Origin of the sequence: Flagellimonas pelagia, assembly GCF_003584135.1 — a bacterium.
Lineage (GTDB): Bacteria > Bacteroidota > Bacteroidia > Flavobacteriales > Flavobacteriaceae > Flagellimonas > Flagellimonas pelagia.
Map to the genome: position 1 here is coordinate 171,844 of NZ_QXFI01000013.1, position 57,671 is coordinate 229,514.

Below are 57,671 nucleotides of genomic sequence, written 5' to 3' on the forward strand. Positions count from 1 at the left end.
AATGAGGTTGCCATATGGAACATCCATGTTGATGCAAATTCCGAATACATCTTGCCAAAGGCCGGTTCAAAAATCAATCGAGTCCTATATTTTTATGAGGGTGATACCATCCAAATAGAGGGACAAAACATAAATTCAAAATTTGGAATTGCCTTAGATCCTTTGCAGGATGTGCATGTTACCATTGGAGCAGAAAATGCACATTTCATTTTATTGCAAGGCAAACCCATCAATGAACCGGTTGCCAAATATGGTCCGTTTGTGATGAATACCGAGGAAGAAATCCAACAAGCCATGGAAGAATACCGCCTTACCCAATTTGGGGGATGGCCTTGGCCCTATCCTGACCATGTACACGATAAGGAGAAAGGACGGTTTGCTCTGTATCCTGATGGCACTTTAGTAGAAAAATAATTTAATATGGAGAAGATACTCTTCGTTCTGCTCATTTTCTTAGCAGGCCTGATCCCTAGCAACGCACAGGTGGAAGAAAAGGCCATTGCCTTAGAAACAGCTACAGGAAATATACAAGGAACCTTACTCCTTCCCCTAACTCCGGAAAACCCTCCCGTAGTGCTGATCATTTCTGGCTCGGGGCCTACCGATAGGGATGGTAACAATCCTATCATGAAAAATAATTCTCTAAAAATGTTGGCGGAAGGTTTGGCCGAATATGGTATTGCTTCCCTCCGATATGATAAAAGAGGCATCGGTGAAAGCAAGGATGCCGGTCCTACAGAAAGTCAATTGCGCTTCGAGAATTATGTGAATGATGCCAAAGCTTGGATTCAACTTCTATCACAAGAGACCCGATTCTCAAAGATAGTCGTGTTGGGACATAGTGAAGGATCTTTGATTGGTATGCTTGCATCCCAAAATACAGCAGTGGCCCAATATATTTCAGTGGCCGGGATTGCCGATCCTGCAGCCAAAGCCCTAAAAGAACAACTCAAGGCACAACCAGCATTTGTGACCGAACTGTCCAACCCCATACTAGATCAATTGGAAAGAGGTCAGCAGGTAGATTCTGTGCCTCCCTTCTTATTTTCCCTTTTCCGTCCGAGTGTACAACCCTATATGATCTCATGGTTCAAATACGACCCAAAACAAGAGATGGCCAAATTGGACATTCCTATTTTGGTTATTCAGGGGACCACAGACATTCAAGTGGATACTTCCAATGCCCAAGCACTTGCAGATGCTAATCCCAAAACCCAATTGCAACTCATTGAAGGCATGAACCATATCCTAAAGCTTGCCCCGTTGGACCGGACCGCGAACATTTCTACATATTCCTTGCCTGATCTTCCCTTAATCGTGGGGCTTGTGGATCGTATTGCCCAATTTATGAATTAGTTAAAAAGGACTCCCTTACTTAATTTTTCCAAAAATAATTGCGTAGTCAAATAACTACATATATATTTGTAGCCATATAGCTTCATAATTTAAATACCTTCATGATGAAATTGAGACGCGATCCCTTCCAAGCCATAGCCGACCCAACCCGTAGGGCCATATTGGTTTTGCTAGCCTCACAGACCATGACCGCAGGTGCCATTGCCGCCAATTTTGATGTGGCTCGGCCTACCGTTTCCAAACACCTTCAAATTCTGGGTGAATGCGATCTAGTGGCATCCACACAGCAAGGTCGTGAGATGATCTATGAACTTAAGGTCGATAAAATGAAAGAAATTGATCTTTGGCTGGAACAGTTCAAGAAAATCTGGGAAGATCGCTTCGATAATCTCGATGCCTACTTGGCAAAACTTCAAAACGAAAACAAAAATGGAAAAAACAGAAAGTAGATCGCTAAGCATCTCTCGAACCTTGCAGGCACCCATTGAACTGGTCTGGGAAGTCTGGACCACTCCAGAGCATATTGCCCAATGGTGGGGACCAAATGGCTTTACCAACACCATTCAAAAAATGGATGTACAGGAAGGAGGCGAATGGAAACTCACCATGCACGGACCCGATGGGACCAACTACCCCAACCGTAGTATTTATAAAGAGATCATCCCTTTCAAAAAAATTGTCTTTGAACATTTTAACCCTCATTTTATTACCACGGTCCATTTTGAAGCTGTAGGGCAGACTACTGTCATGAATTGGTCCGCTTTGTTCGATAGCGAGGAAATATTGCAGACCATAATCAAAGCACACAAAGCTGACAAGGGCATGCGTGAGAATGTAGAAAAACTTGAAAGTTATCTGTCAAACTTAAAAATAGCCCGATAAAAACCAATCTCTTATTTGATTTTTCCGTGGATTTGCAAAAATGGAGGCATGCCATTCTAGACAATATTACTAGATACACGGAATCCAACTAGTTACACCCGAACAATTTGGGCCCCAATGGCCCTCAAGCGTTCGTCGATGTTTTCGTACCCACGATCGATCTGTTCAATATTATGGATGGTTGACGTACCTTTTGCCGAAAGTGCTGCTATCAGCAAGGAAACCCCGGCCCTAATATCCGGAGACACCATGGTTGTGGCCTTTAAGGTCGATTTGAAATCATGCCCGATCACGGTAGCTCGGTGCGGGTCACAAAGGATGATCTTGGCTCCCATGTCGATTAATTTGTCCACAAAGAACAAACGGCTTTCGAACATTTTCTGGTGAATGAGCACTTCTCCTCTAGCCTGAGTAGCCACCACTAAGATGATGCTCAATAAATCTGGTGTCAACCCTGGCCAAGGTGCATCGGCAATGGTCAAAATAGATCCGTCAATGAAATTCTGGATCTGATAACCCTTCTCATGCTTGGGAATGAAGATGTCGTCATCCTTTCTTTCAATGGTAATCCCCAACTTTCGGAATACTGTGGGAATCTGTCCCAAATCGTTCCAACTTACATTTTTGATGGTAAGTTCGCTCCGGGTCATGGCTGCCAGTCCTATCCAGGATCCAATCTCGATCATATCGGGCAGCATGGTATGTTCGGTGCCTCCCAATTTTTGCACACCTTCAATGGTCAATAAGTTGGAACCAATACCTGTAATCTTTGCCCCCATACGGTTCAGCATCTTGCACAACTGTTGCAAATAGGGTTCACAAGCGGCATTGTAAATTGTGGTGGTACCTTCGGCAAGCACGGCGGCCATCACAATATTGGCAGTTCCGGTCACGGAGGCTTCGTCCAAAAGCATGTAGGTGCCTTTCAACTTTTCGGCCTCCACGCCATAAAAATGCTCCTCTTTGTTGTATCTGAATTTGGCCCCCAGCTTTATAAAACCTTCAAAATGGGTATCCAAACGCCTTCTTCCAATTTTATCACCTCCGGGTTTGGGAATGTATCCTTTTCCAAATCTTGCCAAAAGTGGCCCTACCAACATAATGGATCCCCGCAAGGCCCTTCCATCTTCCTTGAATTGGGAAGACTGTAAATAATCCAGGTTCACGTCATCTGCTATGAAGGTATAGGAGCCCCTGCCCTTCTTTTGGATCTTTACGCCCAAATCTTCAAGCAGTGCGATCAGTTTGTTGACGTCGACAATATCGGGTATGTTGTTGATGGTAATTTTTTCCCCGGAAAGCAATACGGCGCAAAGAATCTGAAGTGCTTCGTTCTTTGCTCCTTGGGGGGTTATCTCACCATGCAACTGGTGACCACCCTCTATTCGAAATGTACCCATGTATTCCTTTAGCGTTTAATATCTTTTCTTGCGGTTTCTCTGGCTACCTTTTTTGTTGGTTCCGTTTCTGTTGGATTTGGCCTGTCTGTTTTTCAGGAACTGGTTGCTTTCGGTCAAGTTTTCGCCATCCCTTGCCAAATCAATCTCGCCGTTGCTCAGTTCTTTCAAATGCTCGAATATGGCCTTATCTTCAACTGTATCCTTGTTCCACGTCAAATAGCATTTTTTCATGTGGTTGGCAATGGCGTATTCCAAGCCGGAACGCATATCCCCTTTTTCCCACTTTACCGCAACATCTATCATACGTTTGATGTTGTTCCCGTAAAAACGATATTTTGGGTGGTTTTGCGGATATTTCAATGGCTCAGGACGTTGTTGCAATATCTCTTTGGAGGTTATAGGGAACGGGGAATCCACATCCAATTTAAAATCGGACATAATGAACAACTGGTCCCATAGTTTATGTTGAAAATCGGGCACATCTCGCAAGTGGGGCTGAAGATTGCCCATTACGCTAATAATGGCCTTAGCTTCCTTGTTACGTTCCTCGCGATCGGCAATGGATACCGCATGATCTACCATTTTTTGAAAATGACGACCATATTCCGGGATAAAAAGCTTCGGACGCTCTGTATTGTATTCTAGGTTTTCTACTGTATTCAATTTAAAACGTTTAAGAGAATTAGTTTTGGGAAGTGTATATCCAATAACGTTCGCAAAATAATAAAATTATGGCAAAGTCTGCCGTCTACAAGGAAATTACACCTTCCACAATGGCCACCTCCTTGTACTTCAAGATCACCTCGTCCGGGTCTTTCAGGTTCACGGTTATGGATAGGCTGGTATACGTTCCTTTCTTGGATTTTTTGGATTCGATGACCGCCCCAGTATTATCAAAAATGTCATGGATCTGTGCAATGCGTTCTTCATCGGTAGGAACGATAAATTTATACAGGTAATCGGAAGGCCAAGTAGTATTCTCCAAAAGTTGCTCCCTCAGTCTTTCGTAAAATTCATCCGTGCTATCCTTCTCCATGCCCATATTTTTTACAAATATAGGGTTTAACCGACAATTTTTTTTCCTTGGGGCTATTTCATTACTTTGTACCGTTAAAATAAAACGTTTGGGCAAGAACAAGGTTGTGATCACCGGAGCTCCGGGAACGGGTAAGACTTCTATCGTGAACGGGTTGGAGAGCAAGGGATTCCATTGCTTCCATGAAATCATACGCGATATGACCTCCAAGGCCAAGCAAGAGGGCAATGACGGTGTTTTTGTGAGCAACCCCTTGGTTTTTGTGGAAGATGCCTACCAGTTCAACATTGACCTGCTCCAAGGCCGGACAGCCCATTACAAGCAATCGCTCAAAACCGATGAGCCCATCAGCTTTTTTGACAGAGGTATTCCCGATGTACTTGCATATATGGATTTCTTCGGACAGGCCTATGATGAGGAATTTATGGCCTACTGCGAGATCCATCGCTACGATTCGGTTTTCATAGTCCCGCCTTGGCAGGAAATCTATATTTCGGACAATGAAAGATTGGAAACCTTCGAAGAAGCAGAAAAAATACATCTGGCCTTAATGGCCACCTATACCCAATTTGGCTATAACCCCATTGAAGTGCCAAAAGATGAAGTCCACAAGCGGATTGATTTTATTTTGGAAACACTTAATACCATTTAGTGCAAAAGGATATAAAAGGCATTTTACAGGAATACTGGGGACACCACAATTTCAGAGGCTCCCAGCAGACCATTATTGATACCGTTCTTTCGGGCCGGGACGTTTTGGCATTGATGCCCACCGGTGGTGGGAAATCCATTTGCTATCAGGTGCCAGCCCTGGCAAAAGAAGGGCTCTGTATTGTGGTATCACCTTTGGTGGCATTGATTCAAGACCAAGTAGCACAATTGAAGAAAAAGGGAATCAAGGCCATTGCGCTGACCGGGGGGATTCCTTTTGATGAACTCAACAATCTTTTGGACAATTGCCTGTACGGCAACTATAAATTTCTATACCTGTCTCCCGAACGACTGCAGCAAAGCTTGGTTCAGGAACGCATACAGGAAATGGATGTGAACCTGATCGCTATAGATGAGGCACATTGTATCTCCCAATGGGGCAACGATTTTAGACCGGCCTATTTAGGCTGTTCCATTCTGAGGGAATTATTGCCGAACATTCCCATGATCGCCCTTACAGCAACGGCAACTCCGAGGGTTGTGGAAGACATTCTTGAGAACTTGAAATTGGAAAACGCTCAAATCTTCAAGGATTCCTTTACACGTTCCAATCTTATATTTAAGGTAAAGCGCACAGAGGACAAGATTTTTCAGCTTAAAAAATATGTGGGCAAGATTTCTGGGAGTACCATTGTCTATGTCCGCTCCCGAAAAATGTCCGTTTCACTTTCCAAGTTTTTAAATGAAAACGGATTTTCCTCCACGTATTTTCATGGGGGCATGAACAAATCCGAGAAGGAAGAAAAACTCAACCTTTGGTTGAACGATGAAATTCGGGTCATTGTGGCTACCAATGCCTTTGGCATGGGGGTAGATAAACCCGATGTTCGTTTAGTAATCCATTATCAGATTCCCGATAGTTTGGAAAGTTATTATCAAGAGGCCGGAAGGGCTGGAAGGGACGGTCAACCTTCCACAGCCATGGTGCTGACATCCTTGGAAGACAAGCAACGTGCGGAACAGCAATTCCTTTCCTCTTTGCCCGATGTGGCCTTCGTGAAAAAAATCTATTCCAAACTGAACAATTTTTTCCAGATTTCGTACGGGGAATGGGTAGAGGAGCCCCTCTCCTTCAAGTTCAATGAATTTTGCAAGCGATACGAACTGGAACCGAATTTGGCTTTTAATGCCCTGCGTACCTTGGACCAGAACTCGGTGTTGACCATCACAGAAAATTTCAAGGAAAAGAACACCCTCAAATTCGTGGCCTCCAAAGCAGGCATTTTTGAGTATTTGGACCGAAACCGCACTACCGCCCCGATCATACAGACCATTCTACGCACCTATGGTGGAATCACCGAATACGATACCAAAATAGACCTTCATCTACTATCCAAAAAGACAGGGAAAAGCGAAAATAAACTCAAAAAAATATTACTTCAACTTTTGGAAGATGGTATTGTGGAATACCAAAACAGCACCAGTGATCTGGAAATCACTTTTTTGGTTCCCAGGGAAGACGACCATACCATTAACCCTTTTGCAAAAAAAATCAAGGACTTCAACAGTATCAAGCAGAGCAATATGGCAGCTATGTTGGGCTATATTGACAACACCAAAATATGCAGGAGTATTTATCTGTTGCATTATTTTGGCGAAAAATCAGCTGAAAAATGTGGTACATGCGATATTTGCACCAAGAATTCCAAAAAGGCCTCCCATCTTAATTTGGGAGAAAAAATCTTGGAACTCCTGACCCTTGCCCCGCACACCTCCAGACAACTGGAAAAGGCCACGGGTGCTGATGAAAAAGAACTTTTAAAAATACTGCAGGGATTACTTGAAGATGAAGTAATCGCTATAAATTCCAGAAATGAGTATAGTAGAGAATAGCCCACTTCGTATCGTATTTATGGGAACTCCCGACTTTGCCGTTGGAAGTCTGAAACATATTTTAGAAGCTGGCCTGGACGTGGTCGGTGTAATCACCGCTCCTGACCGCCCTGCCGGTAGGGGTCGAAAAGTTCAGGAATCCGCCGTAAAGCAATTTGCCGTGGAACATCACCTGAAAGTTTTACAACCCACCAATCTTAAGGATGAAGGTTTTTTGGAGGAACTAAAAGGTCTGGAAGCCAATCTACAGGTGGTAGTCGCCTTTAGGATGTTGCCCAAAGAGGTTTGGCAAATGCCCGAATATGGCACTTTTAACCTTCATGCCTCCCTCCTTCCCCAATATCGTGGGGCGGCCCCCATCAATTGGGCCATCATCAATGGAGAGACTGAAACTGGGGTCACTACCTTTTTTATAGATGAAAAAATAGATACTGGAAACATCATCCTTCAGCAAAAAGAAAAAATCATGCTAGAGGACAATGTTGGAGACCTACATGATAGGTTGATGGAAACGGGTGCCAAACTCGTGGTGGAAACCTGTAAACTTATCGGGCAGGGTTCCGTGGAGCTCAAGGCCCAACAAGAAAGTGCGGATCTAAAACCGGCACCCAAAATACATAAGGAAACCTGCGAGATCGACTGGAACCATTCTATGAAGGCCATTTACGACCATATTCGTGGCCTCAGTCCCTACCCTGGTGCATGGACTACCTTAGTCCAAGGGGGTAAAGAGGAACAAATCAAAATATTTGCCACCCAAATGGAGAGCGGGAACCATAACTATAACGTTGGAACACTGGTGGTGGACAAAAAATCTATCAAGGTAGCCGTGAAAAATGGGTTCATTCTACTCATGGAACTACAACTTCCAGGTAAACGGAGAATGAAAGTGAACGAAGTTTTGAACGGGTTGAAGCTTGAAGAAGGGGCCTATCTTCGCTAATCCCTTGCTATGAGAGGGCTGGCAAAAAGTTGTCATTTTTTTCCGACTTTATCAACAAACGTTTGAAGTTATCAACAAAAAACCCGATTTCCCTAGGTTTTACTTGCGTTACTGGCAAATCCGTATAAATTTGTTCAGCATTAAAATTATTTTAACAACAATTAATTTAATTCCATTATGAACAAAACAGAATTAATCGATGCTATGGCAGCTGATGCTGGCATCACTAAGGCAGCAGCTAAAAAAGCATTGGAATCTTTCTTGGGAAATGTAGAGGGATCACTTAAAAAAGGAAACAGGGTTTCCTTGGTAGGTTTTGGTTCTTGGTCAGTTTCCAAAAGAAGTGCCAGAGAAGGTAGAAACCCTCAGACTGGTAAGACCATCAAGATTGCTGCCAAGAACGTTGTAAAGTTCAAAGCAGGTGCTGAATTGAGCGGTGCAGTAAACTAATCAATTATTTTTAGAATATATGAAAGCACTTCCTCGGGAGTGCTTTTTTCATTTAATAGGGTTTTGGTTTTTTGGAAATATTGTATATTATGATAAATTTAAAAACAAGAATCCTATGAAAATGGTGAGCCATCAACCAGAAAAGGGGAAATTGCTTGTTGCGGAACCTTCGCTTACCGGGGATGTATCCTTCAATAGGTCTGTGGTTCTACTGGCAGAACACAACCATGAAGGGTCCGTGGGGTTCATCCTGAACAAACCGCTGGATTATACCATTTGTGATCTTGTTACCGAAATCAAAATCCCTTTTCAGGTCTTCAACGGAGGGCCTGTGGAGCAGGACAACCTCTATTTCATCCACAAAGTACCCCATCTTATTGAAAACAGTGTTGAAATATCCGATGGTATTTTCTGGGGAGGCGATTTTGAAAAAACTGTTGAGCTCATCAACAATGAGGTCATTACCGAACAGGATATTAGATTCTTCTTGGGATATTCGGGTTGGGGCTCACAACAACTGGATCAAGAACTCTCTTCCAAATCCTGGGTGGTGGTACAGAACGAATACGAAAGCGGAATTCTTGAAAAATCTTCCATTGCCTTCTGGAAAGAAAAAATGGTAGAACTCGGAGGCGACTATCTTTTGTGGTCCAATGCTCCTGAAAATCCCTCTCTCAACTAGTTTGGGCCAATCTGGCCTTTGCGTTCAGTTTTCCCACTAGACCTTTGGCCACTGAACTTCCAAATTCCTTTTTTCTGTATTTGCTGATAGGTTGTATGCCTTGGATGCTGTTGGTGATGAACATCTCATCCGCTTTTTGGAGTTCGAATGGTGAGATGGATTCTTCCAACAATTCCCATTCTTCACTGGAGGATATGATTTCCATAAGTTTTTTTCGAATGATTCCATCCAAACAACCATCTGACAAAGGCGGGGTTTTGATCTGATTTCCCTTGACCACAAAAAGATTACCGTTGATGGCCTCCACTACCTGCTTGTCCGTATTCACCAACAGACAATTGGCATAACCGTTTTCTTTGGAGAATACACTGGCAACCACATGCAATACCCTGTTACTGGTCTTCAGATTGGACAACATATCCTTGTTCACGTAAAAATCCTTGAAGAGTTCTACTTCGTAAGGGCTATCATCCATAAGATAAAAGGGAGACTCCAGGGTAGAAGTTTCAATCACATAGGAAACATCGTTGGTGGCAGGGGTATACAATCCTCCATCTTTTCGGAAAACGGTCAATCTTACCCTAGTGGCTCCCGTATCCTCGTCATTGGCAGAAATGGTCCTTTTGATTTCCTCCTCCAAGAACTCCAACGTAAACTCCATGGGGATTTCCATCCTAAGTATACGCATGGAGGCCATCAAGCGAAAGTAATGGTCTTCCCAAAAAAAGAGGGCTCCATTCACACAGCGAAGGGTTTCAAAAAGGGCATCACCATATTTTAGACCCCTATTGTCCGCTGTCAAAATCTCCTTTTCCTGGGGAAAAAGTGTACCGTTGAAATTAATCATAAAAAAATCCCGATTTTATCGGGACCAAATATACGGCATCCTTTACAATCGTTCTATCTAGAGCCCAATACCTGTTTGAGGTCGGAAACTTGGTTTTCCCAAAGCATTTTAGCCTCATCTACCTCGTCATCCTCCGCAAAATCCGTGATGAACAAAGAAACATCTTTGGTGATTTCATCCACAATAATGCGCATTTCGAAAAAAGAACCGTCTTCATTTTCGGTCCAGGCAAACTTTACGAACTCTTCACTCTTGCGTTTGAGCATTTTAGCCTTCTCCTCCGAACCGTTCCAAATAAAAGTGAAGGTTTCACCGCGTGAATTCACATTATCGGCGTACCATTCTGAAAGTCCTGAAGGGGTGGAAATATATTGGTAAAGTAACTGAGGCGAAGCGTGTATCACGAACTCCATTTCAAATTTAACCTTATCATTCATTATAGCATTCAATTTATCCTTTTCAACATTTGATATAGTTTGGGAAGATAAAAAAATAAATGTCAAATAATAAATTAATCCCGAATTTTGATTCAGCAAAAATTAAACTATATATTTGCACCCGCTTAACAAAACCATGGCGAGGTAGCTCAGCTGGTTAGAGCGTCGGATTCATAACCCGGAGGCCGGGGGTTCAAGTCCCCCTCTCGCTACAAATCAAAAAGTCATTTAACTGAAAATCAGTTAAATGACTTTTTTCATTCCTGAAACTTTAACAAACACAGAATTATCTTCAACTTTTCTGGTAAAAGTATTTTGGAAAATGACGCCATAAAAAGTACCTAAACCTTCAGAAAAAATATTCTTGGGCTGTTCCAATAGATACATAAACCTACTACAAAAAAGGTAATCGGGGCTGGATAGGTAGATATAAATACTCATGAACCGAGATACAAAGTATTAACCAAGGCAATTATGAATTGCCACTCTGCTTTAACTTAATCACAAGTTCCCGCAACTCTCCCAAATTTACGGGCTTGATCAAGTAATCCGAAATCTCTGAAATGGCTTCCGCTCTTTTAATGTCTTCTGGATCTATAGATGAAGATACCATGTACACCGTTATTTTTTTTCCTAACCTGGGCTTTAGCTGAACAAAATGTTCCATGAACTGAAAACCGTCCATAATAGGCATATTAATGTCCAAAAAAATAATATCAGGAAGGCTTTTGGTGTCTATAAGGTTGGCGGTCATAAAGTTCATTGCTTCCTCTCCATCATTAAAAAACAGCAATTCCTTTTCCATTTCCAAGGATTGCAAATCCTTTCGCATCGCGTATTGATAGATGCTATCATCATCCACTATGCAAATAACCATTACTTCGGACATTTTATTTTTTTTAAAAGGTTATAATAAAAGTTGTTCCCACATTCACTTCACTTTCCACGGTTATCTTTCCTCCCAAGGTCTCAATTTGGGTTCTGGTCATGAACAAACCAACCCCTTTGGAATCAGGATGGCGGTGAAATACCTTATTGAGACCGAATATTTTGCGGCCGTGTTGTTTAAGGTCGATTCCCAATCCATTATCTGAAAAAACAAGCTGCTTTCGGCCTCTCTTTTCATAGGATTTAATATGAAGTTCAAGTTTTCGGTCGGGACTTTTATACTTTAAAGCGTTGGATATCATGTTGGTGAAAATACTTTCCAAATAGATTTTACTAAATCGGATGGAAGGCAATCCACTAAAATCCACTGTGATCTTGGCTTCCTCATTTTCTATCCATTGCTCAAATGATGGCAAAACATTTTGATAAACTGTGTTAAATTTTATCTGTTCCAATTTTTGTCCATGATCTGACTGCACCTTCAAAGAATCAGTAAGTGCATCCATGGTGGCACTGAGCCTATTGGTAGATTGCGTTACTTTTTCGATCAGGATTCCCTTTTCAGTTTCGTCTTCTGTTCTACCATATAGGTGCATCAACATTTTTATATTTCCAACTGGAGCTCGAAAGTTATGGGAAGCGATTTGGGCAAAATCCGAAAGTCTTCGATTGTTCTCCAATAATAATCTATTGTCCTTTTCCAGTTTTTTAAACAATGGTGTCAATATGAACAAAAACTCACTGATCAATATAACCAATGCTAAAAAGGCCAGCCAAAATGTTACGCTTTCGGTACGTTTCACTTTTTTTTCCGATAATCGCTGGTATTCCTTAACAATCTGCTCCATTCCATTAAGGAATAATGCCTCGGAATGATTCACCATTTGTAGCAACGTTTTCCTACTCTCCTCATTTGTATCAATGGCTAAAGCATTGGTAGCATTGACCACTTCCATAAGATGGGTATCTACATCGTTAAAGAGGGAATCCAGTTTTTGGTGATTGTCTGAAAATTCAGCTGTTGAGCCCATTAAATTCAAATGGGATTGTTTCCATTGATCCATTAAATCTTTAACGTTCTCCTTTTCTAATTCATAAGAAGGTCCATTCTTTTGCAAAGAATTCATATACAAAGCTTTGGCTATTCTTTGACTTAACATTCTCTGTCTTCCTGCCAAGTTTATGGTCCTGGCATCTGCCTCCTGTGTTTTCAAGTAAAAACGGGTTATAAAAAAATTCGAGGCCACCATAGTTACCACGGTAAGCAACAATAACCAATATGCGTATTTCTTATAGTTGGGTTTAGCTGTCATATCTGTTAAAGGAAATATACGTCAATTCTTGCAAGTTTGTGTAGGCAATTCCACATTTTTATGACCATGAAGAATTATGGTGGCTTAATTTATTATTTCATTATAAGTAAACGGATGGATGAAGGAAACTTTTAGATAAATTGATAGTTACCGTTCTTAACAGAAAAAAGCATTAAATGTACCGACATTTTTTATGCACCATAGTCCTACCAACAGGTTTTACCCCTAAATTTAGGGTACCATGAAAAATACCATTTCTGAACGCGTAGCGGATTTTCTAAAAAACTACCCTCCTTTCAATGCATTGGATTCCAAACAGTTGGAACAGCTTTCCCTTCAGGTGACCATTATCCATAAGGAAAGTAACAGTGTGGTCTTTACTGAAAAGGAAGAGCCCCATGCCTATTTCTATGTGGTGAACAAAGGCGCCATTGCACTTACCAAAAAGGATTCAAGCCAAATTCTGGACATTTGTGATGAAGGGGATGTTTTTGGGCTGCGCCCCCTACTGGCCCAGGAAAGCTATAAATTGGAAGCCAAGGCCTATGAAGAAACCATTCTTTATGCGGTGCCTATCAAGGATTTTAAACCCTTGGCCTTGGAGAACAAGAGGGTCGGGAATTTTTTGATCGAAAGCTTTGCTTCCAATACCCGAAACCCCTATTCCATAAAACACCGGGGCAAGCTTTATGGGGTCACTGCCAATACTAACGATAACAATCCTAGTACTAAAATATTGGACCTTCAACCGGTTCGGTATTCCACCGATTTGGTTACCTGTACCGCAGGGACCAAAATCAAGACCGTGGCCACCACCATGGCCAAGCATAACGTGAGCAGCATTTTGGTAATGAATGGTGATTTGCCTTTGGGTATCATTACGGATAAAGACCTTAGACAAAAAGTGGCTACGGGCCTTTTTCCGATTACCGGAAGTGCCAAATCCATCATGTCGTCTCCCGTCATCACCTATCCAAAAGAGTTGACCGTAGCCCAGGCACAAATGGCCATGATGAAAAGTAACATCAGCCATTTGGTCCTTACTGAGGATGGTACCACAGATGCCAAAGCCGTTGGCATCCTCTCCAAACACGATGTGATGTTGGCCTTGGGCAACAACCCGGCCGTATTGCTTCGCGCCATCAAAAGAGCTACGGACTCCAAAAGGCTGCGCAGTATCAGGCATGGCATCATGACATTGTTACAAGGGTATTTGGAACAGAATATCCCTATCGGCCTGGTGTCCAAAATCATTTCCGAACTCAATGATGCCTCTACCAAGCGCATAATTGAAATCACTTTGGATTCCATGGAAAAAAAGCCTCCTGTGGATTTTACCTGGCTTACCATGGGAAGTCAAGGTCGAGGAGAACAACTGTTAAACACCGATCAGGACAATGCCATTCTTTTTGAGGATGTCCCAGAAGAAAATCTAGAGGAGACACGAGCTTATTTTTTACAATTGGGCTCTCAAATTTCCAAGGAGTTGAATACCGTTGGTTTTGAGTACTGCCCTGCGGAGATGATGGCTTCCAACCCTTCGTGGTGCCATAGTCTCAGTGAGTGGAAACATGTTACCTCACATTGGATCAACAATCCCGGCCCGGAGGAAATTCTGCTTTCTTCTATCTTTTTTGACTATAATGTGACCTACGGCAGCAAAGCCTTGGCCGATGAACTGTCCCATAGCATTTTTGACCATGCCAACCACTATCCACAATTTTTGACGCACTTGGCCAGTGGTGCCATGCAAAACCCATCACCATCAGGGTTCTTTAGGGATTTTTTGGTAGAACAGGATGGGGAGCACAAGGATTTTTTCGACCTAAAACTTCGCGCCTTGATGCCTATTATTGATGCAGCTAGGGTACTTATCCTCTCCCACTCCATTAAATCCATCAACAATACAGCGGAGCGATACGAGAAATTGGCCGAGTTGGAACCCAACAACCGTGAACTCTTTTTGGCGTGTTCGTATGCTAGTAAAGCCTTGTTGAAATTTAGGACCCGCCAAGGGCTGTTGCACAACGATTCGGGCAGGTTCATAGCCTTGGACCAATTGAACAAGGAAGAAAAAATAAAACTGAAGCGGACCTTCAAAACCATTAAGGAAATCCAATCCCTTATTGAAGTTCGGTTCCAAGTTAAAAACCTATTGCGCTGATGTGGTTTTTCTCCAAAAAGAAACAACTGGAATTCCCTGATTTTTGGTGGGCCTACGAGGAGCACTTCAAACATCCGTTGCCAGAGCTGATCAAGGACAATACCTTCATCGTATTGGATACTGAAACCACTGGTTTTAATTTGACCAAGGATCGAATGCTCTGCATTGGGGCCCTTAAATTGAAAGACAATAATATAGTGGTAAAGGATAGTTTTGAGGTATACATTGAACAGGAACACTATGATGTAGGAAGTGCAGAAATACATGGAATCCTTAAAAAAAGTAAGCGTAATAGAACTTCGGAGCTAGAAGCTTTGAAACAATTTTTGGTCTATATTGAAAACCATGTATTGGTGGGGCACCATGTGATGTTCGATGTAAACATGATCAATGCCGCTTTAAAAAGGAACGGGCTACCTAAGTTGAAAAATGAAAACTTGGACACGGAATCCTTATATAAACGCACACTTTTGATATCCACTGTTGTCCAAAAAAAGGACCGGTATACTTTGGATGATCTAGCCAAAAAATTCAGTATTTCTAGAAAGGATCGGCATACAGCTCTAGGTGATGCATTCATCACCGCCATAGCTTTTCTAAGAACCATTGAAAAATTGAAATCCAAAAAATTAAAGGACCTCATTCGAAAACAAGGCCCTTTACGATTTGGTCTATAAAATTGGATTTATAGACTTTCCTTCATGATCTGTTCCACCACTTCTGGATTCAGTAATGTGGAAGTATCCCCTAAATTGCTTGTGTCCTTGGAAGCTATTTTTCTTAAGATACGACGCATGATTTTACCACTGCGTGTCTTGGGCAATCCGGGAACAAACTGAATTTTATCCAGTTTCGCTATAGGACCTATGTGTTCCGTGATCAACTGATTGATCTCTTTGGCCAAGTTTTCCCTATTACGGTATTCTCCGGTTTCCTTCAAAATGATATAGCCATACAGTGCATTCCCTTTGATGTCATGTGGGAACCCAACAATGGCCGATTCCGCAACGGCTGGGTGTTCGTTGATGGCATCCTCTATAGGCGCCGTTCCAAGATTGTGTCCGGAAACAATGATCACGTCATCCACCCTACCTGTGATTCGGTAATAGCCCACTTCGTCCCTCAAGGCACCATCACCAGTGAAATATTTTCCTTCAAAAGCTGAAAAATAGGTATCCTTGTAGCGCTCGTGATTGCCCCAAATGGTTCGGGCAATGGAAGGCCATGGAAATTTGATACACAATCTTCCATCCACTTGGTTGCCTTTGATCTCTTTTCCGTTTTCGTCCATCAACGCTGGCTGGATACCCGGCATGGGCAAGGTAGCATAAGTGGGCTTGGTCGGTGTGGAATATGGTATAGGTGAAATCAAGATACCCCCGGTTTCCGTTTGCCACCATGTATCCACAATCGGACATTTTTTATCTCCAACATGGTCGTTGTACCAGTGCCATGCCTCTTCGTTAATGGGTTCCCCAACAGTACCCAATACCTTTAAACTGGAGAGGTCATATTTGGTCACAAAATCCAAATTTTCCTTGGCCAAGGCCCTGATGGCCGTTGGGGCCGTATAGAATTGGGTCACCTTATGTTTTTGGACCACTTCCCAGAACCTTCCAAAATCCGGATAGGAGGGCACTCCTTCGAACATCACCGTGGTGGCTCCATTTGCCAATGGTCCATACACGATGTAGGAATGTCCAGTAATCCAACCGATATCGGCGGTACACCAATAGATGTCTTCTTCCTTATACTGGAACACATTCTTAAACGTATAGGCGGTGTACACCATATAGCCGCCAGTGGTATGTACCATCCCTTTGGGGCGACCCGTTGATCCTGAAGTATACAAAATGAACAAAGGATCTTCTGAATCCATAATTTCAGGGGAGCAATCGGCATAAGCCTTATCCAAAAGGGGTTGAACCCATTGATCGCGACCCTCTTTCATGTTGATCTCGCTACCCGTGCGTTTTGTCACCAGCACCGATTTTACTTCGGGACATTGTTCCAAAGCATCATCCACAATTCCTTTTAAATCGATAGTCTTGCTGCCCCTGTATGATCCATCGGAAGTCAATACCATTTTTGCACCACAGTCGTTGATCCTCGTAGCCAAGGCCGTGGACGAAAATCCAGCAAAAACGACGGAGTGTACGGCACCAATACGCGCACAGGCCAATACCGCAATGGCCAAATCCGGAATCATGGGCAAATAGATGACAACCCTGTCCCCTTTCTCCACACCTTGGTCCTTCAACACATTGGCATACCGACAGACCCTTTCATGCAACTGAAGATAGGTGATATGCTCGGCCGGTTCGTTGGGGTCGTTGGGCTCAAAAAGAATGGCGGTCTTATCTCCCCGAATGCTCAAATGCCTATCAATACAGTTTTCGGTGATGTTCAGTTTTGCCCCATCGAACCATTTGATCTCTGGTTTGCTAAAATCCCATTCCAATACTGAATTCCATTTCTTTCTCCAGAGAAAATGTTCTTCCGCAACCTCTTCCCAAAAACCTTCTGGATTTCTGACCGATTTACGGTACACCTGAAAATATTCCTCCAAGTGCTTGATATGATAATTACTCATCTAATGATATGTTTAGTTAATATTAGTTTCGTTATAAATTTGTTGATGGGGGGTTATGTTATGTGATCATTTCCTCCACATCACTGATGATTTTTTTTATGGAAAAAGGCTTGGTCATGTACCCATCCGCACCCATTTTCAATCCTTTTTCAATGTCCTTTTCCTTGCTTTTTGCGGAGAGAAACACCACTTTGGTCTGTCCTAAATTTTCGCTTTCTCGAATTCTCTTCAAGGTTTCATAACCATCCATCTGAGGCATCATGATGTCCAAAAGAATCAAATCCGGTTTCTCCCGCTCCGCAATCTCCAGGGCTTCTGTTCCATCCCGGGCGATAAATACCCCAAAATCCTTTTTCTTAAAGGCATATTCCAAGGACATTACAATGTTGGGTTCATCATCCACGATCAAAATTTTCTTCATGTTCAATTCCTGCTTTTGGGCAGTTCAAAAACCAAACGTGCCCCTTTCTTAAATCCTTTGTCCACCCATATGGAACCCTTATGGCCCTCCATAATTTTTTTGCAAATGGCAAGGCCCAACCCACTACCCTGTGGCTTTTTGGTGTTCTGGTTCTTAGATTGATAAAACTTGTCGAAAATGTAGGCTTGGTCCTCTACCGGAATGCCACGTCCGTTATCCTCAACGGATACTCTCAAAGCTTTATCCCCATCCTCCAAATGGATTTTGATGGTTCCTGTATGTGGTTCCGTAAATTTAAGGGAATTGGACAGCAAATTCGTCAAAACCTGCAATATTCGGTCTTCATCAAAGGGTACTTCCAGATTTTCCCGTTCTGTGAACTCGATGCCCACTTGCTTTTTGGCCGCTATTTGTTCTACACCCTTGATCGCTTTTTTTATGGTTTTGTTGATCTTACGTTTTTTAATATCAAGTTCTGTTCTGTTGTCCGACAACTTTTCAAGATCGAGGATGTTATGGATCAACGTATCCAATCTATCCGTATCGCGACTGATGTTCTCCAGGAATTGTTTGCGCAGTTCTGGCGGCATGTCATCATCCTCCAACACTTCGGAAGCGGCCTTAATGGACGTTATTGGGGTTTTTAACTCGTGTGCCACGGTATCCAGGAACTCATCTTTTTGTCTATCCTGTAATAGCAACTCTTCATTGGCTTCCTTAAGTTGATGGGCCATGGCGGTAAGCTGTTCGGATTTTTCAAAGAGGAGTTTGTTGTTGGCCTTAGTCTCCTTGCTCTCTTCCAAAATATTGAGTACCTCTACCAAACTGATAGGTGTTTCCTTGGATACCGAAGACAGCAAAATCTTGGCCGATGCGCTACCGATACTTCCGGTCAACAACTTTTCCGAAAAGTTGATCAAACGGGCATCCGCTTTTTCTTCGGCATCAGAAATGTTATGCTTTTTATTGAATACCCGTAGTGCACGATTGGTCCTTGTCTCTCCCAAAAACCTGCTCAACAATCTTTTGATATCTGCTACATAGGCCTCTCCTTTCCACACAAAGGCACCTTCCTGAAGGTTTTCGTAATTAGCATGGTTCACAAACATCTCGGCATAGTTCCGTTCCCTGTAATTTCCCTTGTTACGAAGCGAAAACCCAACAAAGAACAAGGTATTGAACGACAAGCTCCACAAAAAGGCGTTGCTCTCCGGTGTTAGATAGTCCAGTCCGAACAGTTGAGCCGGTTTAAGCCAAGAATAACCGAAAAGGCCTTCTTCCACAAACTTGACATTGGGCATAATTACCTGACTAATAAACGGTAATAAAAGTGTATAAAATACAACTGCAACACCTACTAGAATACCTATTTCAGCTCCTCGTGCCGTTCCCCTCCTCCAGGTCAACCCAAGAAAAAAGGAAGGGGCTAATTGGGCAATGAGCACAAAAGAAATCAACCCGATTGAAAAAAGTGAAAGTTGGGCTGAGAAATTCACATAGAAGAAATAAGCGATAACGATCAAGAAAAAAATAGCTACACGACGTATATTCTTGATTCTTTTGGTGTTTTCCTCTGGATTGCCTTCCACCAATTTTTTGATAAAACCATAGGGTATCACAATATTGTTGCTCACCATGGTGGACAGTGCCAAGGTAGAGACCACGATCATGGAAATCACAGCGGTAAAACCACCAATGAACACCATCAATACCAAGCCTTGGTTGTTTTGTTGTAAAGGCAGTAAAAGAGAATAATAATCGTGGTTGACTACATCAGGAAGGCGAATGTTACCTGCCCATGCAATGAAAATCACAAAAAGATTGAAGAGCAAAAGATACAAGGGAAACAGCCAAATGGCCTTTTTCAAATAATTTTCATTGTCGTTTTCTACCACCGCCACATGAAATTGTCTGGGCAACAAAAAAATGGCGAAAAATGATAGGCAAATGGTAAACAACCAATTGAAGCCATTTTCCAACCCCCCAAGGGAAGTCAGTTGATGAAAATTGTTTCTCATGGAAGCCTGTTCATACAAATCGGTGGTCCCATCAAAAAGATAGTAGGTCACATAAATGCCAATGGCCAAGAAGAACAGTAACTTTAGAACGGATTCAAAGGCCACGGTAGCAATGATACCCTTTTTATGCTGGGAAGTATCCGTGGAACGGGTACCGTAAAAAGCGACAAAAACCGCAATGAGCAATGCAATATAAAAAGTGGAATCGTCTAGAAACCCTGTGGAAACATAACTGTTTTCTGTTGAAATCAAGGAAAATGTTTCCGAAACGGCCTTTAACTGAAGGGAAATGTAGGGGATGATGGCCAACAAACAGGTGATGGTCACCAAGGCTCCCAAAAATCTGTTGTTGCCATACCGCATCGAGATAAAATCAGCGATGCTAGATATTTTATGTTGCTTGGAGATGCGAATAACCTTTTTCATCACCACGATCCATAACGGCAGGGAAATGACAGGGCCCAAATAAATGGCCAAAAAGCTGATACCCGACCGAGATGCAATGCCCACACTCCCATAATAGGTCCATGCCGTACAATACACCGCTAAGGAAAGGGTATACACGTATGGATTGTTGGTCCACTTGCCTCGGGGGTTCTTCTCAGCAAAATAGGCCAATACAAAAAGCATGGCCAAATACATCACAATTATAAGTCCTACCACGTAATTACTCATAGAACTTCCTTAAAATGATATAGGCAAAAATGATGGACAGCAACCAACTCAAAAAAATGGCGACATATAGAATGGGAAAACCAAAAACATGTCCGTCCACATCAAAAATGGCCACGAAGGGAACATTCCATAAAAAGAATAGGACTATGGAAATGAGTATCAATTTTTGCTGATGCCTTTTCTTCATTTTCTCTTGTTCGTCGGCTTACTAAAATTACAAAAAACGGTGCGGTAATTTGACACCGCACCGTTTATCACAACCAACTAAATTAATGTGCCGATGCTTCACCTGCACCGCTAGGTATTCTAATGTGTTCCACAATTTCTTGGACTTCTTCTGGAGGCTCTGCGGTAAATTGGTTCACTGTAAGTGCCACAATAAAGTTGACGATCATGGCAATGGTTCCAAAACCTTCGGGCGAAATACCAAACCACCAATCACTTTGCAATCCAGCAACCGCTTCTTTTCCTCCATCGAACAAACCAAACTTGAATTTGAGCATGTAGAAAAGCATGAGGGAGATACCCACAATCATTCCGGAAATAGCCCCTTTGCTGTTCATTTTCTTATAGAAAATACCCAAGATGATAGCAGGGAAAAACGATGCTGCCGCTAACCCGAAGGCTAGGGCGACCACTGCCGCTACAAATCCGGGTGGGTTGATTCCGAAGTACCCAGCGATCACAACGGCAACGGCTGCAGAAATCCTTGCGGCCCAAAGCTCTCCTTTTTCTGATAGTTTTGGATTGAATACATTTTTGATTAAGTCATGGGAAATGGAGGATGAAATCACCAACAGTAATCCGGCTGCAGTGGAAAGGGCAGCTGCCAAACCTCCTGCGGCAACCAAGGCAATGACCCAAGCGGGCAAGTTTGCAATCTCAGGATTTGCCAATACCATGATATCCCTATCCACAGTCAATTCATTTTTATCGGCAGCACCTACATATTGGATCTTGCCATCACCGTTCTTATCATCATATTTCAACAAACCGGTTTCTTCCCAGTTTTTGAACCATTGTGGCATGGAGGCATATTCCTTTTCACTGGCGGTCTCGATCAAATTGGTCCTTGCGAACACGGCGACCGCAGGAGCTGTGGTATACAAGATGGCAATGAGCAACAAGGCCCATCCTGCAGATTTTCTGGCATCCTTAACCCGTTTTACCGTAAAGAAACGAACAATTACGTGTGGTAATCCTGCAGTACCCACCATCAAGGCAAGCGTGATGGCAAAAACATCCACCAAACTTTTGGAGCCATCCGTATATTCTGCAAACCCTAATTCAGTGGTAAGCCCATCCAATTTATCCAATAGATAGGTTCCATCAGCTACAGTGCCACCCATTCCCAATTGTGGAATTGGGTTTCCTGTCATTTGGAAGGAAATGAAAATAGCGGGCACCATAAAGGCAAAGATCAATACACAATATTGGGCCACTTGGGTATAGGTAATTCCCTTCATTCCACCAAGCACGGCGTAGAACAAAACGATGACCATACCGATGATTACCCCAGTGTTGATATCCACTTCCAAGAATCTGGAGAAAACGATACCCACGCCACGCATTTGTCCTGCCACATAGGTAAAGGAAACGATCAAGGCGCATATCACGGCCACGATCCGTGCTGTTCTGGAATAATAACGCTCCCCGATAAAATCAGGCACCGTGAACTTTCCAAATTTTCTCAGGTAAGGTGCCAGCAACAAGGCCAGAAGCACGTAGCCACCAGTCCAACCCATTAAATAAACGGCACCATCATACCCGGCAAAGGCGATAATCCCTGCCATGGAAATAAAGGAAGCTGCCGACATCCAGTCCGCTGCCGTGGCCATTCCGTTGGCCAATGGGGAAACACCCCCGCCAGCAACATAATATTCTTTGGTAGATCCGGCCCTGGACCAAATGGCTATGCCGATATATAGGGCGAAAGAAATGCCCACCAATAGATATGTCCATACTTGTACACTCATAATTCTAGTTTTTGTTGGTTAGTTAATCTTCGTCATAGCCGTATTTTTTGTCCAGTTTGTTCATCAATCGAACGTAGACAAAAATGAGGATGACAAATACATAAATCGACCCTTGTTGTGCGAACCAGAATCCAAGTTTGAATCCGCCCAAGCGAATGTTGTTCAAAGCATCCTTGAACATGATGCCGGCCCCGTAGGAGACCAAGAACCAAATGGTTAAAAGAATAACCAGATACCTCAGGTTTTCTTTCCAATAAGCTGTTGCCTTTTTCTGTTTTTCTGACATAATTTGTTGGTTTAGTGATTATAAATAGATATGTGCTTGCAGTGTTAAAACCCCGGAACTATCACCGTTTCCAACTTTGGAATTGGCATATTCCAGTGTAAGCTTGGAATGGTGCCCTGTCATGAACAGGTTAGCCCCAATCCCAAATCGGGTCGCATTGTCATCAATCGCATCAATGGTTCTGGTCTGGTATGACAAATAAGGTTGCACCCTTGACTTATCCGCCGCTCCAGGAATCAAATAGCCTACATGGCCGTAAATCATATTACCAGTTCCATAAGGGCCCAAGACAAAATTGCGACCATAATCATTGCTTTGGAAAACCCCGTATGCCGTGATGGCCGAACCGTCATCAGCCAAGGGAGCGTCATAAAAAGCATCCACGGCGAAAATATTCACGTCCTCTCCTTCCAAATTTCCTGTTCCATCCATTACCACAACCCCATTTCGATGGTTCAAGAAACCAGCTCCAATATTGAAGACCTTTTTGCTACCTAGGTACGTTCCCACCTTGTAAGGTAGGAAATTAGATTCTTCATCCAAGAAATGGTAGTCAAAATATCCTTGTACCACCTTGCCGGCATTACCAGCTCCCAAAAGCTCCCTTCCACGATATACCGCCCTACCATTGGGGGTCGGGTCATTCCCCGAGTCCAAAGTAGTGGTAATGGCCTCATTATAGGAAACCCGATACTGTAACCTACCTACTTTACCTTTTAGGTAAACACCCAAATGACGGGCAAACTGGTCGCTAAGGCCCAAAGCGGCCCATGACTCCCTATTATTGTCCAAAGTCATGAAGTTCAGGGTGCTACTGTTGTTCAGTCGTGAAATTCCGTTCCAGTAATGTAATCCAGAACCTGCGGCAATGTTCTTTCCAATTTGCCACTCTCCCCAGAAATCATGAAAGAACAATTGGGAAGATTCTCCTTTCCCTGTCGGGCTAAGGTTACTTCCATTCAAACTGTTCAACCCGAAATGGGTAAGGATCAAAAACTTTTTGTTCAATTGGGTAAATGTCAATACCCTGGCTCGTCTTACACTTAGGTTCAGGTTACTGGCATCGTCTGGAACATCATCGCTGTATTGGGCCCAAAATTGACCCCATGCAATGATTCGAAGATATTTTGAACCATCTTCGTTAAAATTAATCTTGTAACCCCCCGTATATTCGGTGTTACCCTGCGAGAATGATTTAGGAATGAACAGAAGCGTAAGTGCCATTCCAAGAAGGATTCTTTTCATTTCAGTTTGGATGTTAGTGAGTTATGTGCATCACGAACATCCTAAAAAAAAGTACTGAAAGAAAAATCAGTATATATTTTTGCTAAATACCTATACTCAATCCTTGAAACGGTCCCATTTTATCAACATGAACTTATCGCCGAGTTCAGTAACCAATTGGCCAGCTCCTTTTAAATTTTCTGGATTATTAAAGTATTTTTGAAGTTCCCCGAGATTCAAGATCTTATAGGTGGGATGGTATTTGGAATTGTATGGCCGCTTGATGTTGTATTTGCGGACCCAATTCATCACCGAAACATGGGAAACACCCAAGATTCTTTCAATTTCACGATACGTAAGCCCTTCTAAATAAAGCTGTAACGCTTTGTTTACGTAATAGTCATCTATCTGCTTTCCCAATTTGGGAACTGTAAAATAGTAGCCGCAGGATTTGCATTTGTAGCGTTGCCGTTCATTAATGACACCTGCTTTGGTGAATTCGGAGGAAGAACAATTTGGACAGCTTTGCATTGGATATACTTAATTAGCATAAATATACCAAATTAGCTTTAAATATTTAAACAAAAAAATCCTTTAGAATAACGAAATCATAAATTTAAGCCCATAAATATTGAAAGGAAGGCAATTTGAGGGCTATTTAGCCAAAAATTCGCTGATATTACTGAAGATACGGTCCTCAATGTTGGAAATATCACTCTTTACGAAATTTTCACCAGTGATGTTCTCGTATAATTCGATATATCGATTGGATACCGACTCGATATATTCATCCGACATTTCGGGAACGGATTGCCCTTCCAAGCCTTGGAAACCATTGGAAATGAGCCATTGTCTAACAAATTCTTTGGACAATTGTTTTTGTGCTTCCCCTTTGGACTGACGCTCCGCATATCCTTCCGCATAAAAATAACGGGAAGAATCCGGCGTGTGAATCTCATCGATCAATACGATTTTGCCATCCTTGGTCTTACCGAACTCGTATTTGGTGTCTACCAAGATCAAGCCTCTTTTGGCAGCAATCTCGGTTCCCCTTTGGAAAAGAGCATGGGTGTACTGCTCTAGCACCTCATAATCTTCTTTGGAAACGATACCTCTTTTTAAAATATCCTCTTTGGAAATATCCTCATCATGGTCCCCTTTTTCGGCCTTGGTTGCCGGAGTGATGATGGGGCTGGGAAATTTGTCGTTTTCCTTCATTCCTTCGGGCATGGGTACGCCGCACAACATTCTTTTGCCAGCTTTGTACTCCCTGGCTGCGTGTCCGGAAAGGTATCCGCGTATCACCATTTCAACCTTAAAAGGCTCACAAGCCACACCTACCGCAACGTTGGGATCAGGAGTGGCCATCAACCAGTTAGGCACAATGTCCTCCGTATCCTTCATCATTTTGGTGGCTATCTGGTTCAAGATCTGACCCTTGTAAGGAATACCCTTGGGCATGACCACATCAAAAGCGGACAAACGGTCCGTGGCCACCATTACCAAAACATCATTTTGAAGGGTATATACCTCCCTCACCTTACCTTTATAAACAGATTTTTGTCCCGGAAATTCAAAGTCCGTGGACATCAACGTATTCAGTCCCATATTAGAATTGATTTTGGTGCTCTATGTTTTTATAGGCATCGATGACCTTTTTCACCAATCTATGTCGGATCACATCCTTATCATCCAAATAAATAATGCTGATGCCATCCACATCCTTTAATATCAAAAGTGCTTCCTTTAATCCTGAAATGACCCTTCTCGGCAAATCGATCTGACCTGGATCACCCGTCAATAAAAATTTGGCATTCTTGCCCATCCTGGTCAAGAACATTTTCATTTGGGCGTGGGTGGTGTTCTGGGCCTCATCTAAAATCACGAAGGCATTGTCCAACGTGCGCCCCCGCATGAAGGCCATGGGCGCAATTTGGATAGTACCGTCCTCCAAGTATTTGGCCAGTTTTTCCGCCGGAATCATATCCCTAAGGGCATCATATAACGGCTGCATGTAGGGGTCTAGTTTCTCTTTAAGATCACCGGGTAAAAATCCCAGGTTCTCCCCTGCTTCCACCGCCGGGCGTGTCAATATGATACGTCGTACCTGCTTTTCCTTGAGCGCCTTCACGGCCAAGGCCACCCCAGTATAGGTTTTTCCCGTACCAGCCGGACCAATGGCAAAGACCATATCGTCTTTTTTGCAGGCATCCACCACTTTACGTTGGTTGGCAGTCTGGGCCTTGATCAAGCGACCGTTTACCCCGTGGACCAAAACATCCCCACTGCTCTTGGAAGAAGTATAGTCCTCCTCGCTGGTACTGGTAAGGATACGCTCGATCATGTTCTCGTCCAACTTGTTGTACTTGGCAAATTGGCCCGTGATCTCATCAAAGCGCTTGTCAAACTCCTCAAGGAGTTCTTCATCACCATAAACTTTGATCTTGTTACCCCTGGCTACAATCTTTAACTTTGGAAAGTATTTTTTGAGCAGTTCGATGTTTTCGTTTTGCTGCCCGAAAAATTCTTGGGGGCTGATGTCCGTAAGTTCTATTATAAGTTCGTTCAAAAAAAGTGAGGTGTTACAGTTGTTTTTGAAGAATTATATTCTTTCTTTTTTAACTAATTTTACAACGCAAACTTAACCAAAAATCAATTTGAGCGGGCAAAAACATATCAACAGTATTGCATGGCAATCATAACCTTAACAACAGATTTTGGCTACAAAGATCACTTTGTGGGTGCTGTTAAAGGGGCGATTCTGGGCAACCTCCCCGATGTTACCATTGTTGATATTTCACATGCCATCAATCCCTTCAACATTCAAGAGTGTGCCTACATCCTGAAAAACGCCTACCGATCGTTTCCAGTGGGAACGGTTCATGTGGTGGGGGTCGATTCGGAATGGTCACCTGAAAATCAGCATATTGTGGTGCAGGTGGATGGTCATTATTTTGTAAGTGCGAACAGTGGTGTGATTTCGTTGATCACTTCCGAAGTGAAACCCGAAAAAGTGGTAGAGATCAACTTGCCCAATACAGAACCTGGCTCTTTCCCTGTATTGAACATTTTCGTGCAGGTGGCCTGCCACATTGCCCGTGGTGGAAAACTTGAAATCATCGGAAGAAGTTTTGATGAACTGAAGGAACTCCGTGAATTTGAACCGCGAATTATCAACAATGGCAAGTCCATTTCTGGCAACGTGATCTATATCGATAACTATGGCAATGTGGTCACCAACATTCAAAAAGGACTTTTTGAGGCCTATCGCAACGGACGCGATTATGAGATTATAGCCCGGACCACTAAAATCAGTAAGGTTCACCATAGTTACAACGGGATCATCAATTACAGTCTGGATCGTTCGCAACGCATGGGGCCTGGGGATGCCTTGGCACTTTTCAACTCTGCAGGTTATATAGAACTTGCCATTTATAAGAGTGACCTGAATTCCGTGGGTGGGGCATCTTCCCTGCTCGGGTTGAATTATCGGGATACTGTAACCATAAATTTCCTTTAAATGTTGACCCGTATCGTAAAACTGACCTTTAAACCCGAAAATATTCCTAGTTTTGAGCAAATCTTTGCGGAAACTAAAAACGGAATCTTGGCATTTGAAGGTTGTAACATGGTGGAACTCTATCAGGATATCAACAATCCCTGCATATTTTTCACCTATAGTTTTTGGGATACGCCCGCGGATCTGGAGAAATATAGGAACTCCGATTTTTTCAAAACGGTTTGGGGAAAGACCAAACTGCTGTTCTCCGATAAACCAGAAGCCTGGAGCGTGAATAAAGTCCAATCTACAAACCCATCTTAATGTTCGCAATTTTTAAGAGAGAGGTACGGTCCTTTTTTACATCGCCCATTGGTTATTTGATCGTGGGATCCTTTTTATTGCTCAATGGACTTTTTTTGTGGGTCTTTAAAGGACAGTACAACATTTTTGATTATGGATTTGCCGACTTGGGCAATTTCTTTTTGCTCGCACCATGGATCTTTATCTTTTTAGTGCCTGCCATCACCATGAAGAGCTTTTCGGAAGAGCGGAAAATGGGAACCTTGGAGTTATTGTTGATCAAACCTGTTTCGGTATGGAAACTGGTTTTGGGCAAGTTCTGGGGAGCCGTTCTTTTATGTGTGATTGCTGTAGTGCCCACAATCGTCTATGTTTTTGCCATTTCCAAATTGGGCATGACCGAAGGTAATTATGATTTGGGGATTGTACTTGGGTCCTACTTCGGACTGCTCTTTTTAATCAGTTCCTACACGGCCATCGGGGTGTTTGCCTCTACCCTTTCCGATAATCAAATTATAGCATTTTTGGTGGGGATCTTAATATGCTTTTTGATTTTTAACGGATTTGATGCCACCGCCTCACTTTTTTCCAATGGGGAAACCCAAGAGGTTTTAAAAGGATTCGGTGCCAAGGCCCATTTTGATAGTATAGCCCGCGGGGTTATCGATACGAGGGACCTTGTTTATTTTGTATCGCTGACCTTAGTGTTCCTGTATCTCACGTTTCAACGTTTAAAACAATTGCCACGCTAATGGGAAAGTTTTGGATTGCCATATTGAAAGCCGTGGTTGCGCTGATCGTACTGAATATCTTGGCAAGTTTCGTGTACACACGTTTTGACCTGACCGAAGACCAACGTTATACCCTTTCACAACCTGCTGTGGAAGTAGCCCAAAAATTTGATTCCCCTGTCATCATCGATATTTTGTTGGATGGGAACATTCCTGCGGAATTTTCCAAATTGAAGGCAGAGACCGTTCAATTGATGGAATCCTTTGTGGCCAAGAACAAAAACATCACTTACAGTTTGGTGGACCCTTTGGCTGATGAAACCCAAGCAGAACAGACCATTGCCGAGCTCCAAAGTCTGGGATTAAAACCTGCAAATGTCACCATTGAAGAAAACGGAAAAGTTTCCAACGAACTGGTTTTTCCTTGGGCCATGGTCAATTATAAAGATAAGACGGTCAAGGTTCCGCTGCTCAAGAACAAGCAGGGATCCACGGCCGAAGAGCGAATTAACAACTCCGTACAACAACTGGAATATTCCTTTGCGGATGCTTTTACCAAATTAAGCACTACCCATAAAAAAAGTATTGCCGTTATTAAGGGCAATGGAGAATTAGGCGACATCTACATTGCGGATTATTTGACCACGGTGAGGGAATATTACAACATAGGTGCCATTACTTTAGATTCCGTGGCCAACAATCCCCAAAAGGTGTTGGACCAGCTCAAGAACTTTGATATGGCCATCATCGCCAAACCGACCGAAGCGTTCACGGATGGGGAAAAATATGTGATGGATCAATACATGGTACAGGGCGGTAAATCCATTTGGATGATCGATCAGGTGGCCATGGAAATGGACAGCATTTATGCTGGCGGCGGAAGTTCCTTTGCCTTGCCCCGAGAACTCAACCTGAAAGACCTGTTCTTTAAATATGGGGTAAGAATCAATCCCGTTTTGGTAAACGACCTATATTTTACACAAATCGTTTTGGCCACGGGCGAAGGAAACGATTCCCAATACAATCCCCTGCCCTGGTATTATTACCCAATGGTGTTTTCACGGAACAACCACCCCATCAATACCAATATTGAAGCGGTGCGACTCCAATTTACCAGCCCTATGGATGTTTTGGAAAACGATTACCAAAAGACCATTTTGTTGCAGAGTTCCCCATTGTCCAAAACGGACGGGGTACCAAGGCAGATCAGTTTGGATATGATTATGACCCAGCCTGATCAGGCTACCTATAACAATGGGAACCTTTCTCTAGCTGTTTTGATCGAGGGGAATTTCACCTCCATGTACAAGAATAGAGTAAAACCCCTAAAACTGACCAATGCTTTGGAAGAAGGCCCGGCCAATAAAATGATCGTGATCTCCGATGGGGATATCATAAAAAATCAACTCAGGAACAACCGTCCGTTGGAACTTGGTTATGACAAATGGACCAGCAACTTTTACGGCAATAAGGAATTCTTGGTGAACAGCACCAATTACCTCTTGGACAATACCGGGCTTATCAACATACGGAACAAAAAAGTGGCCATTCCGCTACTCGATGTAAAGAAGATTGCTGAACAAAAAACAAAGTGGCAAATGATAAACATTGGGCTTCCAGTACTTTTGACCTTGGTCTTCGGCCTTTTTTTCGGTTTTTACCGCAAACGGAAATTTAGTGCCTAAGTGTTGATAATTTTGTTTCTTTGCTAATACCATTTAAGATATATTTGCTTTTATCGATTTTAACAGTCCCGTTTACGGTTGAATATACCTTGAACAGGCCAAAATGCTAAAGAATTTCTTTGATGAAGTTTATCGTATCCAGTACATATTTATTGAAACAACTACAGGTTTTGGGAGGAGTTATCAACAACAGTAACACCTTGCCAATCTTGGACAATTTTTTGTTCGATCTCAAAAAGAACCAACTAACGGTATCCGCATCCGATCTCGAGACCACCATGAGCTCTGTTTTGGAAGTGGATTCCGATTCAGAGGGTGCCATTGCCGTACCGGCCCGTTTGTTGTTGGATACCTTAAAAACCTTCCCGGAACAACCATTGACCTTTGTGGTTGAGGACAACAATACAGTAGAGATTAGCTCCAACCATGGTAAATACGCCTTGGCCTATGCCGATGGTGCCGAGTTTCCCAAGGCAGTGGAAGTTTCCAATCCAAGCTCCACTACCCTTTTGGGCGATATTTTAGCTACGGCCATCAACAAGACAATCTTTGCCGCCGGTAATGATGACCTTCGCCCAGTGATGAGCGGTGTGTTCTTCCAGTTCTCACCGGAAAATTTGACCTTCGTTGCTACGGACGCCCATAAATTGGTGAAATATCAAAGACAGGATGTAAGCGCCTCCCAGGTGGCGGAATTCATCATGCCGAAAAAACCATTGAACTTATTGAAGGGTATTTTGGCAGGTTCCGAATCCGAGGTGACCATCGAGTACAACGATAGCAACGCCAAGTTCATTTTTGACCATACCGAACTGATCTGTCGATTAATCGATGGGAAATATCCGAACTACGAAGCAGTTATCCCAAAGGAAAACCCGAACAAACTGACCATTTCAAGAAACCAGTTCTTGAGTTCGGTGCGTAGGGTTTCCATTTTCTCCAACAAGACCACGCACCAGATTCGTCTGAAAATTGCCGGTGCTGAATTGAATATCTCCGCAGAGGATGTGGATTACAGCAACAAGGCCGAAGAAAGACTTTCCTGCTCCTACCAAGGGGATGATATGCAAATTGGCTTCAACTCTAGGTTTTTGGTGGAAATGCTCAATAACCTCTCTTCCGATGATGTTTCCCTGGAAATGAGTTTGCCCAACAGGGCAGGTATCCTCACCCCAATCGATGGATTGGACGAAGGAGAACACGTTACCATGCTTGTAATGCCTGTAATGCTCAACAATTAGAACAATACCAGCCATATATGTAAAAGCTGGAATTTTATTCCAGCTTTTCTTTTTTATAGAAATTTAATCGTAAGGAAATATGAGGGTGATTCTCCATTGGAGGCTCTTACCGCATTTACAATGGGTAAAATAAACCCTAAGATTCCTGTTGTGATCAATCCCAAGATTCCAAGGCCCAACAACAATATGGCCGGAATACTGATGATAATATAAAGGAAAAGGCTTAATTGTAAATTGATGATGGCCTTTCCATGCTCATCCATACCTTCCACACTGTTTCTTGTGGACAACCAGATAATCAAGGGAGTGATGAACCCCCCAAAACCGATGGCGTAGGACAACAATTGGGTAAGGTGGGTAATGGCCAGCAAAGTGTTGTCCGTTCTAGCTACTTTTTCATTGATGACTTCCATTTTTGATTGATTTTGATGATTTAACCTATTAGTATACCTTTTTGCAAAAATGTTACATCGGGCCAGCTAATTTGTATTTTTGCCAACATGTCGTATACAGATAACATTGTTGCCCTAGCCACCCCTTCAGGAACAGGAGCCATAGCTGTCATCCGGGTATCCGGACCTGATGCCATCTCCTTGGTGGACAGCATATTTCAATCAGTCAAGAACAAAAATTTGACCGGACAAAAAAGTCATACCGTCCATTTGGGACATATTGTGGATGACACAAAGGTTTTGGACGAGGTTTTGGTGTCGCTCTTCAAAGGGCCGCATTCCTATACTGGTGAAAATGTGATGGAAATCTCATGCCATGGCTCTCCGTATATTCAGCAACAGATTATTCAACTTTTGTTGAGAAAGGGCTGCCGTGCTGCTTCGGCCGGAGAATTCACCCTTCGGGCTTTTCTCAACGGCAAAATGGATTTGAGCCAAGCAGAAGCCGTGGCCGACCTGATTGCAAGTGACAGTGAAGCGGCGCACGACATCGCCATGCAACAGATGCGGGGAGGGTTTAGCAATGAAATCCAAAAATTGCGCGAAGAACTGCTCAATTTTGCATCCCTTATTGAACTGGAACTCGATTTTTCCCAAGAGGATGTAGAATTTGCTGACCGAACACAATTCAATGAACTTCTGGGCAAAATCAGCGAAGTCCTGAAAAAGTTGATTGACTCCTTTTCCCTAGGCAACGTGATCAAGCATGGTATTCCCGTAGCCATTGTGGGGCAACCCAATGTGGGGAAATCCACCCTGCTCAATGTGCTGTTGAACGAAGAGCGGGCCATCGTAAGTGATATTGCGGGGACCACTCGCGACACTGTCGAGGACCATATCAGCATCAATGGCATCAATTTTAGGTTTATTGATACGGCAGGTATCCGCGAGACCGAAGATGTAGTCGAAAAAATTGGTATTGAAAGAACCTTTGGCAAGATAGAGCAGGCCAGGCTGATCATTTATCTATTTGAAGGAGAACATTTTGAATCTTCGGTATTGAAAGAACTACAAAGAAAGTACCCCAACAAGCAAATTCTGCCCATCTGCAATAAAATGGACCTTTTGAGCGACGCTCAAATGGAAAGCATCAAACTGGCCATACCCAACGTTTTGTTCCTTTCTGCCAAGCACAAAACCGGTATCAAAGAACTGGAAAGTCAATTGCTATCATTGGTAGATTCGGGAGCGTTAAGTGGCGATACCACCATCATCTCCAACAGCAGGCACTATGATGCCCTGCTAAAGGCTTTGGAAGAAATCCAAAAAGTGAAGGAAGGACTGGATATGGATCTGTCCAGTGATCTTATGGCCATCGATATCCGACAGGCATTGTACCACTTGGGAGAAATAACGGGCAGCGTCACCACTGATGATCTCTTGGGCAACATTTTCTCCAATTTCTGCATCGGGAAGTAATTTGATTTTTCCAATATTTTCATTTATTTATATATAGTTGATTATCAATGTTTTGTTAATAACTTCTCTATCTAATTTTATCTTTTATTTGTTCACCTTGCTACTTTTATTACACCTTTTTTACACCTCGAAGTGTAAAAAAGGTAAAAAGGTGTAAAAAATTACACCTCGTAAAATTGAAATACTATGAAAATCAATTTGAAAAGTAAACGGTTAAGGAATGATAAATTGAGTCTGTATATTGAATATTATGACGGCTATATCATTGACAGGAATGGGACAAAAAAGCATCGAAGAAGATTCGAATATTTGAAATTATATCCTTTAGAAAAACCTAGCACATCCGAGGAGAAGAGAAAGAACAAAGAAATTTATGAGCTGGCAGACAATATTCTTGCTATACGAAAAGCAGAATATGTTCAAGGTAAATATAAAATTAGGGATGGTAAAAAGGGTGAAATTGCCTTTTTGGACTATTTTGATAAACTAAAAGAAGACCGCTTTGAAACGAAAGCAAATTATGGCAATTGGGATGCCGCCCAAAAACATATCGAAAAATACTGTCCGCCACACAAACAGCTAAAGGATATAGATACGGATTTCGTAAAAGGTTTTAAACGGTATTTAGATACCAAAGCCAAAACCAAGAGCAATACTCCCCTGTCCCAAAATTCTAAGTACACCTATTTCAATAAATTTAAGGCCGCTTTACGGGAAGCTTATACGGAGAATTATCTTGATGAAAATGTACTTAAATCTGTCAAAGGCTTTGAACAAGCCGAATCGAAACGCGAATACCTTACCTATTCCGAATTACAGGCACTGTCCAACACCAAGTGTAAGTATCCAGTTCTAAAGAATGCCTTTATTTTTAGTTGCCTAACAGGGTTACGGTGGAGCGATATCAATAAACTGATTTGGGCAGAAGTCCGTGATGAGGATAATGGTGCAAGAATCATCTTTAGACAAAAGAAAACGGATAGTCTAGAATACTTATATATTTCCGAGCAGGCCAGGGAATTTTTGGGCAAAAGGACGCATAATAATGAGCGAGCATTTAAAGGATTGAAATATGGAGCCATTTATAATACTGAAATATTGCGATGGTGCATGCGTGCGGGAATTACTAAACATATTACTTTTCACAGTGCCAGACACACCAACGCAGTTCTCTTGCTTGAGAACGGAGCGGATATTTACACTGTTTCAAAAAGATTAGGTCATCGTGAAATTCGCACTACCGAAATCTATACCAAAATCATTGATGAGAAAATGAAAGAAGCAGCTAATATGATTCCTGAATTAAATTTTAGGTAAATTTATTCCGTTCGCAAACTTTTTACAGGGTTAATAGTTGCCGCCCGGATTGCTTGATAGCTTACAGTAAAAAGGGCAACCAACAATACACCCAAAATGGTGGCCACAAAAACCCACCATGGAACCCCTATACGGTAGGTGTAATTTTCCAACCATTGCTGCATAAAATAATAGGATACAGGAATCGCAATTAGGCCCGAAACAATTATCAATAATGCAAAATCCTTGGAAAGCATTTTGAAAAGGCTCAGTATAGATGCCCCCAATACTTTTCGGACACCGATTTCCTTGGTGCGCTGTTCCGCCATAAAGGTAGCTAGACCAAAGAGTCCTAGACAGCTTATAAAAATGGCGAGTAAAGAGAAGATTCCAGATAATTTTCGCATACGCTCCTCTGCTTTGAATTTGTTTCCGAAGGCAGCATCAACAAATTGGTATTCGAATGGAACACCGGGGGCGAACTTCTGAAAGACCGTTTCAATTTGGGCGAGCGATTCTGCAAGGCTTTTCTCAGGTGCCAGTTTTAGGTTAATCCAATTTGTTTGATTGTAATTTATTGCATAAATAGCCTGTTTTATAGGCTCAAATGGTGATTCGGTCAATAGATTTTTAACCACCCCTATGACTTTATGTTCCCCATCGTACCATCGGATTGTTTTCCCGATCGGGTCTTGCAGCCCCATATATCTTACGGCAGCTTCGTTCAGGATATAGGCAGTGGAGTCTGAGGCAAAATCCCTTGAAAAATCCCGTCCTTGGGCCATATCCCAACCCACGGTCTTTCCATAATCATGCGATACGTAAAAGGTTACCATATTGGTCATAAAATCGGGATCCTTGCCTTCCCAATCATAGCCTGAGTTACTGTTCCATACCTCGGTCAACGGACTTGAAGATTCCGCCATTTCGACTACTGCCCCACTCTTTTTCAAGGCTTCACGAAAGGCATTGTACTTACCCTCATAATCCTCAGTGTATTTTTCAACCATGATAAGTCCGTTTTTATCATAACCTATAGGCCGGTCTTTGGAATGCTGGATTTGCCGATTGACCACCACCGTACCGACCACCAAAATGATGGAAACCGTAAATTGGACCACGACCAAAGCTTTACGGAAGGACATTGCCGTTTTACCGGTGCGGATGGTTCCTTTCAACACTTTTACCGGACGGAAGGAAGAGAGGTACAGTGCCGGATAACTTCCGGCCAAAAGGCTGGTGACCAATACCAACCCCAAGCCAATGGACCAAAAGATTGGGTTGACAAGGGGAAAAATAATCTGTTTGTCCGCCAAATTGTTGAACAATGGCAGAAGAATACCAACAAGTATACAGGCCAATACAAAGGCACAAAGGGTAACCAGCAATGATTCGAGCATAAACTGCCCTATCAATTGGTTTTTGTTCGATCCAACCGTTTTTCGAATGCCTACTTCCTTGGCACGTTTTAGGGCGCGGGCCGTGGCCAAATTCATAAAATTGATACATGCTAACAACAGTACAAAAAATCCAATGATACCGAACATGCGCACATACTGGATTGCCCCACCGATAGATACGCCATTCTTAAAATTGGACCTCAAATGCCAATCCTTCATGGGATGGAGAAAGATTTGGGGATTGCTCCGTTTGGTTGGATCTGGAACGTGGTCGCTAAGCGTATTCTTGATCTTATCACTCACGCCAAACATTGCAGGCCCATTGGCTATTTGTACATATAATTGGTAAGAATTATTGTCCCATAGTTTTTGGTCACGTGCCGCTTTTACCCAATCGTTCATGGATACGTAGAGGTCCCATGGGGCAATAAATTGGAGTTCTTTGGATTCCGAAAAGGCCGAGAGGGCTTCAAAGACGTTTGAATTCTGGGGCAAATCTTCAAAAACGCCTTCAACGGTAACATATCTGTCATTGTTAAGCTTCATGGTTTTACCCATGGGTTCTTCGGAGCCGAAAAACGCTTTGGCCATAGATTCTGAAATTACAATGGAACTGGGGTCATCGAGCGCATTTTGATTACCCTTCAACATGTGGAACGAGAACATACGAAGGACATCTTTTTCCATAAAAGCGCCATATCCATTCAGGCTTTTTTCTTTGACGGATAGTACATTGTCCCCTGGGAAGGAACTCATGACAACATATTTGAAATCGTCGGAATAGACGCTCCGCAGTTCATCGGCCAAAGGATAGGGATGGTTGTACCGGGTACGGGTCTCACCATTGTCAGTTTTGTTCACAAGCACCTGTGCAATGCTCCCATAGTTTTTGAAATTGGTATTAAAGGTAAGTTCATCATGAATCCACAGTCCTATGAGCATTGTAACAACCAATCCCAGGGCCAATCCACCCACATTAATAAAGGTATATCCCTTGTTTTTGGAAAGGTTCCGCCAGGCGATTTTCAGATAGTTTTTAAACATGATTGTCCGTTTTTTGGTCTTTATTATTGATAGATAAATGGCAAACTTTACAAACGATTAGGCAATTCGCATTTGTAGTTAAGACATACTAATTTACTATACCTATTTTTATGCCACAATCATAGTGGGTTAATAATCAATCATATACAATATTTCCATTCAACTTAAGTTATCTTCTTGTGTAAAAAAAATTGACGGTATTTGTCAAAAGTATTTACATTGAAATTGGGATACAGTTCCAACTAAAGTAGAATATTCTTTGCTACAGAGAATAAAACACGACCATCTTAAACATCTGAAATCCGCTAAAATGTTAACTTGGGGAAATGCAAGTCAATTCTTATCAAATAGTTTTATGGTTATGTTTTGCTTACGTTTATATACGTCTGCTTATTCCCTATATCGTCTTCTTTGCTCGTTATATGTTTAATGAACCCGTAGGATGGGACAAATACGTAGAACGGCCACGATTGGTATTCTACGGGATAGGCCTATTATTGATGCACGGTAGTTATACATCACTATTGAAATATTCTGACAATCCGAAATCCTTCTTTTTTTACGCTAATGTCTTCATTTTCTTTGGTGGGATTCTACTATCCCAAATAACATGGTCTAAAAGATTTAAAAATGTATTTATTCCAAAAATCAAGGAAAAGCTAAAGAAGCAGGATAATTTCAATATTTCCATTACCAAAAATCAATTACAAAAGTTATACAATGGTTTTGTCCAATACGATATGATTCATTCGGAACAAACAAATCTGGATGATTTTATTGAAGTCTTTTTAAAAGATTGGCATACTCACAATTCTAAAATATTTTTTAAACTGGATGCCCCAAGCTGTCGGGAATTCTATGAACTTTTTAAATTGAAGTTCCCTACAAACTCATTGAGCCTTATTGACTTTTTCAAAAGATCGGATACTATACGGAGAAAAGATGGCAAACCCTATAAGTATTCTACCATCAAAGATGCTAAATCCAGAACCCCCGTTTCCAACCGAAGCGAAGACCTAAAGGCCATTTTTGAAAGTTTATAACATTCTTTGCTTGCCTTTCTTCCGAATATGTATGCATTGCTGATAAGGCGTACTTTTCTTTTCCCTTCCCATACTAGCTTAGCATCAGAATTCTAATAAAAAGAACAAAGGCCTTTGTCTATTGTCAAACTATAATTTTTATGATAATGGATAATATCGAACTAGAACAACGACTCGACAGAATCGAGCGATTACTAATTGCAAATAAAGAAGTACTGACCTTTGAAGAAGCCTGTGAATACATGGGAATCTCCAGAAGTTTTCTTTATAAACTGACTTCTACAAGAAAGATTCCACACTCCAAACCCAACGGTAAAATGATATTCTTTGAGAAGAAAAAGCTTAATGTCTGGTTGTTGCAGAATGGGAGAAAATCAAAAGAAGAAATAGAATCCGAAGCTCTTAAGTACAGTCTAAACAATAACACAAAATAGTAATGGGGAGGGAGAAAAAATTGATTCAGGTATGGAAAAGTTTTACCCGTTTGAGTGAGAATTCAAGATGTGTCATTGTCATGACAAATCTTGCTTTTGCTCCCGAAGGTCGCAAAAGGGAAAAAGATGTATGAAAAGAGAATTCGTACAATTCAGGTGCTCTGTCTATGAGAAAAAACTGTTGAAGGTTAAGGCCAAAAAATCGGGTTTGTCAATTAGCGAATATTGTCGCCGAGCCGCCTTTGATGACAGAATCATTGAACGTCTTACCGAAGATCAAATTGAAGCCTATAAGCTGTTGGTCAATTATCAAAACAATTTCAAACGGATCGGAAATATGTTCAGAAAGCGGAACCCTCGACTTTCTGAAGAAGTCACCCAATTAGCAAAAGAGATCAGGGAACACCTTTTAAAATTCAAAAGATGATTGGCATGGGGAAATCCATATCGCACACATCGGCATCAATGACCTATGGGCTTCGAGAAGAAAAGAAGCCTGAAATTATTCACAGCCAATATTTGGCCGGGGAAACTCCCAAAGAAATCACTGAGGAGTTCAAAATAATCCAACAGCAAAACGAACTGTGTAAAAAGAATACACTCAGCTTTGTGCTAAGCCCTACTATTAAGGATGGCAAGAAAATGGAAAACAAAGAATTGAGGGAAATAACTGAACGCTTTTTAAAACAGATGAAATTACAGGAGAACCAAGCTATTGCCTTTGTCCACAGAAACAGGCAACATGTACATATCCATCTCTATACAAACCGTATCAATTTTCAAGGTCAGGCCTACAAGGATAATTTCATTGGAAAACGAAGTCAATTGGCTGCCGAAAGAGTTGCAAAAGAAATGGGATTGACTACAGTACGTGATGTTCAACAACAGAAAATGGAACAGGCCAGGGATGCAAGGATCATTCTCAAAAGAATCCATGAAAAAGTGATTAGCGAGGTCAGGCCAAGGGACTTTGACCAGTACATAAAGGCTATGGAAGGTCATCCCGTAAAGGTCATCCCTTCTATCAACAAACAGAACCAATTGCAGGGTTTTCGGTTCGAATTCGCCGGGCAAAACCTAAAAGGTAGTGAGGTACACCGTTCCATGTCAATGAATAAAATAGCGGAACGAATCGGATTCAACCAAAATGCCATTGAAAAGGCTAGAACAGAAAAGGCAATGCATCTATTGGGGAAAACAGTGTCTGTCACCCCAAACCTTGCAACCAAAATAGCGGCAAAGGTTATCAAACAAACCATTAAAAGAACCATAGGTAAAGGAGTTGGAATAGAAATATAGAATTATGGCAAAACTGGACGAAATAGCAGAACTGTTGACCGAGGAAATAAGAAGTTTTGAAACCTCCGTTAACCGATTGGAAAAATTGCAACAAGAAATAAAAACTCTTAAAATTCAACCAGACTCTTCGGGAATCGACCATATCCTCAAAGGATACAACGATTCCCAAAAAAAGGTGATGGAAGAACAAAATAAGCTGTTGGCAAACGTAATCTATCATACTAAAAGGTCAATGGCCTTGCCTAAGTGGTCAGTAAAACTGTTTTGGGCATTATCGGTAATCATATTATTGATTTTAGTGTATGCCCTATTTCAGGTTTCGCGAATATCCGAAAAAGAGGAAGCTGCCTTTTCTGAAGGTGAAAGCAATGCTGTTCGGCACTATGAGCGATTTATGGAGGAAAACGCAGAGGCAGGTGTCCTTTATGAAGAATGGCGCAACGCCAAGGGCAAAAAGTAGTTTGCGCCCTATAGAATTTCTTCTTCTCGCTTATCTTCCCGAACACGGAAGAAATTCCACAGGATCCACGCGCAAAGTTTGGGGTAAGATTTGGGGTTAGATAATATTTAAGTTAAATTCAATACGATAAGTTATTTAGGATATGTTTTTATTGCCAAGTGAAGAAAACTCATTTCCTCCACTATACAGATACAAAAAAAATCTCGACTCATTGCTAGGCTCAGATTTTTCAGATAAATCATTTAAAGAGATTAACAATTTTTACTATGATAATGCCCTAATACTCCCTAGTGCAAAAGAAAAGTTACATCCTGAAGCATTTGAAAACTTTTATTTCTATAGAGTAAGAATGAATATTGATTTTAAATCCACTGATACAAATCTAGTAAACACTTATTCCTATCCTTCTCCAAGCCTATGTAGAAAAAATGGACGATCAAATGTTGCCGGAACTTCTGTTTTTTATTGTTCTGATAGTGCAAATTCTGCTATACACGAAATGAAACCAAAAATTGAAGATGTCGGTTTCTTAAGTGTTTGGAAAATTAAGGTAAATAGACCGATTAAGCTTGCATGCTTGCTTCCTGTTTCCTTGAAACGCCACAACCCATGGTGGGAATTCACTCAGAATGTCCATAACGACCAACTTAAACTATGGAATAAAAACTATCCAAAACTTAATGACCACTATATGGCTCTCACAAACTTCATTGGTAACGCATATAGATTAAAAGACCCTAGATATTCTCTTTCATCTTTTATTTCAAAGAAGCTAATGTTTGAAGATATTTACAATGACTTTATTCTGTATCCTAGTTTTTCAACAGAAGAGACCTATGCTAATATGGCTTTTCACCCAAACTTTGTAGACAATCATATGGTTCTGCATAAAGTATTTCAATTTAAAATTATGAAAATGATTGAGGGTACCGCGGCTTTTTCAATTGGATTAGTTGGAGAATTGGAAAATGGCAAAATGAGCTGGAGAAGAAAGAATGTTTATGACCGTGATGTTTTAGACAGCTTTCAAAGATTTACGGGAGATAGAAATTAAAAACTATTACAAATATTGAAATTTAATTACATTTAGTGTAATTTTAATGTATCTTTACATTCTAAATAAACATTATCTATCAATTGCACGTTATTTCATTTAAAAAGCTAAGGGAATATTTTTCAAAAGAAACCAATGCCAAAGTGGCTTTGCAAGATTGGTATAAAAAAGCAAATAAAGCAGAATGGGAAAGTTTTTCGGACTTGAAGAATACTTTCAATTCGGCTGATAGCGTTGGAAATGGGAGATTTGTTTTTAATGTTAAAGGTAACCACTATCGGATAGTGGCCATTGTACGGTTTAAATTCAAGAAAGTATTAATTCGATGGGTCGGGAATCATAAGGATTACAACAAAATAAAGAACATTGATAAATTATAGTGGTATGGGAAAATTAATAACACACGAAGAATACGTCAAAGCAAACCTTCGCTTAGAAGAGTTGATAGATGTAGTTGATGACAACACTCCAACCGATGACCCATTGGCCAAGGAATTTATGGAGGTTACTGATATTATAGAACAATACGAGGAGATTCATTTCCCTATCGGATTACCCACCCTACAAGAAATGATTGAGCTTCGTATGTTTGAAATGGGCCTGAAAAGAAAAGACCTGGCTGCACTTTTAAACACCAGTGCGTCGCGAATCAGTGATTACCTAAATGGAAAGCGTGAAATTACTTTGAACGTTGCCAAGGCTTTACACCAAAAGTTGAACATTGACAGTGACATTATTCTTCAATAGAAGTTGTTAACAAACAAAAGAACAATAAAGGCAACAAAAAGGGTACACCTTTTTTCAGGACTATCTCATAAAGTGTGTAAATAGAAAATTAGCGGGGGCATGCCCCCGCTAATTTTTTGTCTAATTTTAAATATTTGCACATTATGAAGAAAGAAGAATTGTTCAACGACGATTTCCTGAAGCAGTTCAAATCGGGAGACGAGCTCAACGGTTTTTTGAAGGAGCTCCAGAAACGCGGCATCGAGAAGATGCTGGAAGGGGAACTGGACGGCCATCTGGATTACGAGAGGCACCAGCGCTCGTCCAATGCCAATAATCGCAACGGACACTCCAAAAAGAAAGTGAGGACCTCCTTCGGGGAGTCCGAGATATCCGTCCCCAGGGACAGGGATGCCAGTTTCAACCCCATGGTCGTCCCCAAACGGGGCAACATGGTGGACGGTATCGAGAACATCATCGTATCCCTGTACGCCAAGGGCATGTCGGTCAGTGACATAGAGGAGCAGATACGGGAGGCCTACGGCTTTGAGGTATCAACTTCGACCATATCAAGGATCACCGAAAAAGTGGCGGACGACATTGTTGCATGGCAGAACCGCCCTCTGGAACCGGTCTATCTGATCGTATGGATGGACGGCATCGTCTTCAAGGTCAGGGAATCCTCCAAGGTGATCAACAAGACCGTGTACGTGGCCGTGGGCCTGCGCAGGGACGGAAAGAAGGAAGTGCTGGGCCTATGGCTGGGCAAGAACGAGTCGGCGGCCTTCTGGATGTCGGTGCTCACCGACATGAAGGCCCGCGGCACCGAGGACATCCTGATCACCGCCACCGACAACCTGAACGGGTTCACGGACACCATCAAAAACGTCTTCCCCGAGTCCAGGACCCAGATATGCGTGGTGCACCAGATACGCAATGCCTGCCGCTATGTGGTATGGAAGGACAAGAAGGCCTTCACCGCGGACATGAAGGGCATCTACAATGCACCCAACGAGAAGGCCGCAAAGGCCGCCCTGGAGGACTTCGCCAAAAAATGGGAGGGCAAGTATTCCTATGCGATAAGGAGCTGGAGGGACAACTGGGAGGACCTTACCGTGTTCTACGAGTTCCCAGTGGAGATACGAAAGATCATCTATACCACCAACCTTATCGAGAACCTGAACGGGAAGATACGCAAGTACACCAAGAACAAACTGTCCTTCCCAACTGACGATGCGGTGATGAAATCCGTATATTTGGCCACAAGGGAGGCCACCAAAAAGTGGTCCATGCCCATTAGGAACTGGGGCATCATTTTAAACCAGTTCCTAACGATCTATGAAAAAAGGGTCAGACTCTAATAAAGTCAAACCCCCGTTATTTTTAAATTACACACTTATTGGGATAGTGTCCTTTTTTCCACCCCTAACCTCTCCACTCCCCTATTCATGGGCACTGTAAGATATTGCATCGGGAAATAAACCAACTATTTATCACCTACATTTAACTGATTATCAATATTTTGTTGATAACTCATTCATGGTATTTCCCATATCATTTTATTACTTTTTATCTTACAACATCGTATGGAGGCAAGATATCTGGAGAAATTCTCCAAAAAATGAAAGCTGGAGTCTTTATGTTCAAGATTAAAAAATATCATATTGAAATAAACGGAATCAACAATTGGTAAATCAAAACAATCCTAATTTTCAAAATTTAAAATCCCCTTTTATCACGCTCTGTATGTTTAAAAAGCTATTTGGCGTTTTGTTTCCCTGCTTACTTTCTATCCTCTACTTCGGATGTGTGGATCCGGTAGCTCCTGAATATATTTTTATAGGGGATCAAATAATCATAGAAGGATTGGCTTCTTCCATATCAGGCACTTCGTATGTAACTATAAATCAGACCAGTTCAGATTTTGGTATTTATCGCAACCTCTTTCAGGAAGGGGCCACGGTATCCTTTACCAATGTTGATACGGGCCAAACGTTTCTCTTGGAAGAAAGAGAGGATGTGTATGTGCCTTCAGACGATTTTACCGTAAAGCCTGGGGAATCTTGGGAACTTGATGTGGTCCTGGCCGATGGGAGAAATTACAAATCCCGACCAGAAACTGTTATTGAGCCGGTGGAGGTTTCTGAAATTCGGGCCGAGTATAACAAAGAACTTATTTTTAGGGAAGACTCAGGGAAATTTGTTCCGGGCCATTCCATTTTGGTAGATTTCGACGATCCCCCAAGCAAGAAAAATTACTATTTCTGGCGTTTCCGTTCGTTCGAAAGGCAAACATATTGTGAGGTTTGCTACGGGGGTAATTTTAGGGATGGCGAATGTAAGCCGGATAACACAGGATTATCGGGATATTATTTTGTCTACTATTGCGAGCAGAACTGTTGGCGGATACGGTTCAATGAAAACATTGAAATTTTTGATGACAAATTTAGTGATGGCACCTATATCCGTAAGCTGCCCGTAGGCAATGTACTATTGTACAACAAGGAAGATATTTTGGTCCAATTGGAACAGGTTTCTGTTTCCTACGATGCCTATGAATACTACAAAAGACTTAAGGATATTGTTGACAACAACGGAAATTTTGACGCTCCGCCACCCTCTGCGGTAGTTGGAAACATCTTCAATCCGGGCAATGCCGACGAAATCATACTGGGCAGGTTCACTGCCGCTGCCGCTTCACAAGCTTCCATTTTTATAGAGCGGGGCCAAATATTGGAAGATATGATTGAAAGTACCCTGGACCCGATATCGGAAACAGACCCACCATATAGGCCAAATATTACGACAGCCCCCTGTAATGAATCGCGGACCAGGACTGCAATTCGTCCAGAAGGCTGGATTGGCAATTAGTTTGCGCCTTGTGGTGATGGAAAATAGAGTTAACAAATGAGGCCATATTATCTCCTAAACGCCTTGATCATCTTTTCTTTCGTAAAGGAAGTGCATGCTCAAGAATACCAGATGTCATTCAAAATCTTGAATGCGAAAACGGGTATCGGTGTGGAGAATGCAGAAATAGCCATCGAACCGTGCAGATGCGGAGGTGTCTCAGATGAACAGGGAAGGTTCTCCATCACCCTTCCCGAAGCCAACTACCAAGTTACCGTTTCCTACATTGGTTTCGGCTCTGAGGTTCGGCAAGTGGAACTGAACCGGAATATTTCCTTGGACATCATGCTTATTGAAAAACATGAAGAACTTTCCGAGGTCATTGTAAGGGCAAAGAAAATGGATGAAATCCTCAATTTACCGCAAATGGGAGTGGTAAGTTTAACACCAAAGGACCTGAAGATGATTCCCTCAGCCGTGGGAGAGTCCGATGTACTGCGCTCAATGGTCCTTTTGCCGGGCGTTAACAATGCAGGGGAAATCAGTAATGGGCTTTCTGTTAGGGGAGGCTCCTTAGACCAGAACCTAATCCTTTATGACTATGCTCCCATCTTTAATCCAACCCATCTATTTGGCCTTTTTTCGGTCTTTACCCCAGATGCCATATCCTCCACGGAGCTATATCGTGCCAACATTCCGTCCCGTTATGGTGGAAGGGCCACCTCCGTGCTCGATTTAAAAGTGAAGAATCCCTATGTGGACAAATTGAAACTGACAGGGGGAATCGGTCTGGTTTCCAGTAGGCTGAATGTAGAGACTCCTTTGGTAAAGGACAAACTGATGTTGTTCGCAGGGGCACGTGCAGGATTCACCGATTTTTTATTGCCGCTCTTTTCGGAACGTCTTAAGGACACAAAGGCCAGATTTTATGATAGTACTCTAAAGCTTTTGTATTTAGCATCGGAAAAAGACCAAATTTCACTTACCGGATTTGTGTCGAAGGATTTTTACCAACTTGATCTTGTTACCCAGATCCAAAACGTCAACGCAGAAAACAATCAATATGATTTCAGTACGCTTAACGGAACCCTGAACTGGTCCCATAGTTTTTCCAACAATGCCAATCTCCGGACGGTGGTACTCGCCAGTGACTATACCCCGAAAATAATTTTCCCGGAACGGGACATCGACAATGAGATTGTTTACAAATCGAAAATTAACTATCTCAGTTTTATATCCGAATATTCTAAAAATGTCCGTGTTGACTTAAATTATTATATCGGGGTGCAGGCCAATCGGTATACGATCAGTCCAGGGGCTTTGGACCCCGGTACTTCGGACGTATTGTCCGTCTCCTTGGAAAAAGAGACAAGCTATGAATTCGATGGCTATGCCAATATCGATTGGTCTCCCTTGGAACAGCTTTCCCTCTCTGGAGGTCTCCGTTTCAGTCATTTTGTGCTGGTCGGTCCCTACACCCAGAATTTTTTTGATGAGGTTACGGGGGAACCATTGGGTTTTACAGAATTCGAAAAGGGCGCTGGGGTCAAGACCTACAATGGCGTGGAGCCGAGACTGGGCCTAAACTTGAAATTGGGGGAAACCACTTCCTTGAAGACGAGCTATGCAAGGCTGAACCAATACCTACAAAACATATACAATAGTACCACCCCGGTACCTACCTCTCGCTGGAAGACAGCAGATCCCTATGTGCAACCGCAGAGAAGTGACAGTTACGGTCTGGGGCTTTACAAGAATCTAATGAACAATGAACTGGAAATTTCCTTGGAGGGTTATTATCGGAAGGCACAAAATGTATTGACCTATAGACCGGGGGCCGACTTCTTTCTAAGTGATAACATCAATCAAGATGTTGTTCAAGGGGAAGGCAAGGCCTATGGAGCGGAACTCAGTTTCAAAAAATCAACAGGGAAGGTCAATGGTTGGATGAATTACACGTGGTCCAGAAGTCTTTTACGATCCCAAGTTGATAGGATTGCGGACAGAATCAATAACAATAAATGGTACCCTTCCGATTTCGATAGAACACACGTTTTTAACGGGACCGTAAATTTTGAGTCTGACAAATTCAATACGTGGAGCTTTAATTTCACCGCGCAGACCGGAAGACCCTATACAGCGGCCAATGGTATTGTAACCATAGAGGGAATAGAAACGCCTTTGTTCTTGGAAAGAAACAATGCCCGTTTGCCCATATACCATAGGTTGGATTTCTCATGGAACATCAGAGGGGTAAAAAGTAGGACCAAGCGATGGTCGGGCGACTGGACCTTTACCGTCTATAACCTGTACGCAAGAAAAAACCCGTACAGCATTTATTACACACAACGTAACGGCACCGAAAATTCCGAGGTGTTCCTAAATAGTCCTTTGGGAGCCTACGAGCTTTCCATTATCAACAGCCCTCTGGTTTCACTTACCTATAATTTTGTTTTTCAATAATTTAGAAAGCTTAGTTGTGTTTGAATCGAGGAAATAACCAACGTACCGATTATTCACATACTTCTTTACCTATTGCAATTTTCCATATGCAACCTCTCGCGCGACTTATAATTTGGTCTTTGCTATGTAAAATATTTGGACAAGACCTGTAATACTATTTTACATCCAAATAAAAATCCGTTGCTCAAAATTTTATATATATTATTGTTTTTCAGACACTTATTGGTTTTGGAATAATTTTGGCACAACTTGGGTTGAGTTGGATAAATTACCAATCAGGAATTAAAGGGAAGAACGGTTGGAAATCAAAAAATGCCCTCTTAAATTCCGATGTTCAAAATAATACGTTGTACCAAGCCCGTTGAAATGGAACTGATGTAAAATTAGAAAAACTACGACCATGAAGATTTATGTTATCACGGCAATACGTCATTTGCTGAAACATAAGATGCATTCCATCCTTAATTTACTGGGCCTTACCATTGCCTTTACCACCGCTATAGTGGTTTCTCTTTTTATAAAGTATGAATTCAGCTACGACCAACAACAACCTGATGCGGCCAACATATATAGAGTCATCAAAGAAAACCTTGACAATGAGTGGAGAGGTACCCATTTATGGAACGCCACAAGTGGGTTGATGAAGCCTACACTACAGGAAAATTGTCCGGAGATCAAAAATGTAGCCCAATTGCTTCCTATTGATGAGATAGAAATTGTAATCAACAACCAACATTTTATGGATGGGAAATTCTACTTTACGGGGCCCGAATTTCTGGAGATTTTTCAATATCACTTCTTAAAAGGCGACCCGAAAACTGCCTTGATCGAGCCAAAAAGTATTGTCCTGACAAAGTCAATGGCCGAAAAGTATTTTCCTGAAGAAGATAACCCAATGGGTAAACTTATCCACTTGGGAAACATGGATTTTACCGTTACCGGCATTATGGAGGATGTACCTAAGAACTCCCATCTTCCCATCAACTTTTTGGCTTCCCAACAAACCGTTTTTGACCCATCTTATGATTTGAACGACGCTGAGGCGGAATGGTGGAATAATAACTATAATACATATGTGCAACTTTACAATGATGTTGATGTTCCATCATTGGAATCCAAAATCACAAAAATTGTTCGAGCTTCAAGGGAAGGAGATGTTCCTGAAGCCTTCCACCTTCAAAATATAAAGGACATACACCTGTATAGTCATGTAAATCTGGAATCGGGTACCAATGGAGATATTCTGTATATCCGTGTTTTTTTCGGAATTGCCCTGTTATTATTGCTTATTGCCGGGTTCAATTATATGAATTTGGCCAGTGCCCAAATGTTGTATTTCACCAAAGAGACCGCCATAAGAAAAATATCAGGGGCCAGCAAGTTTCAGATTGTCCTTCTGGTTTTTGTTGAAACCCTACTGATATGCTTGTCGGCCTTTGTGGTTTCCATGTATTTGGCATATTTTATTCTTCCTTCTTTTGCCGAACTGGTCGAACGAGAACTAGCGGTGAGTATGTTATGGTCCTATAGCAACCTGGCTGCTTGGATAGGAATGGTTATTCTCTTTGCCCTAATTTCATGTGCCTATCCAGCCTATCATATGATGCGACAAAAACCGATCGTGATGCTCAAGACACAAACGTCAAAGCCATCCAATTTTTTAAATGTCAGGAACATTTTGGTAGTCTCCCAATTTACGATTTCCATAGCGTTGATTGCCGGAACCATTATATTTTATAGGCAATTGGATTTTATTCAAAACAAAGAACTGGGCTTTCAAAAAAACAATATCGTGAACATTATCATTCCTGATGTTCAGTCTGAGCTTAAGAAAAGTTATTCGGTCCTGAAGGAAAAATTACAGGCCAGTACCAATATTCTTGATGTAACCTATGCGCAAACCGCATTGGATAATGATGAGTGGGGCGGCAGCGCTGAATGGGCGGGAAAATCGACACAGGAAGACATAAAACTCTACCATTTGATAGTGGATCAAAATTATTTGGACTTTTATAATATTGATCTCCTGGACGGGGAACTGTTCTCTAAAGAGATGAAAGCCAAAAACAATTCTTCCTTTATTCTCCTGAACCAAGCAGCCGTAAAAGCACTTAAATGGAATGAGCCCGTTGGCAGGAAACTTTCCCTTCAAATGTGGAAGGATAGCAAGGTCATCGGGGTGATCAAAGACTTCAATTATCAACCTCTTCATCTGGGAATTGAACCATTGGCAGTTTCTTTGGGTTTACCTGAGGAGCATGCCAATATCATTTCTGTAAAAATAGCACCCAATGATGTGGGCGGAACCCTCGATGAGATAAAGACAATTTATAAAGGTCTGTATCCAGGTTATGGTTTCAACTACCAATTCCTGGACGACCAGTTAAGCAATGCCTATCGCACTGACCAAAAGTTGGGACAACTATTCGGAATCCTATCTCTGATAAGTCTTGTGGTTGCGGCTTTGGGTCTTTTTGGTTCGGCTTCTTTTATGGCTAAACGAAGAATCAAGGAGATAGGCATAAGAAAAGTAAACGGTGCCAAAGTTTCAGAGGTACTTGCATTGCTCAACAAGGACTTTGCCAAATGGGTGGTTTTAGCTTTCTTCATGGCTACCCCGATTGCATGGCAAATCATGAAAGGATGGCTTGAAAACTTTGCTTATAAAACCACTTTGGATGTATGGATTTTCGTCCTAGCTGGTGTTTTGGCTCTGGTTATCACCATCATTACCGTAAGTTGGCAGAGCTGGCGTGCCGCCATTACCAATCCAGTTGATGCGCTACGGAACGAGTAGCACAATCTATTGGTCACAACATGGCTTCTTCAAAAAGCTTCCATTTTGTTGTATTCGTAGCTAAAACTTGTAAACCAAACCCAAGGCATAGGAACCATCTCCACTTTGAAAACTAAGCTCAAAATGCTCTTGCATATAGGGTGTTGTGAACAGATATGTGCTTCCGATACCGACCAAGGCTCCTCCTAGAACATCCCAGCCATCATGTCGGTCATTCAATCCTTCCACCCTACTATAAGCTACAAAACCTGCAATGGCATAGGCAGGAATTCCATATTTCCATCCATATCTTCTTTGAAGAAAAGAAGCCCCCTGAAATGCAAAGGAAGTATGTCCGGATGGGAACGCGTGACCGTCTGTTCTCCCTTCCGGCCTTGGTTTATTAATGGCATACTTTAAAATCCAGGTTGCGGTCAAATTTGCGGACATAGATTTGCCCAACTGCCAAAATCCTTCCTTGTCTCCCTTGAGCAAAACTGTGATAAGGGAAAAAGTCGTTGGGGCAAACTGGGCATAATCCCCTACCCGTCAATGGTCGTTTCCTTTGCTATTTCTTCAGCGGAATCTGTTTGCTGACCAAAAGCTTTACCTGTTAGAACAAAGAATAGGGCTGTACAAATTATAAATCTTGTTGCCATCGGGTTTCTTCAACTAATCACGTGGTTCATCCAATGTCTTGATCAATTGACCATCGGTTCCGATCAAAACCTCAATTTCCTCTTTTCCTTTTTCCAATCCGATCTCATATTGGGAACCGTTGGGGTCTTCTATAAATTCAACCTCATCAATACTGTACTCGGAAAATTGTTTTTTTAGGGTTGTGACCACATTTTCAGGGATATCATTTTTCTTGATTTCATGTTCTGTTTCTTTCCACGTGCCATCTTCCAAAAAATTGGCGGAATATTCAATACCATCCATTTTGAATTCTGCCTCCCACTCCTTTTCCGATTCTTTGTCCCAAGTAACTTTTTTCACATTCGGGAACTTCTTTACAAAGGATGCTTGTACTCGAAGGGGAGCCGAAGTCCGCTGTGCAAATGCATAAATCCCCAATCCTAAAATCAATGCTATGGGCAATCCGATGACATACTTTTTATTCTTCATGATCTACTGATTTAAAATCTTTTAGTAAATCTAGAACCCAATTCTAAAGATGGTTTTAAGCAAATCTAAAGTGATTTAAAGTTGTTTCTGCTCTTCAGCATTATCAGTAACCATGTGACGATGCGAAACGTAAATCATCAACCCGATCAATATTATGGACACAATGGTTGCAGGTAAGGTGCCCAGGTTCAATCCACCTTTGGCCATAGGTTTGGTCAAAAAATCCCCGAAGGTTGCCCCAAATGGCCTTGTGAATATAAATGCAATCCAAAAGAGGATAATCTGGTTCATCTTCGTAAAATAATGCAAGAGTATCACTAAAACGATAATCCCAGCGGTAACAAAGGCACCATATAAATAGCTCAGCCCAACAACATCGCTCAAGTAATCCCCAAAGGCGGTCCCCAAACTGTTGGAAAACAGGATGGCCATCCAATAATGGATTTCCTTGTTTCGGTCAAATATGGGATATACCTCCAGGTTCCCAAATCTTTTATGCCAGGTAAAAAGGGTCAAAAGCAATCCAGAAAACAGCAATAGACTTCCCCAGGTGTAACCCAAGTGGAGGCTTCTATCTATAAAATCGGATATTTCGGTCCCCAAGGTGGTAGTACCAATGATAACGAGCCAGTACCATACCGGAATGAATGCTTTTCTGGTCAATTGAATGCCCAGTACCAGCCCGAAAAAAATTAGGGTGATCAGAATTCCCGTGGCATATCCCAACCCTAAGGTTTGAGCAATAAAATCCCCCAAAGTTTCCCCCAAGGTGGTCGCCACAATTTTCATCAACCAAAACAACAGGGTAATCTCCGCAACTTTGTTCAGTGTCTTCATTTTCGAAAAATTAGATTTTGTATTTAAACCCGACCCTGAAAATCTGGGTCTCAAAATAATTCTGGTAAATGGCCGTAACCCCTTGATCATATATCCGTTGACGAATCCCGAACCTGTTCAGGATATCACTGGCGGAAAAGGTCAGTTCCGCTTTTTTGTTCCAAAGTCGCTTCTTCAACCCAAAATCAATGGAGGAACGGGAAAGTTCCTTGCCCTGCGGAATATTCTTGTCGGAATAATATATGCCAGTTACCTGAATTGAGAAATCCTTGGGCAGAACCATTTCTGTACTCATCTTGGCATTCCATGCGTCGGCAGTTGATTTCTCGGTAGAAAAACTTCTCTCATAGGGAAACAAAAGAATTCCTTGATAAGCATCGATGGTGTTGGAGAACCAGTTAAACGTAGCAGAAACCTTCCAATTGTTGGTGATGTCCTGTCCCAATAGCAGTTCTATACCCGTATTGGTGGCTTTACCGGTATTTTGATAGATCCTGTTCACAATGTCATATTCTGGATTGGAATTGTCTATGCTATAAATCCGCATGTATTGATCTTGGATCATCCGATGGTATATGGCAGAATACAATGAGCCACTCCCCCATATATATTTATGTGCCAGTTCCAGGGCATTGGTAAATTGAGGGCGCAAATAGGGATTCCCTACTTTTAAGAGTTCAGGATCGTCATATTTTGGAAAAATCCTAAGTTCCGGCTCTCCGGGACGATCAATTCTTCGATTGTAAAATGCCGAGATCTTGTTGTGGCCATTTAACTTGTAGGTGAAACGCACGTTGGGGAACAGTTCAAAATAATCATACTTGTCATTGTTGGGATAATAGGCATTGGTCGGGTCCAAATCATAGAAAACTTTTGTTTGTTCTGCACGAAGTCCTGTTTCCACATCATACTTCTCTTTCTCCAGAACGTAGTTCACATACCCAGCATACAAGTTTTCACCCCAATCGGAAAACGTTCCCAAATCAGGATAGATAATGGATTGATTCCCCGGAGTAATCGTATAATCCACTGGTAATCTTCTGATCCGCAATTTGGCACCCAGTTCCAATCGCCCTGAACTCAAGGGGCGAACATAATCCGAAGAAAGCGAAGTGGTGTTCTCAATGGCCCGGATGTTGGTCATATCCATCCCTATCCTCACTGAAGAACTATCATTAAGGGAATAGGTTTCATCTTCCAATCCTTGGGTATATTGAGCACTGGCACTCAGTGTGTGACCAGGTTGTTCAAATTTATGTCTGTAGTTTACTGTGGCATTGATGAAACGGGTGATTTCTTCTTCTTGCCAACTATAGAAACGATTTCTACCATTGGTATTCAGGTTGATGAAGGCAACTTGGGCGGAATCGATATGTCGCTCACGATCATAAAGCCCCGAAAAGGTGAAGCTATTTTTGTCATCCATTTCATAATCAACCCCGCCATTGATTATGGATCTAAACTGTTTCCTGTTCTCGGGGACTTGTGAAACAATGTTCCTGCCGTCATCATAGTTACGTGTGGTAAACTCATTATTGGGCAAAGCCTTTTGTAAAATGAACTCGGACTGGAGAAAGTAATTCACCCTATCCTTCCTATAATTTAGGTTGAGGCTGGGAATCACTTTTGGGTTGGCCGAAAAGCTTCCTAAATCGGTGGGCGTATCTGCCCGTCTTTTTCCAAGGGCCCCTAGGCCAAATGAAAGTCCAACATCTCCATTGAATCCCGTTTGCTTTTCTTTTTTATAAATGATATTGACAATACCTGCAAATCCGTTGGCATCGTACTTGGCAGAAGGATTATTGATGATTTCGATTTTTTCAATATTGGAGGCAGGAATATTCGCCAGACCCTTTTGATTGCCAAAACCTGTTAGACTACTCTGCTTTCCATCGATAAGCACCACAACTTTATCGCTTCCCCTTAAAATCACCTTTCCATCTTGATCAAACGTTACTCCGGGGAGTGTTTTCATAGCATCCATGACCGAACCCCCAGATTGGGCTATGTTATCTTCCAAGTTGAAGGATTTTTTGTCAAGCGCAGCATTGGTGGTAGCCTGTTTTCCAACAACCTCAACTTCTTCAAGATTCTGGGTACTTGGCTCAAGAGAGATCTTTCCCATATCAAAAATGGAATTCAATCCTCCTGATATCATTGTCCGCTCCGTGGTCGTGTATCCGATAAAAGTAAAATAGAGCCTGTACCTTCCTATGGGAAGATCAATGATTTTAAACCGTCCATTCTCGTCCGTGATGGCTCCCGTGACCAACCTGTCATCCTCCAAACCATGAACGGCCACATTGGCAAAGGAAAGAGGTTGTTGGGTTTCAGAATCAAGCAATTGGCCGCTTATGGTTATGTTTTCTTGGGAAAATAAGGTTTGGCACGAAATGATAATCAGGAGGATGGATAGCACTTTGCTCATGGGATAACGTATTTGTTTGCCATCAAAACTAAACCCCGATCCTAAAGGGAATTTAAAGTTATCGATAATCTTGGTTTGAACTCTGGCTACTCTATAAAAGAAACGGTGAAATGATGCATCCCCGCCTCAAAATGATACGAGATGGTAAAACCATACAGATCACAGATACGTTTAACAATGGCAAGGCCCAAACCGGTTGATTTAGCCCCATCCGATTCCCTATAAAACCGAGAGTAGAGCATTTCAGGGTGCCGTATTGCCTTTTCACCAGCATTAGCAATCGTTACTTTTCCATTTTGAGCGTTGACCAAAATATTTTTATGGCCTGTTGAATATTTTATAGCATTGGAAATCAAATTACTACAAAGTACCTGAGCTAAAAAAGAATCCATATCCACCCAAATAGATTCGCAAATTTCAAAGTCAATGGAAATGGTTGAGATTTCACTGAAATCCTGAATGTTTTTCTTCAGTTGCCTTGAAATATCCAATTTTTCCTTTTTCAAGAATTGATTGTTTTCAATCTTGGTCAACAAGGTTAAGCGTTTGGTCATTTGGGTAAGCCGTTGGATATCCTTTTGAATGGAGGTCAATTGTTCATATTGGGTGTCTTCCAACATTTCGCCATTGATCACATTCTCTATTTTAGCTTGGATGATGGCCAAAGGTGTTTGCATTTCGTGGGAGACATCTTCCGTGTATTGCTTTAAATTTTTATAATCTGCACGTACTTTGTTGGTCAAAGTGGTCATCTCATCATTCAATTCGGAAAACTCCAAAATATCACTGTCCATCAACTCGATGGGGGTTTCGGAAGTCAGGGAGAAGCTTTTCATCTGTTCCAGATTCCTAAAAAAAGGATGCCATACCTTTTGGTTTCTTGACTTGTTGAGATAAAACAAGAAAATGAAGACCACCAGTATGATGGCCAGATAGGAAAGTACCACGGCCAACAAAATGTTTTCCGATTCAACCACCAATGCCCGAACGGTAATCCTATAGTTTTGACCATTGATGGAAGAAAAAGTGGAGAGTTCGCGGAATTCTTCCAATTCATTCTGGGACGGGTCATAGATAAGGGTATCCTTGAGTATTTCCATGTCCAGTTTGTCAACTTTTACCACTTCCGCAACAGGAGGTAATTGGTAGTCCATGCCACCTTCCTCGATGGATTTTTCAATTCTGGACTCCGTTGAACGCAATTCTTCCTCAACCTCGGCCTGCAATACAACTCGAAGATAGTAGTATAGGACCACAGTACTGCCCAACATCAAAACAAGGCCTATCCAAAGAAAGGTTTTGGATGTTTTCTGGATCAGCGGAATTTTCTTGATTTTCTTGTTCATGTATCAGTCCTCCATAAATTTATAACCACTCCCATATGCCGTTTTGATATACTTACCTCCGGTCTCGGTCAACTTTTTACGCAGATTGTTGATATGCACATAGATGAAATCAAAATTATCGGCCAAATCACTGTGGTCCCCCCATAAGTGTTCCGCAATAATTTCCTTGGAAAGTACCCTGCCCTTATTGGTTATAAAGAATAATAGTAGATCGTACTCCTTTCGGGTCAATACAATCGGGCTGTTGTCCACATACGCCGTTCTTGAATTGGTATCAATGGAAATTTCATTGAACTCGATCCGTTCCATTCCTCCAAACTTACCTCTCCTTAAAACCGCTCTAATACGCGAATTGAGTTCTGCCAAATGAAACGGTTTGGTCAGGTAATCGTCCGCACCCAAATCCAGCCCTTCAAGCTTATCGTCCAATGAATTGTTCGCGGAGATAATGATGACAGGGGTTTGGGATTTATTCCTTTTCAATACCCTTAGGATATCAAGACCGTTACCGGTAATCAGGTTAATATCCAAGACCAAAAGGTCATATTCGTATAAATCGATCTTGTACAAAGCCTCATAGTAATCGGACGCCCTTTCACAAACATTTCCATCCCTTTCCAAATAGGTTACTATGGAATTTTGAAGTTCAATCTCATCTTCGGCTATAAGGATTTTCATCATTTAAATTTAAGGAATAAATGTAGGGTCCAATTCTTTAGAAAATCTTAAATATTATATTTTGAACATAGGGCCAATCGCCGTTCACTTTGATTTTGTTTGTGACAAATGTCACAGTATGCCTCACAAGGCCAACGTACCTTTGAATGGATTCCTATTGAATTTAAAGACACATTGCGATGAAACATACAGTGAAAATCTTGGGTACCGGTTGCCCCAAGTGTCAAAACCTGACCAAAGTTGTAACAGAGGTAATCGCAGAAAACCAGTTGGATGCCTCTGTTGAAAAAGTGGAGGATATCACACACATTATGCAATATAATGTGATGCTTACTCCAGCATTGGTGGTAGATGAAAAAGTGGTCATGAAAGGTCGGATACCCTCCAAAGAAGAAGTTTTGGCCTTTTTAAATTAAATTTCCTTATTACAGGCATCATGTTCGATTGGTTGGAACATATGGCCCAATGGTTGGTCTATGACATTTTTGGGATGAATCCCAATAATCATTTCGCCAAAGCCCTTGATTTCTTCATTTACGACAGTATAAAAATACTGTTGCTGTTATTTACCGTAGTTTTTTTAATGGGTATTGTCAACAGTTATTTTCCCATTGATAAGGTCAAGAACTACTTATCGAGGAAAAAACTTTATGGCTCCGAATATCTAATGGCCAGCCTTTTTGGGGTGGTTACCCCTTTTTGTTCCTGTTCCTCGGTTCCTTTGTTCATCGGATTTGTTCGTGGGGGCATTCCCTTGGGGGTCACCTTTGCCTTTCTGGTCACCTCACCTTTGGTGAACGAAGTGGCTATTGGACTGTTCATTGGATTGTTCGGGGTTAAAACCACGGTGTTGTATGTGTTGAGCGGCGTGTTGTTGGGAACGATTTCAGGGTTTATCCTTCAAAAATTAAAGCTGGAAAGATATTTGACTCCTTGGGTCAAAG

The 57,671-nt window shown here is 41.9% G+C and carries 57 protein-coding genes and 1 tRNA gene (2 of these 58 only partly in view); 33 read left to right on the forward strand and 25 right to left on the reverse strand.

Annotated features, from left to right (window positions below; all coding sequences use genetic code 11):
* From D2V05_RS05235 to D2V05_RS05250, 4 genes are all read left to right on the forward strand, one after another.
* Positions 1-414 carry the final stretch of a pirin family protein gene (locus D2V05_RS05235; protein WP_119646462.1) on the forward strand. Its footprint begins 588 nt before the window's first position, so 414 of the gene's 1,002 nt are visible here — the last part of the coding sequence; the start codon falls outside the window, past its left edge; the stop codon is at positions 412-414.
* A gap of 6 nt (positions 415-420) precedes the next feature.
* Positions 421-1,356, forward strand: a complete 936-nt coding sequence (locus D2V05_RS05240; RefSeq protein ID WP_119646463.1) for an alpha/beta hydrolase — start codon at positions 421-423, stop codon at positions 1,354-1,356.
* Positions 1,357-1,460: 104 nt separating this feature from the next.
* The gene (locus D2V05_RS05245) at positions 1,461-1,805 is read left to right on the forward strand and encodes a metalloregulator ArsR/SmtB family transcription factor (protein ID WP_119646665.1); all 345 of its coding nucleotides are present in this window, start codon (positions 1,461-1,463) and stop codon (positions 1,803-1,805) included.
* Positions 1,786-2,238: an SRPBCC domain-containing protein gene (locus tag D2V05_RS05250; protein ID WP_119646464.1), complete on the forward strand. Its 453-nt coding sequence runs from the start codon at positions 1,786-1,788 to the stop codon at positions 2,236-2,238. The genes D2V05_RS05245 and D2V05_RS05250 overlap by 20 nt, the downstream gene beginning before the upstream one ends.
* Before the next feature lie 92 nt (positions 2,239-2,330).
* On the opposite strand, the gene murA is transcribed toward D2V05_RS05250, so the two are convergent.
* The 3 genes from murA to D2V05_RS05265 all read right to left on the reverse strand — a co-directional run bounded on the left by murA (position 2,331) and on the right by D2V05_RS05265 (position 4,674).
* Positions 2,331-3,638, reverse strand: a complete 1,308-nt coding sequence (murA, locus tag D2V05_RS05255; RefSeq protein WP_119646465.1) for a UDP-N-acetylglucosamine 1-carboxyvinyltransferase — start codon at positions 3,636-3,638, stop codon at positions 2,331-2,333.
* Between the two features lie 15 nt (positions 3,639-3,653).
* On the reverse strand, positions 3,654-4,301 hold the full coding sequence (locus D2V05_RS05260) for a DUF4290 domain-containing protein (RefSeq protein WP_119646466.1): 648 nt from the start codon (positions 4,299-4,301) through the stop codon (positions 3,654-3,656).
* An 85-nt stretch (positions 4,302-4,386) separates the two neighbouring features.
* Positions 4,387-4,674, reverse strand: a complete 288-nt coding sequence (locus D2V05_RS05265; protein WP_119641774.1) for a DUF493 family protein — start codon at positions 4,672-4,674, stop codon at positions 4,387-4,389.
* Positions 4,675-4,762: 88 nt separating this feature from the next.
* On the opposite strand from D2V05_RS05265, the gene D2V05_RS05270 reads away from it, so the two are divergent.
* The 5 genes from D2V05_RS05270 (at position 4,763) to D2V05_RS05290 (ending at position 9,293) form a co-directional block, all read left to right on the forward strand.
* A complete protein-coding gene (locus D2V05_RS05270; RefSeq protein WP_119646667.1) occupies positions 4,763-5,326 on the forward strand; it encodes an AAA family ATPase in 564 nt (187 codons plus the stop codon).
* Positions 5,326-7,218 carry a RecQ family ATP-dependent DNA helicase gene (locus tag D2V05_RS05275; RefSeq protein ID WP_119646467.1) on the forward strand — a complete coding sequence of 631 codons (1,893 nt, stop codon included), beginning with the start codon at positions 5,326-5,328 and terminating at the stop codon, positions 7,216-7,218. Before D2V05_RS05270 ends, D2V05_RS05275 begins: the two co-directional genes overlap by 1 nt.
* Entirely contained in the window at positions 7,199-8,161 is a 963-nt protein-coding gene (gene fmt, locus D2V05_RS05280; protein WP_119646468.1) for a methionyl-tRNA formyltransferase, read from the forward strand. The genes D2V05_RS05275 and fmt overlap by 20 nt, the downstream gene beginning before the upstream one ends.
* A 177-nt stretch (positions 8,162-8,338) precedes the next feature.
* Positions 8,339-8,611, forward strand: coding sequence for an HU family DNA-binding protein (locus tag D2V05_RS05285; RefSeq protein ID WP_072879184.1), 273 nt, complete (start codon positions 8,339-8,341; stop codon positions 8,609-8,611).
* A gap of 121 nt (positions 8,612-8,732) precedes the next feature.
* Positions 8,733-9,293, forward strand: coding sequence for a YqgE/AlgH family protein (locus tag D2V05_RS05290; protein ID WP_119646669.1), 561 nt, complete (start codon positions 8,733-8,735; stop codon positions 9,291-9,293).
* Here the strand turns inward: D2V05_RS05290 and D2V05_RS05295 are convergent.
* Positions 9,286-10,140, reverse strand: coding sequence for an aminotransferase class IV (locus D2V05_RS05295; protein WP_119646469.1), 855 nt, complete (start codon positions 10,138-10,140; stop codon positions 9,286-9,288). The two genes, D2V05_RS05290 and D2V05_RS05295, sit on opposite strands and share 8 nt — an antisense overlap.
* Positions 10,141-10,193: 53 nt before the next feature.
* Positions 10,194-10,577 carry an START-like domain-containing protein gene (locus D2V05_RS05300; protein WP_119641887.1) on the reverse strand — a complete coding sequence of 128 codons (384 nt, stop codon included), beginning with the start codon at positions 10,575-10,577 and terminating at the stop codon, positions 10,194-10,196.
* A gap of 138 nt (positions 10,578-10,715) precedes the next feature.
* On the opposite strand from D2V05_RS05300, the gene D2V05_RS05305 reads away from it, so the two are divergent.
* Positions 10,716-10,789 (forward strand) — tRNA-Met (locus D2V05_RS05305).
* 260 nt (positions 10,790-11,049) lie between these two features.
* Here D2V05_RS05305 and D2V05_RS05315 read toward each other — a convergent pair.
* Both D2V05_RS05315 and D2V05_RS05320 read right to left on the reverse strand, forming a co-directional pair.
* Entirely contained in the window at positions 11,050-11,466 is a 417-nt protein-coding gene (locus D2V05_RS05315; RefSeq protein WP_119646471.1) for a response regulator, read from the reverse strand.
* Positions 11,467-11,476: 10 nt separating this feature from the next.
* Positions 11,477-12,679: a sensor histidine kinase gene (locus D2V05_RS05320; protein WP_183114786.1), complete on the reverse strand. Its 1,203-nt coding sequence runs from the start codon at positions 12,677-12,679 to the stop codon at positions 11,477-11,479.
* 340 nt (positions 12,680-13,019) lie between these two features.
* Here D2V05_RS05320 and D2V05_RS05325 point away from each other — a divergent pair, with 340 nt between their 5' ends.
* A complete protein-coding gene (locus tag D2V05_RS05325) occupies positions 13,020-14,942 on the forward strand; it encodes a DUF294 nucleotidyltransferase-like domain-containing protein (protein WP_119646473.1) in 1,923 nt (640 codons plus the stop codon).
* A complete protein-coding gene (locus tag D2V05_RS05330; protein WP_119646474.1) occupies positions 14,942-15,619 on the forward strand; it encodes a 3'-5' exonuclease in 678 nt (225 codons plus the stop codon). Before D2V05_RS05325 ends, D2V05_RS05330 begins: the two co-directional genes overlap by 1 nt.
* Positions 15,620-15,627: 8 nt before the next feature.
* On the opposite strand, the gene acs is transcribed toward D2V05_RS05330, so the two are convergent.
* The 10 genes from acs to D2V05_RS05380 form a co-directional block, all read right to left on the reverse strand.
* Positions 15,628-17,535, reverse strand: coding sequence for an acetate--CoA ligase (gene acs / locus D2V05_RS05335; protein ID WP_119646475.1), 1,908 nt, complete (start codon positions 17,533-17,535; stop codon positions 15,628-15,630).
* 58 nt (positions 17,536-17,593) lie between these two features.
* Positions 17,594-17,956, reverse strand: a complete 363-nt coding sequence (locus D2V05_RS05340; RefSeq protein ID WP_119646476.1) for a response regulator transcription factor — start codon at positions 17,954-17,956, stop codon at positions 17,594-17,596.
* A gap of 2 nt (positions 17,957-17,958) precedes the next feature.
* Positions 17,959-20,649 (reverse strand): sodium:solute symporter family transporter, encoded by a 2,691-nt coding sequence (locus D2V05_RS05345; protein ID WP_119646477.1) that lies wholly within the window; start codon positions 20,647-20,649, stop codon positions 17,959-17,961.
* On the reverse strand, positions 20,642-20,836 hold the full coding sequence (locus D2V05_RS05350; RefSeq protein ID WP_119638300.1) for a hypothetical protein: 195 nt from the start codon (positions 20,834-20,836) through the stop codon (positions 20,642-20,644). The genes D2V05_RS05345 and D2V05_RS05350 overlap by 8 nt, the downstream gene beginning before the upstream one ends.
* Before the next feature lie 82 nt (positions 20,837-20,918).
* Positions 20,919-22,625 (reverse strand): sodium:solute symporter family protein, encoded by a 1,707-nt coding sequence (locus D2V05_RS05355; protein WP_119638301.1) that lies wholly within the window; start codon positions 22,623-22,625, stop codon positions 20,919-20,921.
* A 22-nt stretch (positions 22,626-22,647) separates the two neighbouring features.
* Complete coding sequence (locus D2V05_RS05360) at positions 22,648-22,911, reverse strand: DUF4212 domain-containing protein (RefSeq protein WP_119638302.1); 264 nt, start codon at positions 22,909-22,911, stop codon at positions 22,648-22,650.
* A gap of 18 nt (positions 22,912-22,929) precedes the next feature.
* Positions 22,930-24,156, reverse strand: coding sequence for a hypothetical protein (locus D2V05_RS05365; RefSeq protein WP_119646478.1), 1,227 nt, complete (start codon positions 24,154-24,156; stop codon positions 22,930-22,932).
* Positions 24,157-24,252: 96 nt separating this feature from the next.
* A complete protein-coding gene (locus D2V05_RS05370; RefSeq protein WP_119646479.1) occupies positions 24,253-24,666 on the reverse strand; it encodes an IS1/IS1595 family N-terminal zinc-binding domain-containing protein in 414 nt (137 codons plus the stop codon).
* A gap of 123 nt (positions 24,667-24,789) precedes the next feature.
* Complete coding sequence (locus D2V05_RS05375; protein WP_119646480.1) at positions 24,790-25,743, reverse strand: phosphoribosylaminoimidazolesuccinocarboxamide synthase; 954 nt, start codon at positions 25,741-25,743, stop codon at positions 24,790-24,792.
* Between the two features lies 1 nt (position 25,744).
* A complete protein-coding gene (locus D2V05_RS05380) occupies positions 25,745-26,704 on the reverse strand; it encodes a PhoH family protein (protein WP_119646481.1) in 960 nt (319 codons plus the stop codon).
* A gap of 120 nt (positions 26,705-26,824) precedes the next feature.
* Here D2V05_RS05380 and D2V05_RS05385 point away from each other — a divergent pair, with 120 nt between their 5' ends.
* The 5 genes from D2V05_RS05385 (at position 26,825) to dnaN (ending at position 31,594) form a co-directional block, all read left to right on the forward strand.
* The gene (locus D2V05_RS05385; RefSeq protein WP_119646482.1) at positions 26,825-27,655 is read left to right on the forward strand and encodes an SAM hydrolase/SAM-dependent halogenase family protein; all 831 of its coding nucleotides are present in this window, start codon (positions 26,825-26,827) and stop codon (positions 27,653-27,655) included.
* The gene (locus tag D2V05_RS05390) at positions 27,656-27,958 is read left to right on the forward strand and encodes a putative quinol monooxygenase (protein WP_119646483.1); all 303 of its coding nucleotides are present in this window, start codon (positions 27,656-27,658) and stop codon (positions 27,956-27,958) included.
* Entirely contained in the window at positions 27,958-28,689 is a 732-nt protein-coding gene (gldF, locus tag D2V05_RS05395) for a gliding motility-associated ABC transporter permease subunit GldF (protein ID WP_119646484.1), read from the forward strand. The genes D2V05_RS05390 and gldF overlap by 1 nt, the downstream gene beginning before the upstream one ends.
* Positions 28,689-30,353 carry a gliding motility-associated ABC transporter substrate-binding protein GldG gene (gldG, locus tag D2V05_RS05400; RefSeq protein WP_119646485.1) on the forward strand — a complete coding sequence of 555 codons (1,665 nt, stop codon included), beginning with the start codon at positions 28,689-28,691 and terminating at the stop codon, positions 30,351-30,353. Before gldF ends, gldG begins: the two co-directional genes overlap by 1 nt.
* A gap of 122 nt (positions 30,354-30,475) precedes the next feature.
* A complete protein-coding gene (gene dnaN, locus D2V05_RS05405) occupies positions 30,476-31,594 on the forward strand; it encodes a DNA polymerase III subunit beta (protein WP_119638311.1) in 1,119 nt (372 codons plus the stop codon).
* Between the two features lie 53 nt (positions 31,595-31,647).
* On the opposite strand, the gene D2V05_RS05410 is transcribed toward dnaN, so the two are convergent.
* Complete coding sequence (locus D2V05_RS05410) at positions 31,648-32,007, reverse strand: DUF4870 domain-containing protein (protein WP_119646486.1); 360 nt, start codon at positions 32,005-32,007, stop codon at positions 31,648-31,650.
* A gap of 87 nt (positions 32,008-32,094) precedes the next feature.
* On the opposite strand from D2V05_RS05410, the gene mnmE reads away from it, so the two are divergent.
* Complete coding sequence (gene mnmE, locus D2V05_RS05415) at positions 32,095-33,465, forward strand: tRNA uridine-5-carboxymethylaminomethyl(34) synthesis GTPase MnmE (protein WP_119646487.1); 1,371 nt, start codon at positions 32,095-32,097, stop codon at positions 33,463-33,465.
* A 186-nt stretch (positions 33,466-33,651) separates the two neighbouring features.
* Positions 33,652-34,782 carry a tyrosine-type recombinase/integrase gene (locus tag D2V05_RS05420; protein WP_119646488.1) on the forward strand — a complete coding sequence of 377 codons (1,131 nt, stop codon included), beginning with the start codon at positions 33,652-33,654 and terminating at the stop codon, positions 34,780-34,782.
* A gap of 2 nt (positions 34,783-34,784) precedes the next feature.
* On the opposite strand, the gene D2V05_RS05425 is transcribed toward D2V05_RS05420, so the two are convergent.
* On the reverse strand, positions 34,785-37,205 hold the full coding sequence (locus D2V05_RS05425; RefSeq protein WP_119646489.1) for an FtsX-like permease family protein: 2,421 nt from the start codon (positions 37,203-37,205) through the stop codon (positions 34,785-34,787).
* An 872-nt stretch (positions 37,206-38,077) separates the two neighbouring features.
* Here D2V05_RS05425 and D2V05_RS19640 point away from each other — a divergent pair.
* From D2V05_RS19640 to D2V05_RS05485, 12 genes are all read left to right on the forward strand, one after another.
* Complete coding sequence (locus D2V05_RS19640) at positions 38,078-38,248, forward strand: hypothetical protein (protein WP_183114787.1); 171 nt, start codon at positions 38,078-38,080, stop codon at positions 38,246-38,248.
* 146 nt (positions 38,249-38,394) lie between these two features.
* Positions 38,395-38,682: a helix-turn-helix domain-containing protein gene (locus tag D2V05_RS05435; RefSeq protein ID WP_119646671.1), complete on the forward strand. Its 288-nt coding sequence runs from the start codon at positions 38,395-38,397 to the stop codon at positions 38,680-38,682.
* A 130-nt stretch (positions 38,683-38,812) separates the two neighbouring features.
* Positions 38,813-39,109, forward strand: coding sequence for a mobilization protein MbpA (mbpA, locus tag D2V05_RS05440; protein WP_116218978.1), 297 nt, complete (start codon positions 38,813-38,815; stop codon positions 39,107-39,109).
* Between the two features lie 5 nt (positions 39,110-39,114).
* Positions 39,115-39,981, forward strand: a complete 867-nt coding sequence (locus D2V05_RS05445; protein WP_235855397.1) for a relaxase/mobilization nuclease domain-containing protein — start codon at positions 39,115-39,117, stop codon at positions 39,979-39,981.
* A 4-nt stretch (positions 39,982-39,985) separates the two neighbouring features.
* A complete protein-coding gene (locus tag D2V05_RS05450) occupies positions 39,986-40,441 on the forward strand; it encodes a DUF6730 family protein (RefSeq protein WP_119646492.1) in 456 nt (151 codons plus the stop codon).
* A gap of 142 nt (positions 40,442-40,583) precedes the next feature.
* The gene (locus D2V05_RS05455; protein ID WP_119646493.1) at positions 40,584-41,495 is read left to right on the forward strand and encodes an RES domain-containing protein; all 912 of its coding nucleotides are present in this window, start codon (positions 40,584-40,586) and stop codon (positions 41,493-41,495) included.
* 143 nt (positions 41,496-41,638) lie between these two features.
* Entirely contained in the window at positions 41,639-41,875 is a 237-nt protein-coding gene (locus tag D2V05_RS05460; RefSeq protein WP_235855398.1) for a type II toxin-antitoxin system HigB family toxin, read from the forward strand.
* Positions 41,876-41,879: 4 nt separating this feature from the next.
* Positions 41,880-42,242, forward strand: a complete 363-nt coding sequence (locus D2V05_RS05465; RefSeq protein ID WP_119646495.1) for a helix-turn-helix domain-containing protein — start codon at positions 41,880-41,882, stop codon at positions 42,240-42,242.
* 143 nt (positions 42,243-42,385) lie between these two features.
* Entirely contained in the window at positions 42,386-43,582 is a 1,197-nt protein-coding gene (locus D2V05_RS05470; RefSeq protein WP_119646496.1) for an IS256 family transposase, read from the forward strand.
* Positions 43,583-43,967: 385 nt separating this feature from the next.
* Positions 43,968-45,092, forward strand: coding sequence for a DUF4249 domain-containing protein (locus D2V05_RS05475; protein ID WP_119646497.1), 1,125 nt, complete (start codon positions 43,968-43,970; stop codon positions 45,090-45,092).
* 36 nt (positions 45,093-45,128) lie between these two features.
* Positions 45,129-47,534 carry a TonB-dependent receptor gene (locus D2V05_RS05480; protein WP_119646498.1) on the forward strand — a complete coding sequence of 802 codons (2,406 nt, stop codon included), beginning with the start codon at positions 45,129-45,131 and terminating at the stop codon, positions 47,532-47,534.
* A gap of 400 nt (positions 47,535-47,934) precedes the next feature.
* Complete coding sequence (locus tag D2V05_RS05485) at positions 47,935-50,331, forward strand: ABC transporter permease (RefSeq protein ID WP_119646499.1); 2,397 nt, start codon at positions 47,935-47,937, stop codon at positions 50,329-50,331.
* Between the two features lie 60 nt (positions 50,332-50,391).
* Here the strand turns inward: D2V05_RS05485 and D2V05_RS05490 are convergent, their stop codons facing one another.
* From D2V05_RS05490 to D2V05_RS05515, 6 genes are all read right to left on the reverse strand, one after another.
* Positions 50,392-50,760, reverse strand: coding sequence for a phosphatase PAP2 family protein (locus tag D2V05_RS05490; protein WP_119646674.1), 369 nt, complete (start codon positions 50,758-50,760; stop codon positions 50,392-50,394).
* Positions 50,761-50,982: 222 nt separating this feature from the next.
* The gene (locus D2V05_RS05495; RefSeq protein WP_119638317.1) at positions 50,983-51,438 is read right to left on the reverse strand and encodes a PepSY-like domain-containing protein; all 456 of its coding nucleotides are present in this window, start codon (positions 51,436-51,438) and stop codon (positions 50,983-50,985) included.
* A 75-nt stretch (positions 51,439-51,513) separates the two neighbouring features.
* Positions 51,514-52,275, reverse strand: coding sequence for a COG4705 family protein (locus tag D2V05_RS05500; protein ID WP_119646500.1), 762 nt, complete (start codon positions 52,273-52,275; stop codon positions 51,514-51,516).
* 10 nt (positions 52,276-52,285) lie between these two features.
* Positions 52,286-54,703 (reverse strand): TonB-dependent receptor, encoded by a 2,418-nt coding sequence (locus tag D2V05_RS05505; protein WP_119646501.1) that lies wholly within the window; start codon positions 54,701-54,703, stop codon positions 52,286-52,288.
* Between the two features lie 86 nt (positions 54,704-54,789).
* Positions 54,790-56,049: a sensor histidine kinase gene (locus D2V05_RS05510; RefSeq protein WP_119646502.1), complete on the reverse strand. Its 1,260-nt coding sequence runs from the start codon at positions 56,047-56,049 to the stop codon at positions 54,790-54,792.
* Between the two features lie 3 nt (positions 56,050-56,052).
* On the reverse strand, positions 56,053-56,727 hold the full coding sequence (locus D2V05_RS05515; RefSeq protein ID WP_119646676.1) for a response regulator transcription factor: 675 nt from the start codon (positions 56,725-56,727) through the stop codon (positions 56,053-56,055).
* A 179-nt stretch (positions 56,728-56,906) separates the two neighbouring features.
* Here D2V05_RS05515 and D2V05_RS05520 point away from each other — a divergent pair, with 179 nt between their 5' ends.
* Positions 56,907-57,143, forward strand: a complete 237-nt coding sequence (locus D2V05_RS05520; protein WP_119646503.1) for a thioredoxin family protein — start codon at positions 56,907-56,909, stop codon at positions 57,141-57,143.
* 20 nt (positions 57,144-57,163) lie between these two features.
* On the forward strand, positions 57,164-57,671 hold the 5' portion of the coding sequence (locus tag D2V05_RS05525; RefSeq protein WP_119646504.1) for a permease. Its footprint extends 470 nt past the window's final position; only the first 508 of its 978 coding nucleotides appear in the window; the start codon lies at positions 57,164-57,166; the stop codon falls past the right edge of the window.

What these genes read in the sequence shown, in the direction of transcription:
- D2V05_RS05240 (WP_119646463.1), top strand. Translation starts at nt 421, where the DNA reads ATGGAGAAGATACTCTTCGTTCTGCTCATTTTCTTAGCAGGCCTGATC.
- D2V05_RS05245 (WP_119646665.1), top strand. Translation starts at nt 1,461, where the DNA reads ATGAAATTGAGACGCGATCCCTTCCAAGCCATAGCCGACCCAACCCGT.
- D2V05_RS05250 (WP_119646464.1), top strand. Translation starts at nt 1,786, where the DNA reads ATGGAAAAAACAGAAAGTAGATCGCTAAGCATCTCTCGAACCTTGCAG.
- murA (WP_119646465.1), bottom strand. Translation starts at nt 3,638, where the DNA reads ATGGGTACATTTCGAATAGAGGGTGGTCACCAGTTGCATGGTGAGATA.
- D2V05_RS05265 (WP_119641774.1), bottom strand. Translation starts at nt 4,674, where the DNA reads ATGGAGAAGGATAGCACGGATGAATTTTACGAAAGACTGAGGGAGCAA.
- fmt (WP_119646468.1), top strand. Translation starts at nt 7,199, where the DNA reads ATGAGTATAGTAGAGAATAGCCCACTTCGTATCGTATTTATGGGAACT.
- D2V05_RS05285 (WP_072879184.1), top strand. Translation starts at nt 8,339, where the DNA reads ATGAACAAAACAGAATTAATCGATGCTATGGCAGCTGATGCTGGCATC.
- D2V05_RS05290 (WP_119646669.1), top strand. Translation starts at nt 8,733, where the DNA reads ATGGTGAGCCATCAACCAGAAAAGGGGAAATTGCTTGTTGCGGAACCT.
- D2V05_RS05295 (WP_119646469.1), bottom strand. Translation starts at nt 10,140, where the DNA reads ATGATTAATTTCAACGGTACACTTTTTCCCCAGGAAAAGGAGATTTTG.
- D2V05_RS05300 (WP_119641887.1), bottom strand. Translation starts at nt 10,577, where the DNA reads ATGAATGATAAGGTTAAATTTGAAATGGAGTTCGTGATACACGCTTCG.
- D2V05_RS05315 (WP_119646471.1), bottom strand. Translation starts at nt 11,466, where the DNA reads ATGTCCGAAGTAATGGTTATTTGCATAGTGGATGATGATAGCATCTAT.
- D2V05_RS05325 (WP_119646473.1), top strand. Translation starts at nt 13,020, where the DNA reads ATGAAAAATACCATTTCTGAACGCGTAGCGGATTTTCTAAAAAACTAC.
- D2V05_RS05330 (WP_119646474.1), top strand. Translation starts at nt 14,942, where the DNA reads ATGTGGTTTTTCTCCAAAAAGAAACAACTGGAATTCCCTGATTTTTGG.
- acs (WP_119646475.1), bottom strand. Translation starts at nt 17,535, where the DNA reads ATGAGTAATTATCATATCAAGCACTTGGAGGAATATTTTCAGGTGTAC.
- D2V05_RS05340 (WP_119646476.1), bottom strand. Translation starts at nt 17,956, where the DNA reads ATGAAGAAAATTTTGATCGTGGATGATGAACCCAACATTGTAATGTCC.
- D2V05_RS05345 (WP_119646477.1), bottom strand. Translation starts at nt 20,649, where the DNA reads ATGAGTAATTACGTGGTAGGACTTATAATTGTGATGTATTTGGCCATG.
- D2V05_RS05350 (WP_119638300.1), bottom strand. Translation starts at nt 20,836, where the DNA reads ATGAAGAAAAGGCATCAGCAAAAATTGATACTCATTTCCATAGTCCTA.
- D2V05_RS05355 (WP_119638301.1), bottom strand. Translation starts at nt 22,625, where the DNA reads ATGAGTGTACAAGTATGGACATATCTATTGGTGGGCATTTCTTTCGCC.
- D2V05_RS05360 (WP_119638302.1), bottom strand. Translation starts at nt 22,911, where the DNA reads ATGTCAGAAAAACAGAAAAAGGCAACAGCTTATTGGAAAGAAAACCTG.
- D2V05_RS05365 (WP_119646478.1), bottom strand. Translation starts at nt 24,156, where the DNA reads ATGAAAAGAATCCTTCTTGGAATGGCACTTACGCTTCTGTTCATTCCT.
- D2V05_RS05370 (WP_119646479.1), bottom strand. Translation starts at nt 24,666, where the DNA reads ATGCAAAGCTGTCCAAATTGTTCTTCCTCCGAATTCACCAAAGCAGGT.
- D2V05_RS05375 (WP_119646480.1), bottom strand. Translation starts at nt 25,743, where the DNA reads ATGGGACTGAATACGTTGATGTCCACGGACTTTGAATTTCCGGGACAA.
- D2V05_RS05385 (WP_119646482.1), top strand. Translation starts at nt 26,825, where the DNA reads ATGGCAATCATAACCTTAACAACAGATTTTGGCTACAAAGATCACTTT.
- D2V05_RS05390 (WP_119646483.1), top strand. Translation starts at nt 27,656, where the DNA reads ATGTTGACCCGTATCGTAAAACTGACCTTTAAACCCGAAAATATTCCT.
- gldF (WP_119646484.1), top strand. Translation starts at nt 27,958, where the DNA reads ATGTTCGCAATTTTTAAGAGAGAGGTACGGTCCTTTTTTACATCGCCC.
- gldG (WP_119646485.1), top strand. Translation starts at nt 28,689, where the DNA reads ATGGGAAAGTTTTGGATTGCCATATTGAAAGCCGTGGTTGCGCTGATC.
- dnaN (WP_119638311.1), top strand. Translation starts at nt 30,476, where the DNA reads ATGAAGTTTATCGTATCCAGTACATATTTATTGAAACAACTACAGGTT.
- D2V05_RS05410 (WP_119646486.1), bottom strand. Translation starts at nt 32,007, where the DNA reads ATGGAAGTCATCAATGAAAAAGTAGCTAGAACGGACAACACTTTGCTG.
- mnmE (WP_119646487.1), top strand. Translation starts at nt 32,095, where the DNA reads ATGTCGTATACAGATAACATTGTTGCCCTAGCCACCCCTTCAGGAACA.
- D2V05_RS05420 (WP_119646488.1), top strand. Translation starts at nt 33,652, where the DNA reads ATGAAAATCAATTTGAAAAGTAAACGGTTAAGGAATGATAAATTGAGT.
- D2V05_RS05425 (WP_119646489.1), bottom strand. Translation starts at nt 37,205, where the DNA reads ATGTTTAAAAACTATCTGAAAATCGCCTGGCGGAACCTTTCCAAAAAC.
- D2V05_RS05435 (WP_119646671.1), top strand. Translation starts at nt 38,395, where the DNA reads ATGGATAATATCGAACTAGAACAACGACTCGACAGAATCGAGCGATTA.
- mbpA (WP_116218978.1), top strand. Translation starts at nt 38,813, where the DNA reads ATGAAAAGAGAATTCGTACAATTCAGGTGCTCTGTCTATGAGAAAAAA.
- D2V05_RS05445 (WP_235855397.1), top strand. Translation starts at nt 39,115, where the DNA reads ATGGGGAAATCCATATCGCACACATCGGCATCAATGACCTATGGGCTT.
- D2V05_RS05450 (WP_119646492.1), top strand. Translation starts at nt 39,986, where the DNA reads ATGGCAAAACTGGACGAAATAGCAGAACTGTTGACCGAGGAAATAAGA.
- D2V05_RS05455 (WP_119646493.1), top strand. Translation starts at nt 40,584, where the DNA reads ATGTTTTTATTGCCAAGTGAAGAAAACTCATTTCCTCCACTATACAGA.
- D2V05_RS05465 (WP_119646495.1), top strand. Translation starts at nt 41,880, where the DNA reads ATGGGAAAATTAATAACACACGAAGAATACGTCAAAGCAAACCTTCGC.
- D2V05_RS05470 (WP_119646496.1), top strand. Translation starts at nt 42,386, where the DNA reads ATGAAGAAAGAAGAATTGTTCAACGACGATTTCCTGAAGCAGTTCAAA.
- D2V05_RS05475 (WP_119646497.1), top strand. Translation starts at nt 43,968, where the DNA reads ATGTTTAAAAAGCTATTTGGCGTTTTGTTTCCCTGCTTACTTTCTATC.
- D2V05_RS05480 (WP_119646498.1), top strand. Translation starts at nt 45,129, where the DNA reads ATGAGGCCATATTATCTCCTAAACGCCTTGATCATCTTTTCTTTCGTA.
- D2V05_RS05485 (WP_119646499.1), top strand. Translation starts at nt 47,935, where the DNA reads ATGAAGATTTATGTTATCACGGCAATACGTCATTTGCTGAAACATAAG.
- D2V05_RS05490 (WP_119646674.1), bottom strand. Translation starts at nt 50,760, where the DNA reads ATGTCCGCAAATTTGACCGCAACCTGGATTTTAAAGTATGCCATTAAT.
- D2V05_RS05495 (WP_119638317.1), bottom strand. Translation starts at nt 51,438, where the DNA reads ATGAAGAATAAAAAGTATGTCATCGGATTGCCCATAGCATTGATTTTA.
- D2V05_RS05500 (WP_119646500.1), bottom strand. Translation starts at nt 52,275, where the DNA reads ATGAAGACACTGAACAAAGTTGCGGAGATTACCCTGTTGTTTTGGTTG.
- D2V05_RS05505 (WP_119646501.1), bottom strand. Translation starts at nt 54,703, where the DNA reads ATGAGCAAAGTGCTATCCATCCTCCTGATTATCATTTCGTGCCAAACC.
- D2V05_RS05510 (WP_119646502.1), bottom strand. Translation starts at nt 56,049, where the DNA reads ATGAACAAGAAAATCAAGAAAATTCCGCTGATCCAGAAAACATCCAAA.
- D2V05_RS05515 (WP_119646676.1), bottom strand. Translation starts at nt 56,727, where the DNA reads ATGAAAATCCTTATAGCCGAAGATGAGATTGAACTTCAAAATTCCATA.
- D2V05_RS05520 (WP_119646503.1), top strand. Translation starts at nt 56,907, where the DNA reads ATGAAACATACAGTGAAAATCTTGGGTACCGGTTGCCCCAAGTGTCAA.